The following is a 57,671-nucleotide window of genomic DNA, read 5'->3' as shown; positions in this document are numbered from 1 at the left end:
CTAATGATGTTTTAGGAGAAAGTGGTAAATTTAAAATTTCAGTTAATATTAAGAATAATGAAAGTAAAACAGTTTTTATCAATGGAGAAAAAAGAACAATATATTTACCATTATTAACAGCAACCGAATTTACTTTGTCTAATAGTAATTTTAAGAATGTAGAAATTACTTCAGGTAAAGTTATAAATGATGGAAATAATTCATTAGTAACTTTTGTTACTATACCAGGACTTAAAGAATCATTGAATTTAGGAGATTTGTTAGATGATTTATTAGGAAGTAGTAGTATTGATTTAGAAGATTCATTTGAAATTACAGGAGAAACAGAGAAGTTTGAAATACCTGCAATAATGGTACTTGCAACTACTTCTAGTGAAGATATAGATGAAATAGAAGGAGTAGATAAGGTTGATGACTTAAAAACTGCATTAAATGACTTGCAAAAGGGGGGAGAGGATTTATTAAGTGGATCTAAGGAGCTATTAAATGGTCAAACTGAATTAGCAAGTAATTATTCTATATTTGATTCAGGGGTAGGTACTCTAAATAGTGGTGCAATTGAATTAAAAAATGGTATAAATACATTAAATGAGAATGTTCCAACATTGGTAAATGGTGCTAACTCGTTGAATAGCGGAGCTAGTGAATTAAATGCCAAGTATTCACTATTTGATACAGGTGTATCAAGTTTGGCATCCGGTGCAGGAACTTTAAATGATGGAATTAATAAGTTAAATGGAAGTGTCCCAACATTAATAAACGGTGTGAATTCATTAAACAATGGAGCTAGTGAATTAAATGCCAAGTATTCACTATTTGATACAGGGATATCAAATTTATCGTTAGGAGCAGAAACTTTAAGTGAGGGAGTTGCTACATTAAATTCAAAGGCTCCAGAGTTAAATTCTGGTGCAAATGAGATAGATACTGGTGTAACCAAATTAAATGAAAAGTATGTAGAATTTGATGATGGAGTAAAAAAAGTATATTCGGGAGCACAAGATTTAAATAATGGAGTAAAAGAATTAAGTAGTAAGGCACCTATATTAATTAAAGGAATAAATGATATAAATGAAGGTCTTGCTAATATAGAATCACAAAGAGAAATATTTTTTGGGGGAGTAAGCAGTTTTGTAGATGGAGCAAATGAAATTGAGAAAAAATATGAAGAGATAGATGGAGGAATAAAAAATGCGTTATCTGGAGCAGAAGAATTAAGTAACGGACTTTCAGGTGGAGTTTCAGGGATTGATACAGTTATAAATTCAACAGCACAGTTAGATGCACTTACAGCACAGTTAGATAATATTGCGGCAAGCTTAGCAGAAAGTAATCCAGACCTTGCAGAACAGTTAGTTGCTATAAGTTCAAATATAAGTAATGTATCATCAGAACAAAATTCAGGATTAGTACAAATTAAAAGAGGAATTGAGCCTGCGGCACAGGGAGCAGAAAACTTAAAAGATGGATTACAAAATCTTTCAGACGGCTCAAATCAATTAGTTAGTACTTTTCAAGGGATGGTGGATACTGGATCAAAATTGCCAGCTGGAGCAGAGTCTATATCACAAGGTTTAAAATCACTTTATGATGGAAGTAGCCAATTAGCTGGAAGTACAGGAGAGTTGGAAAAGGGAATTTCAGCATTATTAGATGGTAGTAATAGGCTTGCAACTGGAACTAATAATTTAAATAATGGATCAACACAAATAAGTGATGCAATGGGGCAACTTTCTGTAGGTAGTAGTGAATTAGCAAAAGGAACAGGATCTTTATTAGAAGGTACAAATGCTTTAGAAGAAGGAAGTAATGTATTAGTAAGTGGAGCAAAGGAATTAAATACTAACTCTAAATTAATAAGTTCAGGAATAGGAATATTATATGATGGAACAAATCAATTATCAGATGGTGCAAAGACATTAGCTGATGGAGCTAATGCTTTAGCAAGTGGTAGTAATTCATTATTAACTGGTGCAAATGAGTTAAATAGTAACTCTAAATTAATAAAATCAGGAATAGGAACATTATATAATGGAACAAGCCAATTATCAGAAGGAGGAAAGACATTAGCTAATGGGGTTAGTTCTTTAGCGAAAGGTGGAAAAACATTAGCAGATGGTACGTTAACATTAAAAGATAATTCTAAAAAGATATTAGATGGAACTGAAAAGCTTAAGAGTGGGACACAATCACTATATGATGGTGTTGATAAACTAAAATATGAAGGGTTAGACAAGATTAATGAAGAAGGAAGTAATGCCTTAGATAGCATTGATGGATTTAGTGCGGTTAAGGATGAATTAGTTCAAATGTCAAAGGATTATGGTGTATATTCAGGTTTATCAAATGATATGACAGGCTCTGTTAAATTTATAATGAGAAGTGATGCAGTGGAAAGTATTAATAGTAAAAATGATACTAATAAAATAGATTTAGAAGAAAATAAAAAAACTACGGATTCAGATAGTAGTAATAAATCATTATTTGAAAAAATTAAGGATATATTCAAATAAAAATAATAGGAGTAGTGCAATTAAGCATGCTCCTATTATTTTATAATGATATAATAATTTATATTAATAATTATTATAAGAAAGGTCTATGTTATTATGAGTTTTAGTTATTATGATAGTAAGCTAGGAAAAATTAAAATTGAAGTAGAAGATAAATATATAATTGGAGTTAATTTTGTTAGTGATGTTAATTTACTAATGGATGAAATAAATAATGAAAATGAAAAAAAAATAATAATTAAATGTAAGAAGCAATTAGAAGAATATTTTAATGGAGAAAGAAAGAATTTTGAATTGGAGATTAAATTTATAAAGGGAACAAACTTTCAAAAAAGTGTTTGGAATGAATTGTGCAAAATTAAATTTGGAGAAACTGTTTCTTATAAGGAGATTGCTGAAAGAATAGGAAAAACAAATGCATATAGAGCAGTAGGTGGAGCAAATAATAAGAATCCAATTGCAATTATTGTACCATGTCATAGAGTTATTGGAAAAAATGGATCAATGGTAGGTTATGCAGATGGAATAGATAAAAAAGAATTTTTATTAAAATTAGAAAGAAAATAATTTAAGCTATAATTGAAAAAGCTAACTAATTTAAATTTTTAAATTAGTTAGCTTCTATATTTTAATTTGATAATTCTTCAAGTTTATTAAGCAAGCATTTATTATTATAACTTACTAAAAAAGTAAAAATACTACTAGCAAATAGAATAGTTGTTCCAGGACTTACTTCAAATAAAATCATACAGAATAAAAGTATCAATATATTTGATATAGTTATAAGAGGTCGAGTAACTGCAAGTATTAATGAGTTTTTTATCAAATCATAGCTCTTTAGTGAAAATCTACTTATTAATAAATAAATGTATGGTGTTGTTAATAATAATATAATAAATAATGTTATAAACATACAATTAAATAATAAGCTAAATTGATATTGTGTAAAGAATCTAATGTTTATTGATAAAATAAATATTATAAATAGCTCACCGCACCATAATAAAATAGATTGTTTTATATTTAGTTTTAGTCCCATATATATGTCATAAAATAGATTTAAATCTTTATATTTAATTATTTTATTCATACAGTAGAATAAAACAGTTATTGAAGGCATTAATGGAATTGTACAAACTAAAAATAAAGGTAAGTAAGTTACAACTTTATCTAAGCCAATAAATAGAAAAAATAATACTAATGGTATATTAAAAATTAGAAAAAATATATTTAAGCAAAAAAACCAAAATATATAATTAAAAAAGTCTAGTATTTTTTGAAGATTAAACGTATTCATAAAGCTCACATCCTTTGGTGTTTTTATAAGACAATTATATTTTAATAAAGGAGTTATATAAAGTAAATTGTTGATAAAAGTGAAATATTTAAATAAAATATATAATTTTTCCATTAGAAAAACTTTCAAAAATTATACATATATGGTTTAATATTTATAGAATAACTTAAAGAAAAAATATAGGCATGGGTAAACTTATGAGATTAAAAAATGGAACAATGTATAAAAAAATAATTATAATTTATACAAGTATATTGGTTATAGTAATATTAATTTTAGATGCATTCTTTGCGGGAAAGGTATTAAATAATATACGGGAAAGTCAATTATATATAAATGATAAGGTTATTTATGATATTAATGAAGAACTTATAAATATTAATAATGCAGTAACTATAGCAACCACAAATATGTATAGGGATAATGATATAATTACAGATATTATAGATTTTTTAAACTTTGATAATTTAAGTTATCTAAAAAATAAATTAGATAACTATGCTATGAGCAGTGATAGTATTTATAAGGGAGTAGAGTATTTTGTAGAAGGATGTATAAATTTAAATCCCAATTTAGAAAAAATAGAGTTTGTTAGTTATAGTAGAAATGAGGTTACATCTTTTAATAGAGACAAGAAGACAAGATATGAAAAGATCACAGAGGATTCAATTGAAGAGAGATATAAATATAAAAATACTTCGAAAGATACAAATTATATTTATAATATTAGAGAAATTAATAATCCATTAACATATAAAAATGAAGGTGAAATAGTATTTGTATTTAATTTAGATTTTATAAGTAAAATTTTAGAAAAATATGATAATAAGTATGAGGCTTTAATTTTAAATAAAAATGGATTTTGTATTTATGATTCAACTGAAAAATATACAAATTCTAAATATCCATATATAGATGGGTTGATAATAGGAAAAAATCAATTTTATTTAGATGAGAATTATAGCATTAATTCAATATATAATAATCTAGATTTAATAACTATTGGAAGAGTTAAGAAAACGAATACAATAAAACTGCCTATATCATTTCATATATCCGTATTTTTTATAGATGTAATTGTATTTGTTATTGCAGAAATTTTCTTTTACTTTAAGATTAAAAATATTAGTGATAGAATGAATAAACTTTTATTGGCTATGGATAAGGTTAAACAAGGTGATGTAAATGTTGTAATTCCAGTAGGAAAAGAAGTTGATGAAATAAATATTATTTCAAAGCATTTTAATGAGATGTGTACTCAATTAAATGATTATATAGAAAAAAGTTATGTATATGAATTAAATGAAAAAAAAGCAGAAGTAAATCAGAAAAAAGCTGAACTTATGGCGTTACAAAGTCAAATAAATCCTCATTTTTTGTATAATACGCTAGAATCAATAAGAATGAAAGCTATATGCAATGGGGATAGAGAAATTGGGAAGATGCTTTATATTTTAGCATTCTTATTTAGAAGTCAATTAAAGGATAAGGATATAATATCTATTAAAAATGAAATAGAATATTGTGAAAAATATTTAGAAATTTTTAAATTTAGATATGAAGATAAGTTTGAATTTAATATAAATTGCCCTAAAGAAATTTTAGATAATCAAATAATAAAATTTACAATTCAACCATTGATAGAAAATTATTTTGTCCATGGAATTAGATTAGAGGATAATGACAACAAACTTACCATTTCGATTGAAGAAGTGAATGATAAAGTTGTAATATATATTGAAGATAATGGAAGAGGGATAGAGGATGAGAAATTATTACAAATGAATAAAATGTTAACTGATAAATATGGGACAGGCCAGTCTATAGGAATTACAAATGCAAATGAAAGAATAAGAATTCTATATGGTAAAGAATATGGTATTAAAATTGAAAAAGCAGTAAAAAAAGGGTTGAAAATTATAGTAACAATACCAAGCAGAAAGGTTGATTAGAATGTATAAGGTTATGTTGGTTGATGATGAAAAGTTAATTTTACAAGGAGTATTAAATATAGTAGATTGGGATAAACTTGGATTAAAGATTACGCACATGGCTCAAAATGGAAAAGAAGCATTAGAAAAATATGATGAGGAGCCTGTAGATATAATAATTACAGATATTAATATGCCTGTTATAAATGGATTGGAGCTTATTAAAAGAATTAAAGAAAAAAATAAAAAGGTAAAGTTTGTTGTATTAAGTGGATATGATGACTTTTCTTATGCACAAACAGCAATGAAGTATGGAATAGAAAATTATATATTAAAACCTATAAATGAGGAAGAATTAGAAGAAGCATTAATAGATATTAATAAAAAAATAGCAGCTAATAAGGAAAAAGAAAATAAATTATTAGAAAAAAATAATACATTCATGAAAATATTAAATGGAAATGCTGCCAAAGAAGTTTTAGAGGAAATAAGTGATATTATAAATATAGAATTAAAAGATAGATGTTATACAGTAACTAATATATTATTTAATAAAAAGAACCATAGAAGAAAATCTGACATTAATGAATTAATTAATGAAAATACATATGATAGGTATGAAATATTATATAGATTTAATGGAGATATTATATTAATTAATTCATGGGAAAATAATATCAACATAGAAGATATAAGAAAATATTATGGAAAGATATTAGACTCGTTAATAACTAATATTGGGGAAACATTTATTGCTGTAGGAGATATTGTATATAATATAAATGATTTGCAAAAGAGCTATAATATATCAAATAATATAAAGAAAAATATACTAACAGACGGATATAATAAATGTTTATATAGCAATGATATAGATAATATATCAGGGGCAAGTTTTAATTTGAATAAAGAGTTAGAAGTACTAAATAAAATTATAATAGAAAAGAGCACTGATGACGTAAGATCTTATATTGATGAATTATTTAGAAGTAATACTTTTTCTCCACAGGAAATTTATGATTTAGCAATAAAAACTATATTATTAGCAGATAAAATTGCAGATGATTTTAAAATTGATAAGGAGATTAAAGAGGAAAGTATAAGTAATACAATAATTAATATTTATAATGCTAGTAGTATTTCTGATATTATTACATATATAGATAAGCAAATTATTGATTTATCGAATATGATGAAGAATAATTCTGTTAAATATACTCCGATAATTCAGCAAGTAGTAAATTATATTAATAAAAATTACTATGAAGAATTAAGTTTGAAAACTTTATCTCAAAAATATAAGATAAATAGTTCTTATTTAGGACAATTATTTGCAAAAGAAGTTGGATATTCATTTTCAGAGTATTTAAATAAAGTAAAAAATATGAAGGCTAAGGATTTAATTTTAAATACAAATATGAAGATAAATGATATAGCAAAAGAGGTGGGGTACTTAGATACAAGCTATTTCTATAGAAAGTTTAAAAATTTTTATGGGGTATCTCCAGCAACGTTACGAGAGTTTAAAAATTATTAAATAAATAATTAAATGCAGATAGTATACGATATTAATAAATTGTATGCTATCTGCATTTTTTTCAATTTGTACACTAAATCTAAATTTATTCAACTATAAGTACAACAAGCAAATATGGTATATTTTACTTAGATAAACGATTACAAAAAAGGGGAGGAATTTATATGAAAAAAGCAAAAGGCTCAGAGCTTGTTATAAAAAAGAGCAAATGGAAAACATTAAAGGAGAATAGAGAACTTTTAGGATTAACCATTCCAGGAACAATTTGGTTTCTAATCTTTGCATATCTACCTATGGTAGGGGTTGTAATAGCATTTAAGGATTGGAGAATTCAAGGTGGATTTATAGAAAGTTTAGTTAATAGTAAATGGGTTGGATTAGCTAATTTTAAATTTTTATTTCAAAGTAGTGACGCTTGGTTAATTACTAAAAATACTGTTTTATATAATATTACTTTTATAATACTAGGAATAGTAATTCCAGTTTCATTAGCAATATTACTTAGAGAGCTTTTTAATAAGAAGTTATCTAAATTTTATCAAACAGCAATGTTTTTACCATATTTCTTATCTTGGGTTGTTGTAAGTTATTGCTTATATGCATTCTTAAGTCCAACGCAAGGCTATGTAAACAATTTACTAGCTTCTTTTGGTCAAGAAGGTGTCTCTTGGTATACAGAAACAAAAGTTTGGCCATTTATACTTATATTTATGAGTCAATGGAAATCAATAGGATATGGAACAGTAATATATTTAGCATCTATATGCGGAATAGATAAATCATATTATGAAGCAGCAATGATTGATGGGGCTACGAAGTGGCAACAAATTAAAAATATAACAATACCACTATTAAAACCAGTTTTAATAATAATGTTTATTACAGCTGTAGGTGGTGCATTCAAATCAGACTTTGGATTATTCTATCAATTACCTAAGGATTCAGGAGCGTTATATTCTGTAACAAATGTTATTGATACTTATGTTTATAGAGCACTTATGAATCTTGGAAATATTGGAATGAGTACAGCAGCAGGTTTATATCAATCTGTGGTGGGATTAATTTTAATATTAGTTACTAATGGAATTGTAAGAAAAGTAGATAATGAAAACGCATTTTTCTAAAAAATATAGGTGGTGAGATTAATGGAATCAATTAAGATAGAACAACAAAAAGAAAGTAAGACAAAATCATTTAAAAAGAAAATGTCAGATAGAAGAAAATCAAAAAAGCAAGAACAAGAGGATACAGTTAGTAGATTTAATAGAGTTTCAAAACCAACAAACTTTATATTAAATATAATATTTGCGCTTATATCTGCAGCATGTATTGTACCATTTATATTTGTTTTAATAATATCATTTACAAGTGAAAACTATATAAAAACTAATGGTTATTCATTTTTCCCAAAAGAGTGGAGTTTTGAAGCTTATGAATATATATTTTCATCAAGTGCTTCTATAATAAATTCATATGGTGTTACAATTCTTGTTACAGTAACGGGAACAGTACTTGGGGTTTTAGTAATGGCAATGTTTGCTTATGCAATATCTAGAAGAAGTTTTGCATATAGAGGTTTTTTTACAAAGTTAATATTTATTCCTATGTTATTCTCAGGTGGTATGGTTTCGAGTTACTTAGTTATAACAAAATTTTTAGGTTTAAAAAATAGTTTATTAGCTCTTATATTACCGATATGTGTTAGTTCATTTAATATAATTATTTTAAGAACATTCTTTAAAACTTCAGTTCCTGAAGCTGTATTAGAATCAGCTAAAATAGATGGAGCATCTGAGTGGAGGACATTCTTGAAAATCGTACTACCAATTTCAATACCTGGTATTGCAACAATTTCCCTATTCTTAGCATTAGGATATTGGAATGACTGGTTTAATGCAATGTTATATATAGATGAAAGTTCATTAATGCCATTACAGTATATTCTTATAAGAATTGAAAAATCAGTAGAATTCTTAGCTACTAACGCATCTGCATTAGGATCAAATACAACATCTATTGCTGCAACATTACCAAAAGAAACTTCTAAAATGGCTATAGTTGTTATTTCAACATTACCAATTATAATAACTTATCCATTCTTCCAAAGATATTTTGTAAGTGGATTAACAATTGGAGCAGTTAAGGAATAATAAATATTGATTTATAGAAAGTTTATAATAAAAAAATAGTACAATAAAAAAGTTGTTTAAGGGGTGTAATATGCATTACTTATTGGAGAGGCTAGAAAAAATATGTAGGGAAATAGATAAAAATATATATAGACAAGTTATAAAAATAGATGATTTTAGATTTGTAGAAGGTAAATATGACACCTTAGAAATTGCAAATGAGATACCAACAGAAAATTGGAATGAATTTCAAGAGGGACAACTATGGGGTGGAATGGATAAGCATGGATGGTTTAAGTGCTCTATAGAAGTTCCAGAAAGTTTTAAAGGGAAAACCGTTGCATTAAACTTTTATACTTATGCAGAAAATTGGGATAATGTTATTAATCCACAATTTATATTATTTGTAAATGGAGAAAAACTTCAAGGATTAGATGTAAATCATCAAGAATTTATATTAACTCATGATGCAGTTCCAGGTACGAAATATGAAATAGATTTACATGCATATGCAGGTAGAGTTTTTGATAGAAAAGTGACATTAGGTGGAAAATTAGTAGTAGTAGATGAAGAAGCTAGAAAACTATATTTCAACTTAAAAGTTCCAATAGATGTATGTAAGCAGCTTGACAAAGATGATAAAAAAAGAATAGATATGATTAGAGTATTAAATGATTCTATAAATTTAATAGATTTTAGAATACCTAAATCTAAAGAATATGACGAAAGTTTAATACGAGCAAATAAATATTTAGAAGAAAAGTTTTATGGAGAATTATGCGGTCATAGTGAGTCAATAGCTACTTGTGTGGGACATACACACATAGATGTTGCTTGGCTATGGACTGTAGCTCAAACAAGAGAAAAGGTTGCAAGAAGTTTTTCAACTGTTTTAAAACTTATGGAAGAGTATCCAGAGTATATTTTTATGTCTTCACAACCACAATTATATAAGTTTTTAAAAGAAGATCATCCAGACTTATATGAGAAGGTTAAAGGGAAGATTAAAGAAGGTGTCTGGGAGCCAGAAGGTTCTATGTGGCTGGAAGCAGATTGTAATGTAACTTCGGGTGAATCATTAATAAGACAAATATTACATGGAAAGAGATTCTTTAAGGAAGAATTTAATGTAGAAAATGAAATATTATGGTTACCAGATGTATTTGGATATTCTGCAGCATTACCACAAATCTTAAAGAAGTCAGGAATAAAATATTTTATGACAACTAAGATTTCTTGGAATCAATTTAATAAAATCCCCAATGATACCTTTATGTGGGAAGGGATTGATGGAAGTGAAGTATTAACACACTTTATAAGTACATCATTACCAGAACAAAGTAGAGATTCATTCTTTACAACTTATAATGGACAGATTAGACCAGATGCTATTATGGGTGCATGGAGAAGATATCAAAATAAGGATATTAATAATGATGTTTTAGTTTCATTTGGATGGGGAGACGGTGGTGGTGGTGCCACATTAGAAATGCTTGAAACTGGAAGAAGGCTTGCTAAGGGTATACCGGGAGCCCCAAGAGTTCAAATGGGAACTTCTTTAGATTATTTCAAAAGATTAGAAGAAAAAATGGATAAAGCTAAAAATAAACCAAGATGGATTGGAGAGTTATATCTTGAATATCATAGAGGTACTTACACATCAATGGCTCGAAATAAGAGAGATAATAGAAGATGTGAAAATATCTATACTGCAGCAGAAAAAATTAATTCTTTAGCAACGATAGAAGGTGCAAGATATCCAGAAAATGAGATAAGAAACTCATGGGAAAAGATATTATTAAATCAATTCCATGATATAATACCAGGTTCATCTATAAAAGATGTATATGATGTTACAGATGTTGAATATAAGGAGTTATTGAAAACAGGAGAAGAGCTAGTTGATAATGGTATTAATTATATATCTTCCAATATAAGCTTAGATAAGAAAAGTGTAGTAGTCTTTAACTCTTTAGGCTTTGAAAGATCGGATATAGCTACATTTGAAATTCCTGAAAATATAAATAATGTAGGATTAATAGATGAAGATGGAAAATCAATTATTTGTCAAAAAATTGATAAAAATAAAGCTATTTTCTTTGCTGAAAATATACCAGCTAATGGGTATAAAACTTTTGAATTAGTTGAGAGTACAGTAGAGTTAAGAGATAATATTATTATTTTAAATAAAGAATTAGGAGAAAATAATTTTATAAAAATAGGATTTGATTCTAAGGGTCAAATTAAATCTATAATAGATAAAAAGACAAATAGAGAAGTATTAAAAGAAGGTGCTATTGCAAATCAAATACAGGCATTTGAAGATAAGCCTATGTGTTTTGATAACTGGGATATTGATATATACTATAAAGAGAAAATGTGGATAGTAGATGATATTCAAAGTATAAATGTTGTTGAGAGAGGTCCAGTAAGAAGTACTTTAAGAGTTGAAAGAAAATTCTTAAATTCAAAAATAATACAAAATATTTATATTTATAATGATATTCCTAGAATAGATTTTGATTCCTATATAGATTGGAAGGAACATGATATTGTATTAAAAACAGCTTTTCCAGTTGATATACACACTAATGAGGCAACTTATGAAATTCAATATGGTAATATAACAAGGCCTACACATGAAAATACATCGTGGGAATTAGCACAGTTTGAATCTGTTGGCCATAAATGGGTTGATATATCAGAAGGTGATTTTGGGATATCGATGTTAAATAATTGTAAGTATGGATATGATATAAAAAATGGAAATATGAGATTAACTATGCTTAAATCAGGAACAGATCCAAATCCAATGGCTGATCAAGAAGAACATAGATTTACTTATTCTATATATGTACATGAAGGAACTTGGAAGGAGGCTAAAACTACACAATTAGCATATGGATTAAATACTGAGTTATTTACAAAGGTTGAAGGGCCACATAGTGGAGTATTAGATAAAAAAATAAGTTTTGTAAATGTAGATAAAGAGAATGTAATGATTGAAGTTATTAAAAAAGCTGAAGATAGTAATGAAACTATAATAAGACTATACGAATTTGAAAATAAACGTACAAATTGCAAATTAGAATTTATGAGAGAATTAGAGTACGTATATGAATGTGATATGTTAGAAAATAATGAAAAGAAATTAGTAAGTAATGATAAGGAAGTTAGTTTTACTATAAAACCTTATGAAATAAAAACATTTAAAGTGCAATTAAGATAAAAAATATATATATTATTAAAAATAGCAAAGGATGATGTATATTATACAATATCCTTTGTTATTTTTTATTGACTATGTTAGACTAATTTGTTTATTCAATGAAACTATCTATAGTTTTTTCTACTTCTTTAGAACTATAGCCTATTAGTAAAAATAATGATATACCCATAAGTAAAATGATTTTAATGAAATTTTTCATTTATATGCCCCCGTTATTATATTTGATTATAGTATTTCTCTATATAGTTAAATAATTCTCTTAATTGATATTCATTAAGTGAATTTATATACTAAGAAAATTAATATTGGTGATATTTATGGAAGTTTGTAAAAGGGTGAATTAGGTACTTGGAGTATTTGAAATGGGGATTTGAATCATAAGTTCCTATTAGTATAACTAAAATTATAAGCATATTGTATAATATGGAATATTGTATATATATTGGTTATGTTCTAGAAGTATGATAAAATGGTGTTCGCGGAGATGATAGCATATTTATATTTAATTATGATTATTTTACAGTCATTGAAATATTGTAATGATATATATGTAAGTGGAATTATAATTTTTTTCAATCAGAGTGGAGTTTTTATCATTAACTTAAGTAGGTTAGATCAGAGGGGAGAAATTTATTAGGAGAATTTAATAAATACCAAATTCAATAAAAAAATTATAAGGTGAAAATATTCAAATAACGTATAGAATTTATCAACTAAATATAGAAAATATACAATATGAAAATCCTGTGAGGGAAGTTATAATAAAAATGTAAACAATATCAAAGAGATGTTGTAAATAATATAAAAAGTGTTGAGAAATATAGGGGAGGAAAAACATATGAAATTTAAAAAGATAGTATCACTAGCTACATGTGTAGCAACTGTCTCAACTATGTTAGTTGGATGTGGAAGTAACTCAGGAGATAGTAGTACAGCTACATCAGGTGGTAAGGATGATAAGCCTACAGAATTAGTTTGGTATTGTATAGGAAATGAGCCAAATGATTTAACAGATGTTCAAGCAAAAATAAATGAATATTTACTTGAAAAAATGAATACAACAGTTAATATGAAATTCTCAGGATTTGGGGATTACAGTCAAAAAATATCTATGGTTATTAATTCAGGAGAAGATTATGATATAGCATTTACTTGTTCTTGGGCAGGTGATTATATTGGAAATTCAAGAAAGGGTGCATTCTTAGATTTAAGTGAATATTTAGATACAACTTTAAAAGAAACATATGAAGCGGTTGATAAAAGATTCTGGGATGGTGCTGAAATAGATGGTAAAATTTATGCGGTTCCTACTCAAAAAGAAATTGCAGCTGCACCAATGTGGAGATTTACTAAGGAATATGTAGATAAATATAACATTCCTTACAAAGATATACACACATTAGAAGATTTAGAACCATGGTTAAAGCTTATAAAGGAAAACGAACCAGATGTAGTTCCGCTTTATATAGCTAAAGGAACACGTACACCACAATTATTTGATGAAATTGTAGAACCAGTTGGGGTTGATTTTGATGATAAATCATTAACAGTTAAAAATCTATATGAAACTGAGTTCCTTAAGAGTCAACTTGAAATTATGAGAAGGTTCTTTGAATTAGGATATATAAATGGGGATGCTGCTACAACTGATGGTGATGAATCAGTTAAAAGGTTCGTAGATAAGGCTGATGGACAACCTTATGCTGATAGATTATGGTCTGAAAACTTAAAATATGAAGTTGTTACTTCAAATGTTACTGATGCATATATTACAAATGGTTCAACTACTGGTTCAATGATGGCTGTTTCTGCAAACTCTAAGAATAAAGAAAAAGCTGTTGAGTTCTTAAACTTATTAAATACTGATGAATACTTAAAGAACTTAGTTGTTTATGGAATCGAAGGTGTTCATTACGAAAAAGTAGGAGATAAGACAATCAAATATACAGAAAAACATGCAGATTACGATATTGCTCATTTTGCTTTTGGTAACTTATTCATTAACTATGTTCTTGAAGGAGAACCAGAAACTAAATGGGATGAATTCCAAACATTTAATGATGAATCTATAGCTTCAGCAGCTTTAGGATTTAAATTTGATACATCAAATGTTACTAACGAATTAGCGGCTATTAGTAATGTTTTAAGTGAATTTAAGTTCGCATTATATAGTGGTTCTGTTGATATTGATGAATATTTAGAGAAAATGAACACAAAATTAAAGGAACAAGGATTACAAAAAGTTATTGATGAAATGCAAACTCAAATTGATGCATGGAAAGCTGAAAACTAATATAATCTTGTAAATATGAGCTCTTTCAAAAGAAACTTAATCTAAGTTATTTTGAAGGGCTCTTTTTTTATCAAGTCTATTAAATACATAAAAAGTTAAAAGGAGTTATTAATATGAAAACTATAAGTAGTTTTCATAAAGATATAAAAGAGTTAATAAGCAGTATGTCTATTAAAGAAAAGGTTGGATAATTAAATTAAAGATTATATGCATGGGAATTATATAAGAGAACAAAAAATGGATATGAATTAGCTGATATATTTAAAAATGAAGTTAAAAAATGGGGAGGAATAAGAGCAGTTTATGGAGTTTTTAGGATAGAGCCGTGGTCTAAAGTAAGATTTGAAAATGGAATATCAAAAGAAGATGGTATTATAGTTGTTAAGGTAGCTGAAATAGAACTATAGAAGCTGGTGAATTAAATATCTTAGTAGTATGTAGTTCATAAAGTATATAGAAAAAATCGTTATTAATAAAAGAACAAGTAAACAATTACAAAAGTGAAAAAAGTTCAATAAATATAAAATTTATCAACTATAAAGAAAATATTCAGTATGGTATTCTTAACTCAAAGAAAGATTTAAATATAAATCTTATAAAAATATTATTTTTAATAAAGGATGAGAATTATGCGTTATATATTAGAAAGAGTTAAAAAAATAGCAACAGACATTAAGGATAATGTATATACTAACAAATTAGAAATAAAAGATTTTCAATATAAGGAAGGGAATTTTTTAGGGATAGAAGCAATAAATAGTGATACTAGTGAATGGATAAATTTTAATTCTGATAAAGATAATTGGGGAGGAACTGATGATAGACATTTTTGGTTTAGAACTTCAGTAACAGTACCACAAGAATTTGAAGGACAAGTTTTAGCTTTAGATATATATGCTTTTGAAGAAGGATGGGATGCTGTTAATCCACAATTTATTCTATATGTTAATGGTGAGCATATACAAGGATTAGATATAAATCATAGAGAAGTTATTTTAACTAATAATGCAAAAGCTGGAGATGTATATGAAATAGATTTACATTCTTACACAGGTAGAACTTGGGATAAGAGACTTACTTTAAATGCAAGCTTAGTAACTATAGATTTAGCAGCAAGAGATTTATATTTTAATTTACAAGTACCAGTATGGAGTTGTGAAAAAATAGATGAAGATGATAAAAGAAGAATAGATATGCTTTTGGTATTAAATGATGCTATAAACTTATTGGATTTAAGAAAAGTATTTTCAAAAGAATACAATGAGAGTATAAAAAAAGCAAATGAATTCTTAGAAGTTGAATTTTATGAAAAGTTATGTGGACATGAAGATTATGTAGCTACTTGTGTAGGGCATACTCATATAGATGTAGCTTGGTGGTGGACTGTAGCACAAACAAGGGAAAAAGTTGGAAGAAGTTTTTCTACGGTTCTTAAGTTAATGGATCAATATCCAGAATATATATTTATGTCTTCACAACCTCAATTATATAAATTTATAAAAGAGGATTACCCTGATATATATGAAAAAATAAAGGAAAAAGTTAAGGAAGGTGTTTGGGAACCAGAAGGAGCAATGTGGCTTGAAGCTGATTGTAATGTAACTTCAGGTGAATCATTAATAAGACAAATTCTTCATGGAAAGAGATTCTTTAAACAAGAGTTTAATGTTGAAAATGAAGTTTTATGGTTACCAGATGTATTTGGATATTCAGCAGCACTTCCTCAAATATTAAAGAAGTCAAATGTTAATTACTTCATGACTACAAAGATTGCATGGAATCAATTTAACAAAATGCCTTATGATACTTTCATGTGGAAAGGAATAGATGGAACAGAGATTTTAACACATTTTATAACTACAACTGATCCAAATCAAGATAAAAAATGTCACTTTACAACATATAATGGAATTTTACATCCAGGGTCTATTAAGGGTGCATGGGATAGATATCAACAAAAGGAAATCAATGATGATGTATTAGTTTGCTATGGCTACGGAGACGGTGGTGGCGGAGTAAGTTATGAAATGCTAGAAACAGGTAGAAGAATGGCAAAAGGAATACCAGGAATGCCTAAGGTTAAGCTTGGAAATTCATTAGATTACTTTAAAAAATTAGAAAAGAAAGTTGAAGGAAATAAGAGATTACCTAGATGGGTTGGGGAATTATACCTTGAATATCATAGAGGAACTTATACTTCAATGGCAAGAAATAAGAGAGACAATAGAATAAGTGAGCAGCTTTATGAGTCAACTGAAAAGGTTAATTCATTAGCAATGTTATTAGGAAAAGAGTATCCAGCAGAAAATATAAATAAAAATTGGGAAAATATTTTATTAAATCAATTCCATGATATTTTACCAGGAACATCTATTAAAAAAGTATATGATGTTACAGATGAGGAGTATAAGAGAATTATAGGTTCAGGAAAAGAAATGCTTGCAGATGGAATTAATTACATTGCAGAAAATATTAGTTTAAATAATAAATCAGTAGTTGTATTTAATACTTTAGGCTTTGATAGAGATGATATTGTTGAATTTGAAGTTCCAAGTGATATTAATATGCCAGCTGTTTTAGATGGAAATGAAGAAATTGAATGTCAATTAATTGATGATGGAAAAGCAATATTCTTTGCTAAAGGAATTCCAGCAAATGGACACAAAGCTTTTGAGATAATTGAAGCTACAAAATCATCAAGTACTAATTTAACTATTGAGAAAAATTATATTGAAAACAAATTCTTTGATATTAAAATTAACGAAGAAGGAAATATAACTTCTATAATTGATAAGAAATCAAATAGAGAAGTATTAAAAGAAGGACAAACAGCAAATGTTTTACAAGCCTTTGAAGATAAACCAATGGATTATGATAACTGGGATATAGATATCTATTATGATGAAAAAATGTGGTTAGTAAATGATGTTCAGCATATTGAAGTAATTGAAAGAGGAAATGTTAGAAGTACTTTAGAGATAAAGAGAAAGTTCCAAGACTCAACAATAATTCAAAAGGTGTATATTTATAATGATATTCCAAGAATTGATTTTGATACGAATATAGACTGGAAAGAGTCACAAGTATTACTTAAAGCTGCATTCCCAGTTGATATTAACTCAAATGAAGCAACTTATGAAATTCAATATGGTAATGTAAAAAGACCAACTCATAGAAATACTAGCTGGGATGAAGCTAGATTCGAAGTTTGTGGACATAAGTGGGTTGATTTATCAGAAGGAAACTATGGAGTTTCACTTATGAATAATAGCAAGTATGGGCATGATATTTTAGATGGAGTAATGAGATTAACTTTATTAAAGAGTGGAATTTTACCTAATACTACAAGTGATCAGGAAGTTCATAACTTCATATATTCAATTTATCCTCATACTGGAGATTATAAAGATGCAGGAACTGTTAAAATGGCATACAATTTAAATGTTCCTCTATATTCTAAAGTAGAAGAAGCTCATGAGGGTAGTTTAGAAAGCAAGTCTTCACTTGTAAAGGTAGATAAAGATAATGTAATTATAGAAGTTATTAAAAAGGCTGAAGATTCTGATGAATTAGTAATAAGAATGTATGAATGTCATAATATGAGAACTAATGTTATTTTAGAAATGATTAGTGAGATTGAATCAGTTAAAGAGTGTAATTTAATGGAAACTGACCTTTCAGAGTTAAGTAAAGATGGTAACAAAGTATCATTTGAAATGAAGCCATTTGAAATATTAACATTAAAAGTAAAATTAAAATAATAATTTTAAAGGGTATGCAAAGTATAATTGCATATCCTTTTTACTATAAATTAAGTTAAGTGAGGAGATAGTTTTATGGAAAAGTATGTAGCTATTGATGTTGGTGGTACATCTATAAAATATGGATTAATAGAAGGTAATGGAGTAATCTTGGAAAGGGGTAGCATAAGTACAAGAGGAAATGATATTAATGAATTAATAGCTGATATAAAGGAAGTTGTTTGTAAATATAAAGAGAAATATGAGATAAAAGGTTTAGCTTGTAGTTTTCCAGGAGCCGTAGATCCAAAGAGCGGATTTATTGGAGGTGGAAGTGCTGTAGCATGTATACATGGACCTAATATTAAAAAATTATTAGAAGAAGCAACTGGATTAGTTACAGCAATTGAGAATGATGCTAATTGCTCAGCATTAGCAGAATGTTGGATAGGTTCAGGGAAAGATGTAGATAGTTTTGCAAGTGTAGTGTTTGGGACGGGAATTGGTGGAGCTATAGTGATAAATAAAAGAATTTTTAGAGGAAGGAATTCTCATGCTGGTGAATTTGGATATATGTTAACTACAGATAGTAATGAAAATTTAGGCCCATTTTGGAGTTGGATAGCATCAACAGGCTCTATAGTTAGGAGAATTGCAGAAGTAAAAAATATATCTGTAGATAAGTTAAATGGGAATATAGTTTTTGAAATGCAGAAAAATGATGAACAAGTTAAAAGTGAAATGAAGGAATGGTATAAGCGTATAGCAAAAGGAATATATAACATTCAGTATACATTAGATCCAGATAAAATATTAATTGGTGGAGGAATATCAGCAAGAGATGAATTCATTGAAGGGATAAATGCAGAGTTAAAATTAATGAAAGATGAAATTGCAACACTAGATATAGTTGTAGAAAAATGTAAGTTTGGTAATGATTCAAATCTTATTGGAGCATTATATAATTTAATGTTTTGTTAGTAAAATTAAAGATAATTAGTTAAATATTAATATGAAAAAAGTACAACAAATATATAAAAAATTCACTATATATGGAAATAATAAGCATTTATAATTAATATGTAAACATATACAGGGAGGCGAGAAATAGGAGGAGTTTTATAAGTTAACTTAAAAGTGTATTTTAAGAATATTATAGAAATAATGATGGTATAAAATTATGAAGTTTGAAGAGGAAGTTAAAAGAAAAGATAATTTAAAAGTTAAATCACCAACTATTATCAATATCTATAATTTTATAAGAAAAACAGTTTATCCAAGTGGTGAATTTGTTCAAGATGATTTTGAAACAGTACTTTATCAAGTAGAACTGTTAAAACAATATAAATTACCGGCTACATATGCTCTAAAGTATGATGCTCTAATAGATGAACGTTTTAATAGGTTGATTAAAGAAAATGTTGATGAATATGATGAGGTTGCAGTTTGGTGGGAGATAGATAAACAATTGGCTGAGAAAGCTAATGTTTTATGGAAAGGAAAAACTCCAGTAGATGATCATGTAAATATAGGATATTCATTAGGGTATTCACCAGAGGATAGAATAAAAATGGTAGATGTCTATATGGAGGATTTTAAAAGTATATTTGGCTATTATCCTAAGACTGTTGGTTCATGGGTAGTAGATATAGTTACGTTGAAATACATGAAAGAAAAGTACGGAATAATTGGTGCTGTTTTATGTAGAGATCAAATAGGAACTGATGGGTTTACATTATGGGGAGGGTATTATAATCAAGGATATTATCCAAGTAAGGTTAATGAATATATTCCAGCACAATGTGAAGATATGCAAGTTAAATTACCTATTTTTCGAATGTTAGGACCTGATCCAATTTATGCTTTTGAAGATGGATTAAGGAAAGATGTTAGCGAGGTATATACATTAGAGCCTGCATCTGTTATAGGAAAAAATGAAAAATGGATAAAATGGTATTTTGATAGGTTAATTAATGAAGATAATCTAGGATTTTCATATGCACAAACTGGACAAGAAAATACATTTTTATGGAATACAATGTACAAGGGATATGAAAAACAAGTTGAAATTATTTCGAAATTAGAGAAAGAAAAAGTGATAAGAGTTGAAACTTTAGAGGAGTCTAGTACTTGGTTTGAAAATAGATACAAGCTAACTCCACCAACTACATTTATTGCTTCGAAGGATTGGAATGAGGAAAATAATCTTAAAACCCTGTGGTACAATAGTAGATTTTATAGAATAAGTTTTTTATTGGAACAAGATATATTATCCATTAGAGATATGCATTTATTTGATGAAAGATATAAATCAAGATATTATGAAAATACTTTAGAAGGAAGTGAAAGTATTTTTGATGCATTACCTATTTTAAGTTCACACTATTGGAGCAATGAATTTAAAAGAGCATCAATAGATTTTAGAAAAATAAATAAAGATGATAGTAGTGAGATTTTAAAATGTGAAAATTTATCATTTAAGGCTATTGATGATGCAACATATAAATTGAGTTGTAATGTTGAAGGTGAAGGTTTTGATATTATATGCGAAGAGGATAATATTAAGATTAAGTATAATAACGTATCTAGTGTTAAGTGGGAGATTAACATAAATATGATACCAGTATTAATGAAATTAGATGATAAAAAATTAATATGTTCTCATAATGATTTTTCATATAACTTAAAGTTAAATCATGGAATATTTAAAAAGAATAAGGATGGAAGTATTTCAATTCTTCCTGAAAAAGATTTTATTGAAATATGTACTAATAACATAGATGAATATATAAAATATGATTTTTTCCAAAAATCATATTTAGAAAATAAAGAGTCTATAGATAATTTTATTCCTAAATACAAGCAAGTAGATTCAGAATCAAAAGTTAAACCAAGAGCATTTAAGCCCATTGTTAATAGAAAGGCTATTTTATCTCAAAGGCCTATTAATGAAAAAATAGAAGTAAAAAATCCAAATACAGATAGTAATATTTACTATACATTAGATGGAAGTGAACCAAATGAAAAATCATTTATTTATAAGAAACCTATTATTATAAATGATACTTGTATAGTTAAATTAGTTGTAATTAAAGAAGGGTATAAACCAAGTGAGACTGTAGAGGTTCAAATATTTGCATCTGAGCCAATAAAGGATATAAAGGGCTTTACTAATCCAACAAAAGTAAAAAAGTATAATAAAAATGGTGTTTATGATCTTATTGATGGTAAAAAAGGAACTAAAGATTATACTGATGGTTCTTGGTTAGGATATACAGAGGATTTAGATGTAGTAGTTGATTTAGGAGAAATAAAAGAAATAAAAGATGTTATGATTGGATTTCTTCAAGATACTAGAGCATGGATATACTTTCCACAGTACGTTACTTTTGAAATATCTAAAAATGGATTAGATTATAATTTTTTAGGGAAAGTTAAAGGGTTACAATCTATTCCAAGAAGAGAAGTTGAAGTTAAAAATATTAAAATTAATAGTGATGAGTCCTTCCGTTACTTAAGAGTTTTTGCTAAAGGCGAAGGTAATTGTCCTAAATGGAGCATAATGGCTGGAGAAGGGCCAGCATTTATGTTTGTTGATCAAATAACAATAGATTAGATTATGGTATAAATGAGGGGGAATAAAAAATGGCAAAAAGAAGTATTAGAAAAAGAAGACATCTACAAAAGGTAGCATCTTGTGCAATAGCTATTGCTATTGGAACTACAATGATATCAGGATATTCTGCTAGTGTTGGAGCTACTGCTTTAGAGAGAGCAGCCATAGTAGAAAATTACAGTCTTTCAAATTCACTACAACCTACAGGAAATGCTTATAACATTCAAAGTTTATTAGAATGGAGTCCAGAAAGTGATACAGCTGCAAGATATAATAGAGCAACAATAAAGTTACAAGATAGATTTACTGGACCTGTAGTAAATGAAAATGCAAATCCAAATGCAAAAATAATGAATTGTGCTTTAACAAATCCACAAACTGATAATGCACCATCTCAAGGTGGAGATACAGAAAATGCATATGTATTCTCATATTGGCAATATATTGATTCTTATGTTTACTGGGGAGGTTCAAGCAGAGGAATATTTGTTTTACCTACAGCAGATGTAATTGATGCAGGTCATAAAAATGGTGTTCCGGTATTAGGAACTGTTGGATTCCCATGGGGACCAAGTCCAAATGGAGATAATGCTTATGTAGAACAAATAAAAGAATTCTTAGTTAAAAATGAAGATGGAAGTTTTCCGGTCGCTGATAAAATGATTGAAATGGCAAAATTCTATGGATTTGATGGATGGTTTATAAACCAAGAAAGCTATGGTTGTGGGAAGGAAGAAGCTGATTTAATGGTTGAATTCTTCACATATATGCATGAAAAAGAACCAAGTATAAGAATTGGGTGGTATGATTCTATGACTACAGAAGGTCCTGTTAAGTACCAAGATTCACTTAATCCTTTAAATGTTGGATTCTTCCAAAAAGATGGAAAAACTGTAACTGATGAATTTTTCTTAAATTATAACTGGGATAGAGCATCATCATCATTCCCAGAGTTAAGTAAGGTTGATATGAGTATAAAAACTGCAAATGAAGCAGGAAGAAGTCAATATGATGTATTTGCAGGGGTTGAAGTTCAACAAAATGCATATAATGATAAATTCCCGGTAGAACACTTATTAGATGAGGAAGGAAAATTAAAGCTTTCATTAGCGATGTATTGTCCAAACTCAACTTTCTCAATGGCTAAAGATATAGAAGATTTTTATAAACATGATCAAAAGTTCTGGGTTGGTGGTTCAGGAGATCCTTCAAGCTCTAATACAGAAGATAAATGGGTAGGACTTGCAAACTATGTTGCAGATAGATCAGCTATAAATACATTACCATTTGTGACTAATTTTAATTTAGGACATGGACAAGCTTATTATATCGATGGTGAATTATCAAGAGATAAGGAATGGAATAATAGAGCAATACAAGATTATTTACCAACTTGGAGATGGATAGTAGAATCTAATGGTTCTAAATTAACTCCAGATTTTGATAGAACTGATGCGTATAATGGTGGAAGTTCACTATTAGTTAAAGGCAATTTAGAAGCTGCTAACCCAAATCATATTAAGCTATATAGCACTAGCTTAAATGTTACAGATGCTTCAACAGAATTATCTATAACTTATAAAACTCCTTCAGATAAGAATAATATGCAAGTTGGATTATGTATTGGAGATAGCTATGATGAATCAAACTTTGTATTCTTAGATGTAGCTGATGGTACAGCAAATGAATGGAACACAGTTACTATACCATTAAATGAATATGTTGGAAAAACAATATCTGCAATATCATTAAAATTTGATAGTGAAGAAGATGTTGCTGATTTTAAAATAAATATAGGAAATATTTCTATAGAAGAATCAAGTAAAAATACTAAATTACCAGCAACAAGAAAGATTACTTTAGATGATCAATTATTCCATAATGCACAAAAAGCAGAAGCAAGAATTTATTGGGAAGATGTAGCTGGAGCAGATTATTATGAAGTATACAGAGTAAAACCAGATGGAAATAGAGAATTTATAGGTTCTACTTATAATGATTCTTATTATATATCACCATTTAAGAGATATGGTAATGAATCTTCTTTCAACTTTGAAGTTGTAGCAGTTGATAAAAACTTTAATAGGGGGGAAGCTCAAACATTAAAATTCAAATGGAATATGAATGCTAATGATACCGAAGTTCCAGATGAAACATCCCCAGTAAATCTTGCATTGAATAAACCAGTTAAAGCAAGCTCTGAAAACTCAGGAGAACCAGCAATAAAGGCGGTAGATGGAACTGTTGAAAATAATAGTAAATGGTGTACAACTACAGGAATGTATGGTGGATGGTTAGAAGTAGACTTAGGGGAAGAAAAGACTATCCAAAGATGGGTTACTATGCATGGGGAAGCTGGTGGAGAAGCTAAAGATACAAATACTAAAGATTTTAAATTACAAGTATTAAAAGGTGAAGAATTTGTTGACGTTGATGTAGTAACAGAGAATGAAGAGGGAATAGTTGATAGAAATCTTTCAGAACCTGTAACTGGACAAATATTTAGATTATATATAGATCATCCAGGAGTTACTCCTTGGAAGGCCATTAGAATATATGAATTCCAACTATTTGAGGAGACATATGAACCTACTACAGATAATATACCAATGAATACAGTAAAGGCAACAAATAATGAAGGTGCAACTGATGAAGTACTATTCCAAGAGGTTCCAGCGGGATATGAAGTGTTATTATATAAGAATATAGATGATACAGAAGCTTTTGCAAGTGCTATAGCAGGAGAAACTGGAGAAGTTAGATTTATGAATTTAGACTTCGGTACTGAAGAGGGAAGAGTTTACTTTGCTGTAAAGCAAGAAGGAAAGCAACCAAGTATTAAATTAAGTGTTTCTTATGATAATGAAACATGGGATGTAGCTAAAATACCAGGTGAATTTACTATTTCTGAATATAATATTAAGCCAAGAACAGCCTTAGCTATTAAATATTATGCAACTTTAGAAATTGCTGATTTACAACCAGGTGATATTGTAAATTACTATAATAGCATAGATGATGAATTCCCAAGTAAGGTAAGTGTACCTGTAAGTGATGAAGAAAATTCAACAGTATTAAAACCATTATTATTAGACTCAAATGGTGGAGAAATAATACTTGAAGTTAAGAGAGAAGGAATGAAAGCAACTCCTAAATTCAAGGTGGTATACAATGAAGATAAAGAAGCAGAATCAAAAGGTAAGTTACAAATAAATGTTAAAGATGATAATGACAAAGCCGTAAATGGAGCAAAGTTTGAAATTTTAAATGGTGATGTTGTTATTGAAACAGTTGAGACAACTGAGGCAGGAGAAGTTTTAGCTAAACTTGATCCAGGTGCGTATACTGTAAGATATATAGGAAACTTAGAGTCATATGAAGCTCATGAAGAGGTATATGAAATAACTATTGAGAAAGCATTTGATGAAGAAGAAATAGAGTTAACATTAGAAAAAATAGAAAAAGATGATTCAGATGATGATTCAAATGGAGACTCAAATGATGATTCAAATGGAGGCTCAAATGATGATTCAGTTCAAGTAAAACCAAATAAACCAAATAAACCAAATAAGCCAAATAAACCAAATAAGCCAAATGGATCTCTTCCACAAACTGGGGACTTAGGAGCAATAGGGTTAATGGGAATTTCAGGGGTTTTAGCAGCTGTTGGTGGAGTATTTCTTAAAAAGAAAAAATAAAGAATTATTATAATTAATTTAGGAGGGACATTTAATGTCTCTCCTTATTAGTAAAATATAAATTAAGGGAGAAAGTAATATGAATATTATACCTAGACCACAAACATTATTTGAAAATGAAGGTAGTTTTAAATTAAAAAGAAATACAGAAATAAATTTAGATTATATATGTAGTTTTAATGACTTAGAGGCAGTAATAGAATTACAAGAAGAAGTTAGCTCTAAGTTTGGATTTAAATTAAACATAAATAAAAACTTAAAATCAGATGTAGTTAAGAATGCTATAAATATAAGAAAAATTAGTGGTTTAAATGATGAGGAATATAAAATATTTATAGAAGATGAATATATATTAATAAATGCTAGCGAGTCTAAAGGGATTTTTTATGGGATTCAGACTTTAATTCAAATTTTAAAACAAGGCACATCAAATATACCTAAATTATTTATTGAAGATAAACCATATTTTAAAAATAGAGGATTCTATCATGATGTTACTAGAGGAAAAGTACCTACTTTAGAAACATTAAAAGAAGTAGTAAAAAAGGCATCTTTTTATAAAATTAATCAAATTCAATTATATATAGAGCATACATTTGCCTTTAAGGGAATGAGTGAAGTATGGATAGATAAAGATCCTTTAACAGCAGAGGAAATAATATTATTAGATATGTACTGTAAAAAAAGAAATGTAGAGCTTATACCATCACTTTCAACATTTGGGCACTTATATGAAGTTCTTAGAACAAAATCCTTTAAAGAATTATGTGAAATGCCAGGAATGGAAAATGATATTTACTCTTTTATTGATAGACAAGCTCATCATACATTAGATGTAACTAATAATGAAAGTTTAAATTTTTTAGAAGACATGATAGAACAATTTCTACCTTTATTCACATCCGATAAATTTAATATTTGTTGTGATGAAACTTTTGACTTAGGAAAAGGTAAAAGTAAAGAAGTTGCTGAAGAAATTGGAACAGGAAAACTATATTTAGACTTCTTAAATAAAATTGTACATATAGTTAAGAAGTATGATAAGAAAGTAATGTTTTGGGGAGATGTTATATTAGGTCATCCAGAATTATTAAATGATATTCCAAATGATTTAATTTGTTTAAATTGGAATTATTCATGTGAAGTAACTGAAGAGCAAGTAAAGAAAGTAGCTGAAACAGGTAGAGAACAATTTGTTTGTCCAGGAGTCGGTGGATGGAGTCAGTTAATGAACTTTATGGATAATGGATTCGAAAATATTAGAAGAATGGTTAGATATGGAGTAGAATATGGTGCTACAGGAGTATTAAATACAGATTGGGGAGATTATGGACATATTAATCTTTTAGCAAATTCAATTCCTGGAATGGCATTTGGAGGAGCATTATCTTGGAATCCAAGCTATGAATATAGTAATGAAGAGTTTTACAGTGATTTATCATTAATTGAATATGGAGATAAATCAAGAAAATTAGTTTCTATATTAAATAAGTTATCTAAAAATCAAAAAGCAGGATGGTCTGAATTAGTTATATGGAAAGAAAAATATAATACAGATGAAGAACTTAGAGATAGAATAAATAGTATAAATACAAATGATTTAATTAATGGATACAATATGGCCAGTATAGTAGAGGAAGAGTTAATAGAGTTAGCAGGAGATGTTAATAATAAAGATGATATTAAAGAATTTATTATTTCAGCACAAGGAATAAAACTAATAAATCTTTTCTTTGTAGAACTATTAAAAGATAAGTTTGAAGAAGCAGATATTATCAATTTATATGATAAAGTATCTTTAGCAGAAGAATTAGAAGTATGGTTTTATGAGTATTCAAAAGTATGGAGAAAAAGAAATAAGGAAAGTGAACTTAATAGAATAAGAGAAGTTATAAAATATACATCAGCTTATTTAAGAAGTATATAATAAGAGCGGTCTTGCCATAAAATTGTTTTTGGCAAGACCTTTAATTTTCTTTTATAAAATTTTAAATTAAGATATTTTTTCTTTTTTAAACCATTTTAAAGCATTTCTTAGTTTAATAGGATTTCCATACATTAAAGTACCTAATCTATAAATTTTGGCAGCACCAAGAGCAGTTAATATAGTTGAAATTAATAATATGATAAATGAAATTATTATTTCAATGTTAGATACAGTACCCATTGCAACTCTTATAAGCATTGTCATTGATGAACTAAATGGAATAAATGAAGCAATTTTAATAAGTAAGCTGTCACTATTTGTTAATCCAAACATACTTATAAAGAACACAATAACAAAAACCATAGTTATAGGACCTATACTAGAGCTAATATCTTCAGTTTTAGAAACTAAGGCTCCTAAAGCTCCAAAAATAAATGAATAGAATAAGTATCCAATAGCTCCGAATAAAATAAATGTTAATAATATATTAATTGGAACTTTAAATACCCCATCTAAAATACCATTCCAAGCATTACTATTTAAAGAGTAAGTTATCATTCCAGAAGCTAAAATTATTCCAACTTGAAGGAAACTAGCTAAGGCAGCTGCTATAACCTTTCCGAAAATAAGACTATTACTACTAGCACTTGTAACTAAAACCTCTATAGCTCTATTGCTCTTTTCAGATGTGACAGAAACTGCAATAAGCTGTCCGTATAATAAAATCATCATATACATTGCAAAGATAAATATATATACATAAAAGAAGTTATTAGCACTATCCTTTCCTAAGATAGTGACATCAGATTCAAATGAAGGATGAATTACAGATTGTAAATCATTTATATCTAAATTATGTTCTATAGCATAATCCTGTTGATTTAAACTAGATAACAAGTTTTCAAATATCATTTGATTTGTATCAGTAAAGCCAGAATTATCAACTAAATATGAATATTTAGTTAAGCTTTCAAGTATAAAGCCAGCTTCTGCATTTCCATCTTTAATTATATTTTCAGCTTCAGCACTAGTGCTTACTTTACTCCAGCTAGAGTTTGCAAAGGCTGATTCAAGAGCATTTAAATCAGGTAAAATATTATTGTTGTCTACAATAATATAATTAGTTTTATTTTCATCTATAGATTCATCAGGAGTTACGGATGAATCTGACTCTTCAGAAGTAATAGGAGCTAGTTGTGGTATAAGTTTTGACATATCAAAAAATGATGGTAGTGATAAACCTATTATTAATATTATTGAAAAAAGAATAGTTGTAATCATGTACCCTTTATTTTTAAAATAATTACTTAATTCGAAACTTAAAACGTTAAAAAATTGCTTCATTATTCATCACCTGCCTTTAATACAAAAATATCTGTTAATGAGGGTTCATATATTGAAAATTTTTCAATATCAATATCAGAGTTAATAATAGCTTTTAAAAATTCATTTTTAGTAGAATTTTTAGAGAGTTCTAATACTAAAAATTCTTTCTTTGTTTCATATACAGTAACAAAATTAGAAAATTTACTTTCACAAATTTCTTTTAATTCCTCTAGAGTATAATTATTTGCACTTAGTATAATTCTATTTCTACCAAAATCTTTTTTTATTTCTTTTAAATTTCCATTTAAGGCAATATTACCTTTATTAATTATTGCAATATCTTCACAAAACTCTTCAACATAACTCATTTGATGACTAGAAAAAATAACAATTTTATTATCAGTAATTAAATCGTTGACTACATCTTTTAAAATTTGAGCATTAACAGGATCCAGACCGCTAAATGGCTCATCTAGTATTACTATTTCAGGATTACAAACTAAAGTTTGAGCTAATTGCACTTTTTGCTGATTTCCCTTAGATAAAGTATCTAATTTTCTGTTTTCATATTCTTCGATACCTAATCTTTTAAGCCATTTTAAAGTATTTTCTTTGGCTTCTTTTTTACTAATACCTCTTAAAGATGCAAGATATACAATTTGATCTGTAACTTTTTTCTTAGGATATAGTCCCCTTTCTTCAGGTAAATATCCTATTTGATAATTAGTAGGCTTAAAAGGTTTACCATCAATTAAAATTTCTCCAGAATCACCTTTAAAAACATCCATTAAGATTCTGATAGTAGTTGTTTTACCAGCACCATTTCGACCTAACAAACCAAGTGCTTTTCCGCTTTCTACTGAAAATGAGATTCCGTGTAGAACTTCATTTCCAGAAAAACTTTTACGTAGATTTTTTATTTCTAGTTTCATGGAAATAATCCCCCTTATTGTATTAGATAAAATGAAATACCTCTAAAAAGGTTAATATTAATATTATTAAGAGTTATTTCATAACTTATTATAGAGTAAAAAATATAGAAAAGCAATACTTTGTTAAGAAAATTTTAACAAAATATATAGGAAACTAACAGGAATATTTCCAAAATTAAGAAAAAATTAAGGTTAGTTATGTAAAAGTAATAAAACTGTATCAAAAAATTATTTTGATACAGTTTCATAAATGTTAAAGAATATAATAATTTTAAACTAAAAAGATAATAGCAAAAATAGTTGTTACAGCTAAGCCTATAGATACGGGTAATAAATTTTTTCTAGCTAACTCAAATGGAGAAACATCACATATAGCTGCAACAGGAATTAAAGCCCAAGGTACAAGAGTACCTCCACCTATCCAAATAGTACAAATTTGTCCTATAGATGCAAGGGCTGAAATATTTATAGATATGGAATTTGAGAAAAGCATGGCAGATGATCCAACTAATGATAAGCCAGAGAATCCAGAACCATCAAGACCAGTTAAAAGACCAACACCAGATACTGTTGCAGTAGCTATGGTCTTGTTTAGAGGAACCGAATTAGCAAGAGCAATACCTAAGTCGTTTATTATTCCTTGAGAACCAGATGGTAAAATATTGCCTAAGATTGATTCAAAACCATTTCCACCAAGATAAAAGAAGGTTGCAACAGGAATTACTGCTCCGAAAACTTTAAATGCAAATTGAAATCCATTAACAATATAAGGTGTTATTTGTTCCATGGTGTTAAACTTAAAGCTACCAATAAAAATTATTATTAGTAGAAATAAGGTTGTTCCGCCAACTAGTGCAGTAGCATCTCCACCGGTTAATGAAAAGGTAAGCATTAAAATTATATCTATAAGATATCCTATGAATATTAATAAAGCATAAAATTTCTTTTTTTTGCAGGAGAGCTTGATAATAGGAGTTTCTATATCCGTACATTTATTAGTTGAACTTTCTATGTCTGTATCTGGTAAAGGATTTTTTTTGAAATCTCGTACAATTATAATAAAAGCTATAATGGTAGTAGTAAGTCCCATAACTATTTCAAGTGGAATAAGAGTGCTGTTTAGCTCTGAAATAGTTATTCCTGCAGAATTAGAAGTAAGTCTTGAAGCACCTTGAATTATAATGTCACTTGATAGTGCAATACCATGTCCAAATAGATTCATTGCCATTGCAGCAGAAAGCTTTGGAAGACCAACTTTTTGAGCTACAGGAATTAGTACAGCACCAATTAAAGCTACTGCAGGTGAAGGCCAGAAAAACCAAGATATAATCATCATAGATATTCCTATTACCCAATAAGCAATGTATTTATTTTTTATTAGTTTTGCTAGGGGGGAAACCATAACTTCGTTTATTCCTGTAGCAGATAATAACTTACTAAAGGCTGTAATTATTGAAATTATAAGAATTATAGGTAAAAGTTCTGTTATTGCATATAAAAATCCATTAAAAACTGACATAACGGAAGATGGAAATGATTTTGTGCTGTATAAGGCAATTGTAAATATTCCAAGAATACAAATTATAGTAATATCTTTTTTTCTGAAAATAGAGATTAAAATTAAGAATGTAAAAATAATGTAAATATAATGTACAGGTAATAAAGTCATAAAATCTACCTTTATTGATTAATATATTACAAAGTATGAGAGAATTTTACAATATGTGATTCTAGTTGATGATTTATAAAAAATAGATTGAAATATCATTCTTATATATTATAAAATAATACATATTTATTATATAGTAAAAAAGATAGATTCATGAGTAAAAGTTTACAAAAGATATACAATTATAAAGATAAAAAAATGTTAAAATATAAATAAGCATTTTGATGAAATTAGGAGGAATAATATGAATATTTGTATCATAGGAGCAGGAAATATAGGTACATATTTAGCTGCATATATTTCAATGAAAGAAGAGAATAAAGTGTGGTTACATACTTCAAAGCCTGAAAGCTTTAAAGAGACTATGGCATTAGTCGAGGAAGAAAAAAATATAACACATGATGTGAAAATTCATTGTATTACATCGAGCTATGAAGAGGCTGTAGGAAATGCAGATTATGTATTAATAACATACCCTTCATTTATGATGGAAAGAACATTTAATACAATACTTCCATTTTTAAAGAAGGGAACAGTGATAGGGGCTATTCCTGGATTTGGAGGAAAGGAATATTTAATAGATGCTTTGCTAGAAAAAGAATGTATTTTCTTTGGAACTCAAAGGGTACCTTCGATAATAAGATTAGAAAAGTATGGTGAATCAGTAATATTAAAACAAAAGAATCCATTTATGAAAATTAGAGCGATTCCAGGTGAGTATTCAAAAAAGGTAGCAGATTGTATGACTAATTTTATAGATATTCCATGCATACCATTAAGTAGTTATCTAGCTATTACTTTATCACCATCAAATCCAACAATGCATCCTTCAAGATTATATGAATTATTTCATGATTATGTTGAAGGTGAAACAGTATATGATAGAAATCCTTTATTCTATGAAGAATGGGGAACTATGGCATCTTCTGAATTATTAAAACTAGACGAAGAGCTAGAGTTAATTTTTAATGGATTTAATGAGAATATGGATTTTAATCCAAGTGATATTGAAAAAATAAAGAGAAGATACAATATACAAACCCCAGAAGAATTAAGTGAAAAGATAAATACAGCACCAGGATTTATAGGTATTGACTCTCCTATGGTAGAAGTTGAAGGAGGATATATTCCAGATAAAAATTCAAGATATTTTATTGAAGATATTCAATTTGGATTATGTATTTTAAAGGCTTTCGCAGAATTATTAAATATTAATACACCAGAAATAGATAAAGTTGCTACATGGGGACAAAATTTCTTAGGAAAAGAATATATAGTAAATGGTAAGCTTTCGGGAAAGGATGTTTCTGAATTAACTATTCCTCAAAATAGGGGAATTAATAGTAAAGAAGAATTAATAAAATATTATAAAAATTTATAATGTTTTATTAAAGGGTAATATATTTAAAAAATGAAAGTCATATACCGAATTAATATAAAATTTGTTATAATATAGCAATAAGGGAATTTAGGAGGAGCATAAAGGTGGAAGAGGTTTTTGAGCAATTTATTGAGTGTGACAAAAGAAAAACTACAAGTAATATTTTAAAAGGTTTGTCTATGGTATTTTTTGTGCTTTCAGCATTCTTTTTAACAATATCACTGTTGGTTTCAATTGTTATGGGAGTAATAGCATTAGCATTATTTATTTTAAGTTTTTTAAGTTATGTAGAGTATGAGTATGAGCTATTTAATGACACTATAAATATAAGTAAAATATATAATGAAAGCAGAAGAAAAACAGTTAAATCAATTTCTATTGGAGACATTAGAAAAGTATATGAAAATAATACTAATAATAAAAAAAATAATAAAGTATTTTATAATAGTAATATTAAAGGATTATCAGTTTATACCTTTGAGTTAAATGATAATACAAAAATTGAGCTTGCGTTAAATGATAAATTAAAGAGAAGAATTGGAATTGTTTATGCACAAAAAATAGTTCGTCAATTTTAGAGAATTTTTAAATAAGCTTTTACATGATGAATTGATTATGTAGAAGCTTATTTTTTTTGCATTTTAGTAATAGTTTATTGGTAAAAATTTCATTTATTAAATAAACTATTATTTAAATTCTTTATTTATAAATAAAAATCAAGACTATTGAAGATAATAGTTTATGGAAATATAAAAAAAGAAGGGATGAAAATCATGATAAGCAAACAGGTAAAAAAAATAATTGCATCTGCACTTGTCGTTTTTTCATTAATTTCTACTATGGGATCAATAAAGGTTTTTGCTGAAGATAGCAATCCTAAGATTACTGATTTTGTTAATGTATTAGACGTAACTGGTGATCCTAAAGTTGAATTAAATGATGACTATGATACAAATGTAGATAATCCATTTTCAGATATGGGTGCTTGGCATGCATATTATTTAGCAAGAGAAGGTGTAACAAAGCTTTATGGGGGATTTCCTGGGCCATTAATTGTAGGGCAAGAATATCCAATAAATATGTCAGATATATTTAGTAAATTAACTATAATTAACTCAGAAAATAATACACCATATGACTTATCAACTGCAAAAGTTACTTTTAACTCATATCCAGGTAAGTTAGTAGAAAGTTATGAACTAGAAGACTTTACTCTTAACTTACAGCTTATATTTGCTAATGATAGAACTGCATTAATTAAAACTGAAATTTCAAATAAATTAAATAACGATTTATCATTAAACTTACAATGGTCAGGTGAGATATTTAATAAGTCACCATATGCAATAAGTAAAGATGAAGCAGGAAATAAAAATTATAATTTAAATCAAACATTAGAAGCAACAGATAAGGGAGTTCAAGTAAATTTTGATGATATAAATTCACAATGGAGTTTCTTCTCAAGTAAAGAAACTAAATTTGTATGTAGTCATGAAGGAAAGGTAGAAACAGCTATTAATGGAAATGCTTATACAACTAAATTAGTTGATGCAGTTAAGATAGCACCAAATGAAACATATAAGACTTTTTCAACAGAATCATATACATTTACTAATGATGAATTAGATAAGGAAAAAGGTAAAGTTGATGAAATTATAAAAAATGGAGATAAATATTTTACAGATAATGAATCAAGATGGCAAGGTTATATAGATAAAACCTTTGCAAATTTAGATAAGGTTCCGGATGTAAGTTATCAAAATGCTGCAGTAAAATCTATTATAACATTAATCACAAATTGGAGAAGTCCAGCTGGAGCAATAAAACACAATGGTGTTATCCCATCTTTATCTTACAAATGGTTTGTAGGAATGTGGGCTTGGGATTCATGGAAGCAAGCAGTAGGAACATCACAGTTTAATGGAGATTTAGCAAAGGATAATATTAGAGCATTATTTGATTATCAAATTAAGAGTGATGATAAAATTAGACCACAAGATTCTGGCGCTATTATAGATGCAATTTTCTATAATCAAGATGAAGCAAGAGGTGGAGTAGGTGGAAATTGGAATGAAAGAAACTCTAAACCACCTTTAGCAGCATGGGCTGTATGGAATGTTTATAAGGAAACAGGAGATAAAGAGTTTTTAAAGGAAATGTATCCAAAATTAGTCGATTATCATAATTGGTGGTACACAAACAGAGATCATGATAAAAATGGTATATGTGAATATGGAGGGATGGTTCACGACCTAAATAATAGCGATGAAGAAATTATATTAGCAGCAGCTTGGGAAAGTGGAATGGATAATGCAACTAGATTTGATGTAGAGGGTCAAGGCGCTGATGATATTGGAGTTAAGGTGTTTGAAAATAAAGATAAAGATGGAAAGGTTATAGGATATTCAATAAATCAAGAATCCGTTGATTTAAATGCATATCTTTATGCAGAAAAAGGATTTTTAAAATCAATGGCTGATGAATTAGGAAATAAATCAGACTCTCAAAAATATGTAACAGAAGCACAAGTATTAAAAGAGTACGTAAATAATAATATGTATGATAAAGAAACAGGATTCTATTACGACTTACAAATTAATGAAGATGGAACAGAAAGAAAACTTCTTGTAAATAGAGGAAAAGGAACAGAAGGTTGGATACCATTATGGGCTAATATGTCAGAAAAAGAACAAGCAGAAGGTGTTAAAAATAATATGATGGATCCAAATGTATTTAATACATTTGTTCCATTACCAACGGCAGCAAAGGATAATCCTAAGTTTGATCCAAATAAATATTGGAGAGGGCCTGTTTGGTTAGATCAAGCATTATTTGGAGTGGAAGCATTACAAAATTATAATTATTATGATGATGCAGTACAACTTTGTGAAAAGTTATTTAACAATGCTGAAGGTGTAGTATCAAATGGACCTATTAGAGAAAATTATAATCCTGAAACAGGTGCAGGATTACATACAAAAGATTTTAGTTGGTCATCATCAAGTTACTATTTAATGTTTAGAGATACTTTAAGTAGAAATGTAACTACATCACAGGTTGGATTAAAGGAAAGTGCAAATGGTACTGAAGTAGTTGTTAAAGAAAATAATAATAATACAACAATTATTTTAGTAACTGTTGGAATAATAGCTGTTATAGCTATTGGAGGTTATATATACTATAGAAATAAAAATAAAAATAAAAAATAGAAAAATACTATAAAATAAAGCCTTTATACAGTTTATATTTATCTGTATAAAGGCTTTATGTAACTTTATTTTAAAATTAATAATTATAAATATAATAATATATTGAAACAATAAGAGTATATAAAGTGAGGTGATATTATAATGAAAGAAAAAAGTGATGAAAAAAATTATAATAATGGCTTAATTGATGGTGTAATATTCTGTGAAGAAGAAGAGAGAAAGTTAAGACAGATAAATGATCCTAAATCAGCTAGTAAGTTTTCTAATATATTTAATCTTTTTAATTTAAATTAACAGTAAAATACCCACTAATACATTTGTTTAGTGGGTATTTTTAAATATTATTTTATATTAAAGTGTAGCATCAAGCTGACTTTCATTAGAATAGAAAGTACTTTCATTAAGTTCGCCTTCTTGTTTTGCAACAATGGTAGTGCATATAGCATCACCAGTAACGTTAACTGCAGTTCTAGTCATATCTAGAATTCTATCAATACCCATAATTATTCCAATACCTTCAACTGGTAATCCTACAGAATTAAGAACCATAGATAATGTTATAAGACCAACACCCGGTACACCAGCAGTTCCAATTGATGCAAGTGTTGCAGTTAAAATAACTGTAAGATATGCATTTAAACCAAGTTCTATTCCAAAGGCTTGTGAAATAAAAACAACTGCTACTCCTTGCATAATTGCAGTACCATCCATATTTATTGTAGCACCTAATGGAACTGTAAAAGATGATATTTTTTCGGAAACCCCAATTTCATTATCTAGAGTTTCTATACTTAATGGAATTGTAGCATTTGAAGATGAAGTAGAAAATGCAAAACTCATAACTGGGAAAAATTTCTTTAAGAATGTTAAAGGATTTAGCTTTGTAAACAACTTTAACATTGCCATATAGGTTATTAAGCATTGTATAAATAGTGCTAGCATTACAGCAAATATATATTTTAACATTGGTGCAAAAGCACTCCAGCCTATATTAGAGAAGGTAGTAGCAATTAAACAAAATACTCCAATTGGAGCAACCTTCATAACTATCATTGTCATTTTCATCATAATTTCATTAAACTCACTGAAAAAGTTAGCTACTGTCTTAGCTTTTTTATTAAGCATAGCAAGGATAATACCTATTAATATTGAGAAAAATATAATTTGAAGCATATTCCCATTTGAAAGTGCAGCTATGGGATTGATAGGAATTATATCTAATATAACATCAGATACGGAGTTTGCTTCAGTTACTGTAGTTTCAGCAACTTGAATATTGCTCATATCTAATCCAATACCAGGATTAATTAGTTTTCCTACACCAATAGCTAGTGTAATTGCAATTGCAGTAGTAACAAGATAAAATAATATAGTTTTTACACCAACACGACCTAGTTTTTTAGTATCACCTATAGCCATGCTTCCGCAAACTAATGAGCAGAATACTAATGGTACAACGAGCATTTGCATAGCTCTTAAGAAACCTTTTCCAAGAACTTTAAAGATACCATTAATTAATATATCATCTCTTATTACTCCAGCTGGTACTAAACCATAAAGAATAATACCACAAATTGCCCCAAGTATTAAACCAATAAAAATTTTTGTTGTTAACCCTAACTTTTTTTTCATATTAGCCCCCCTTTATTGTAAGAAAAATGCATTAAAAAAAATAAAACTTGCATTTTTATAAATTTTACCATATAAATAAAAAAAATACAATACGACAATAAAGCCTTATATATATATAAATGTATATGAAAAGATTACTGTGTGGAAAAGTATATGAATAAAATAAAAAAAAACTTTCATTTTACATAAATAATTATAAAAATATGAATAAATTTAAATAAATTGTTAAATATAAATATGGTGATGTTTATGTTTAATTTAATATATTTAATATTAGGAATTTACTTAATTAAGTTAATTACTATTAGAATTAGTATGGAATATAAAAGTATAAGAAATAAGGAAAAAGATGAAGGTGATAATTGGAGGCAAGTTGCTAAAGGTAAAATAAAAGACTTAATTAATGAAATCAATAATATTTTAAAAAATAATAAAAACAATAATGTAGAAAATAAAATACAAATTGAAGAAGAATGGAATTTGAAGCGTAAGGAAGCATTGCAAAAAGCAAAATATAAATGTGAGGAATGTGGAAATATAGCTAATTTAGATGTATATGAAAATAGCATTAATAATAATGAAGTAATTGTATTATGTAAAAAATGTTACGAGGAGTCATTTGAAAAATTAAAGTTACATTATGAATAATAAATTTAATAATATTAACAAAAATAATATTTCGTATAGGAGTTTTTAGTATGAGTAAAGATATATTAGATAAATTAGAGTTAAAAAATAAAGAAAATCTTTCAAGTAATAGATTTAATGATGATCCTGTTAGATCAATGAGTAGAAATTTAGAAAATTTAAAAATTAGTGACTTTACATCAAATGATGAATTTGTTCAAGATGATTTTGGGGTTATTGAAGAAAACTCTTATATAGAGTTAGAAAATATAGTTGAAGATGCTTATAAAGTAGTAAGTGAGAATAAAGATAGTAACATAAGTGGAATACCTTTTAGAATCGATAAAATTAAATAATTAAAATTTGAAATATTTGTATTAAAAAAACTATAACCTTTTAAATGGGTTATAGTTTTTTTATTTTAATTACTAAAAAGCTCATAATTAATTTTCGAATTATCTACTCCAAGCTCAATTAAAAGACCTTCAACAGCCTTCATAAAAGGAGGTGGACCACAAAGATAAAAATCAGAATTTAAGTTTACGTTATTTTTAAGAAAATCTTTATTTACATAACCTGTAAAATCGTAATTAGTGCCTTCTTTATCAGTATCTAAAGGGTGAGAGTAGAAAACAGTATTCTTTATTCCTCTAAATTGAGCTATTTGTTCTATATCATTTTTAAATGGATGTAAAGTTGAATTTTGCACTGCTTGTATAAAATGAATATTATTTCTACGAGAAGATTCTTCGTATAACATAGATAATAATGGTGTAACTCCAATTCCTCCAGATAATAAAACTATATCATTATTTTTATTATTTATAGTGAATAATCCAGTTGGAACCATTGCCTCAATAGAATCACCTATATTAAGATTTTCATGTAAGTAAGTGCTAATTAAACCACCATTTATTTTTTTTACACTTATTCTGTAAGTATCATCATTAGGAAACATAGATAAACTATAAGTTCTTATTACATCTTTATATTTAGGATCATCAGTTTTTATTTTGAAAGGTAAAAATTGTCCAGCTATATGTTTTACAAGTTTGCCTCCATCTTTTGATTTAAAATAAAATGAAACAATATCAGGGCATACCTGAACCTTGTCTACTAATACTAATTCTCTGAATCCGTTCCAAGAACCATTTAAAATATTACTCATATAAACATCCTCCCTACTATTAACTAATAATAATTATCTACTAATAATAGATTAAAGTCAAGTTCTTTATGGTATTTTTAACAAAAAAAGTTTAAAGTTTATAGTTTAATATTAGTTTTTTTGAGCTTTTCATTAAGATTAATTTCTTCTGTAGAAAGTGAAGTTTTATTAATTAGTCTAACATTAAATAGGTAAAATAATATTTGCCTTAAAGTTATAGGAAGAGTAATCATGATAATGAGACAAATAACTAATACAAAGTTATTTTCGATGTAATTATCTATAGTATTAAAGAGATTTAAATAAACTTCTAAAGCAAATATTGAAATAAAACCTATCCAGCATATTGTTTCAAGAAAAATTTCAAAGTGGGATTGACGTTCGTATTTTGTTTCTTTATTAATATTAGGTATTGATTTGTCAATTTTATTAGAAAATAGTAATTTGAAATAATTTATTAATTTCCTAAAAAATTTAAATGGTGATAATGATTGGATAAGGAAATATCCTAATATAATAGCAATAAATATGAGTAATGTATTTAAATTTAAATAGCTAGATAAATTATACCATTCACTAAAGCTAGTAAATAAAATAGTATTAAAGGATAAACTTATAAAAAACATAATGGTCCAATATACGATTTTTCTTGATATCTCAGTTTTATTAGTTCTTATTTTGTTTTGTAAAATAAAAACAATTATTCCAACTGTAATTATTAACAATTCTAATTTAAACATTATAATAATTCTCCATTCATAATATAGTTTTCATCAAGCTTATTTAGGGAATCTATATATTGATTATTTAATGTTAAAGAAACAATTTTATCATTTGCCCAAATCATAAATTTACTTTTTATTAAAACGAAATTTTCAACTTGAATATCAGGTGTTTGATCATTAAAGAATAATTCTTTAGAACTAATTATAGTTGCTAAATTAAATTGACATAAGGTTGCTAAAAATCCTTGGTATTCCTCTAAGTTGCTTAAAGGACAATACATAGAATATCCATTTTCTAATGCTTCTGTTAAAAGATTAAAATTTGAAACAAAGCTTTTTAATTTTAATAATATTTTTTCAACTCGTTCTTCATCACGGCTCTCTATGTCAGCAGATAAAAGTGAAAGCATTAGTAAGTTTTCAATTGAATCTTTAGACCTACCTACAACTTCTTTTGTAGACTTTGCAAATAGTGGAGTTTTTTCCTTGCCTTCCATTATGGCAAATATTATAGTTAGACCATCAATCAATATCGCAAAAATTAAGCAAAACCAAGACATGCTTATTTCTTCATTTAAAGTAAATAAATTAAGAACAGGCAAAACATAAAGATTATGAATTATATAATCTTCGTTATTAGAAACAATTTGTTCTACATTGCTATAAATATGATTTAAAGTATATATGGCACTTTTAATTTCAGAATTCATTAAAGAGTAAAGTTCCATGGAATTTTCTTCTGTAAGGGTTATATTATCAGAAGCGTTACTTCCAGTTGAGTTTTTATAAATTATAGATTTTAACTCAGAAAAAGATTTCATAATCTCTGAATCCTTTTTATTTAAAATTAGAAAATCATTTATTTGAGTTTGTAAATTATCAATAGAGGCTTTGTTTTTAATTATTAATATTTGAGAGTTTAAATTTAGTAAAATAGTAGTAAAAATATCTTTATCACCGTCAATTCCCTGGATATAGTTTTGACAGTAATCTTGTATTTTTGATAGCTTTTCATCTATAGTAAGAGAGGTTTCTTCAGAAGTGATTAAAGCATAAGAGGTATTTATTCCCTTTTCTAACTGCTCTTTTTTACTTTTAGTATCTATGCTTTCAGCAGTAAATTCATCAAGAGATTTACCCCCTAAAATAGAGTTTACTTGAGCATTGTATAATTCAGTCTTTAAAGAAGAATCTTGTTTAGTACTATCTGTAATCATGTTACCTATTGCAGTGTTATATTTGGCCATATCTGAATAATACTGCTCTAAATTATCACCATAGTTGTTTAGGTTAGGTTTACTAACACTATTAGTTTGAGAGTTTATTATATTATTATCTATAGAAATATTAGATATATCTTCTGATAACTTATTGTTATTATCAACTTCCATGCTTAAAGATGTATAGCTTGTACTTAAATCATTTATTAGATTAAGCATAGTTTTTGTTATAGAGCTTTTATTTGTTTCTCTTAAAGTTTCGTATTTATCAGAAATAGTACTATTTATTTGAGTATATCTTTCTTCTAAATAATTTATAGGAGAATTAATATAATTATATATTCCTATATATGAAAAGTAGGTAGAACATAATGTGGCCAGAATTAAGACTACTAAAAAGCCTTTTCTAAAATTAGATCTTAAAGTATGACTTACACAAAAAACAATAAGTTGAATTGATAAAGCAAATAATAGTGGAGCGCTTAGGTTAAAAGGTAAGTTAATTCCACCAAAATAGACAATGCTGCCTTTATAAGTAGTAGCTAATGAAATTAATTGTAATAATAAGGTTACTATTACAATTAACCATGCTAAAGAAGTTTTGTTGAAAATAATACTAGTTGAGTTTTCATTTGAAGAAGTAATCATATTTTCATAAAAGTGTTGTTGTTTTTTTATTTTACGTTTGTTATGACCATTATTGAATTTTTCTTTAAATTTATTTTGTAAATCCATAATATCCTCCTTAATTACATATAAGTTAAATTATATATGTTTTACCTATAATTTTCCATAAAATGCATAGGATTAATGTTTTTTTAAGAAAGTTTTAATAAATTGTAAATATGTTATAAATTAATTATTAGAACCACAATGAGTTAAAAATACATAGATTGTGGTGCTTTTTTCATTTATAAATAATTCATACAATAAATTAAGAAAAAGAAAATTAGGAGTGATAATATGAAAATTGGTGTAATTATGGGGGGGATATCTTCTGAAAGAGAAGTTAGCTTGAAGTCAGGAGAGCAAGTGATTAAAAATTTAAATAAAAATAAATATGAAAAAATAATACCAATAATAATAAATTCAAAAAAAGAGGTAATAGAAAAGGTTAAAGAAATAGACTTTGCTTTTATAGCATTACATGGAAGGTTTGGTGAGGATGGAACTATACAAGCTGTATTAGAAACTATGGGAATTCCATATAGTGGATGTGGAGTTTTATGTAGTGCAATTTCTATGAATAAAGGATTAACAAAACAATTAGTAATGAGCAAAGGAATAGAAACAGCTCCTTGGATTACAGTAAAATCAATAAAAGATATTAATTATGAAAAAATAAGAGAGATTGGGTATCCTATATTTATAAAGCCTAATAGTGGGGGGTCTAGCATAGCTACATTCTTAATAAATAATGAGTATGAAGTAGAGTATGCCATAAAAAAAGTATTAGAATATGATGATGAAGTAATGATAGAAAAATATATAGGTGGAACAGAGATGACATCCTTTATTTTAAATGGAGATGTATTTCCAACGATAGTTATCAAGGCAAATATAGGAGAGTTTTTTAATTATGAAGCTAAATACAAAGAAAATGGTGCTGATGAGGAGGTTGTTTTCTTAGAAAAAAATTTGCAAAAAAAGGTTAATGAAATATCAAAATGTGTTTGGAATAATCTAGGTTGCAAGAGTTATGCTCGAATTGATATCATAGTAAGTAATAATATTCCTTACTTTTTAGAAATTAATACACTACCAGGAATGACTGAATCAAGTCTTATTCCTAAGAGTGCAAGAGCAAGAGGATATAATTTTAGTGAGCTTTTAGATATGATAATAGAATACTCACTGACTTAGGAGTTGAAAAAAAGTGATATTTTCTAATATAGACTTTAATGATAATGAACCAATTTATTTACAAATAGAAAATTATATAAAAAAAATGATTGAAAATAATATGGTTGTTAATAATGGAAAGCTTCCTGCAACAAGGGAGCTTTCTAAAATATTAGGTGTAAGCAGAAATTCTATAATTACGGCATATGAAAATTTAGAGGATCAAGGTGTTGTTTATACTGTAAAAGGGAAGGGAACATTCATTTCGCCAAATAAGTCAAAAGATAAAAATGGTTGGAAAATTAACTGGGAGGAGAAGGTTAATAATTATGGAAAAACATCATATGATTTAGATATAATTAAGCATGAAATACCATGGGAAAAGAATTTAATATCTTTTAAAAGTATATCCCCAGATGGTGAATTATTTGATATGGAAGAATTTAAAAAAGCCTTTTTAAATAGGATTTCAATTGAAGGACATAAAATTTTAAATTATGGGTATGCAAAGGGGTATAAGCCTCTTATGGAATATCTTTTAAATTATATGAAAACTAAAGGTGTAGATATAGAGGGAAAGGATATTATAATTGTTAATGGATTTACAGAAGGATTAGAAATGATTCTTACGGCATATACAAATCCTAGTGATAAAATTATTTGTGAAAATCCAACTCATAATACAGCAATAAAAATTATGAGAGTTCATGAACTTGATGTAGTAGGTGTATCTATGAATGAAGAGGGAATAGATACTGAAGAGTTAGAAGAAAAGTTAAGTAATGGTGATATAAAATTAGGATATTTAATACCTTCATATCATAATCCAACAGGAATAGTAATGAAAGGTGAAAAAAGATATACTGTTTATAATCTATTTAAAAAATATAATGTTCCAATCATAGAAGATGGTTTTAATGAGGAACTTTTATATAATAGTACTCATGTATCTCCAATGGCAGCGCTTGATAATGGCGGTAGTGGTGTTATTTATATAGGGAGTTTTTCAAAAATATTATTTCCGGGAATAAGAGTAGGGTGGATACTTGCTGATAAAAAAGTTATAGATATTTTAGAAAGTGTTAAGCGTTGTAAAAATATTCATACATCATTTTTAGATCAAGGGATACTTTATGAATATTTAAGATCAGGTGCATTTGAGAAGCAAATAAAAAAAGTTAGAAAAGTATATAAAGAAAAGTATGAGTTTGCTTTAGAATGTATTAATAAATATATTAAGCCAACTTTTGTATGGGGGGAAGGTGGTCTCCATATTTATATAGGGATAGAAGGCATAAATTCTAGACAACTATTAAATCGATGTTATGAAAAGGGCGTAATATTTACTCCAGGCGATATTTTTTCAGTAGATAACATTTCTAATAATACTTTAAGGTTAGGATTATCAAGACTAACTCTTAATGAAATTGAAGAAGGAATTAAAATAATAGGTAGTATAAAGAATGAGTTAAAAAAATAATAAATTTTAATAAGATGAGAATAAACTGAAGTAGGTAATTAATTATTTAGTGAAGAGTTTAATTTTCATCTTAAAATTTGTTTTGCAAAAGATATAAAAAAATGTTATTCTATTTAATTGTGAAATAAAATGTTAGGGGGCGATAATTAGATGAAAAATAATATGACAAATGATATGACTAAAGGTAATCCTGTTAAGTTAATATTACTATTTTCTATACCATTGTTAATAGGAAATATATTTCAACAATTTTATAGTATGGTAGATACTATAATAGTTGGTAGATTTGTAGGAGTTGATGCTCTAGCAGCTGTTGGTTCAACAGGATCTATGGTGTTTTTGGTAAATGGATTTGCAACAGGGTTAACTAGTGGATTTGCAGTTTTAGTATCACAAAGATTTGGAGCAAAGGATGAAAAAGGGCTTCGTAAAGCTGTTGCTAGTGCAATAAATTTAACAGTTATTTCAGTAATTATAGTAACATTAATAAGTTTATTAGGAGCAAAGCCTTTATTAAAATTAATGAATACGCCTGAAAACATCTTAAGTGATGCTTATACATATATAAAAATAATTTATGGTGGAGTTGTAGCAACTGTTGCATATAACTTAATAGCAAGTATACTAAGAGCATTAGGTGATAGTAAAACACCATTATACTTTTTAATTATATCTTCAGTTTTAAATATTATTTTAGATTTAGTATTTATAATTAATTTCAAAATGGGTGTTGCAGGTGCAGCATATGCAACAATTATTTCACAAGGTATTTCAGCTATACTTTGTTTAGTTTATACTTATAAGAAATTCAATATATTAAGGCTTAAAAAAGAAGATTTTAATGTTAAGAGAAGATATTATCATAAACATTTAAAGATAGGAATTCCAATGGCACTTCAATTTTCAATAACAGCTATAGGAATAATGACAGTTCAAGGAGCTTTAAATGTATTTGGATCTACAGTAATTGCTTCTTATACAGCAGCATCTAAGGCGTTACAGCTTGTTATGCAACCAGCAATTACTTTTGGTGTTACCATGGCTACTTATTGTGGACAAAACCTTGGTGCTAAAGAATATGGACGTATAAAACAAGGTGTTAAGGAATGTACTAAAATATCTATTATTACAAGTATTATTGCAGGGGCAGTTTTAATATTCCTTGGAAAATACTTTGTTATGATGTTTATAAGCAATCCGGATGCAGAAATATTAATGTATGCACAACAGGTACTTAATATATCAGCTATATTCTTTATACCTTTAGGATTAATATTTATATATAGAAATGCACTTCAAGGAATAGGTGATTCCTTTGTCCCAATGATGGCAGGAGCATATGAACTTATAGCAAGAGCTATAGTTGCCTTTACACTGCCAAGGTATATAGAGTTTATAGGAATATGTTTAGCGGATCCAGTAGCTTGGCTTGCGGCATCAATTCCATTAGGAATTACTTACTTCAAAAGAATAAAGAGTTTATTAAAACATGGACATATAAAAACATAAAATAAGTTAATTAAAGATGATATGAAATAATACTAAATTATTTTATATCATCTTTTTTTGAGTATATTGAACATATTACTTAAGGTATATATTTAAGTGTATGAATATGGAGTTGTAAGTAGAATTAAAGTTGAATATGGTAAAATATTACGATTTTAGTAGTATAATAAGTATTTATAATGATAATATTCTTAAGATTGACTTAAATAAATAAATTAGTATAAATTTGTAACAATGTTTGTGATTTTGACGTATTATGAAGTGTTAGATAAGTTATGAGGGGAAAGAAAGTTGAGTACATCGGGAACAACGGCAACCTTAAATGACATTATTAATAACTTAGATGCAGATGATTTAAAAGAACTTTGTTCAAGTTATTGTGATGATACTAGCGCTGTTAATGAGCAAAATGAATTTTATACTTGTCAATTATTTAATTTATTACAATGTTATGGATGTCAATTTATGAAATTGATATTGCTATTAATATTTTTATATGCATGGAATAATCAAGCGACTAATAACTATTTAATGACATCAAATTGTCAATTAACAAATGCTATTAGTGATATGTTACAAGAATGTATGGAGAATAATTGCAATAGTAAGAAGAAGTAAAGAATAACAGAGATGTTATTCTTTTTTACTTATTCATTATACATAATATAATTATTTTTCTTTTTTACCATTTTTCTTAAGAAATATCATACCAGTAGAGCTTATAATAGCACCGAATAATGAAACTGAAGCCGCTGGAATACCTCCTGTTTTAGGTAAACTATTGTTATTTCCACTATTATTAGTACCATTCGGAGTAGTACTATTTGAATTGTTAATTTCATTATTTGCAACTAATGCATCTATAGCTGATTTTAATCCTTTTTCTGAATTAGCAATTTCTTTTTCAGTTGCTTCTTCATTATTGATAATATTTCTAGCAATATTTAATTGAGTTTCTAGATTATTCCAAGAATCCTTGGTATATTTACTTGAATCTAAGATTTCTACCTTATTAATTAAGTCTTGTAATAAATCTTTATTTGGTTTTAAGCGTAACTCCAAATATGATCTCATTAAATTATCGTAAGCGGTATTAACTTCTTTTTGTGTAGCAGTTTCATTTGATAATACAGTATTTGCATTTTCTAATACGTCTTGAAGTTTTGACCAAGTTGCAACTATATATTTACTTTCATCTAATCCATTAACTTTACTTATTAAATTTTCTAATTTAGATTTATCTACTGATGGCTTAGTTTCTAGATTTAAGAATGCCTTATTTAAGGTATTGTATGCTTTAATTATGTCAGCTTCTAAAGCATTTTGATCATTTAACACATCTTGAACTAAATCGCTATTTAATATAGCTTTAAGATTATTCCAGGATTGTATAGTAAAGTTACTTTCATCTAATGAATTAATGCTTTCTACTAAAGTTAATAATTCAGTTTTATTTCCTTTATGCTCTAATAATTGAAGGGCTTTACTTAATCTATTAAATGATTTGTTTACTTCATCTTGAGCTATTTCTTCTCCTATTTTTATAGCATTTAAAAGTGATTTTGCTTCTAGAAGAGATGATTCCAATTCTGCTTTAACAACTGGTACAACGTCTAGAAGTTCTTCATCTGTTATAGACTCAGCTGTTTCTATAGCAATTTCAAGATGCCTAATAAATAAGTTAATATTATTATCTATAACTTTAATTGTTATAGTTTTATCTTCAACTTTTATAGTATCTTCTCCATCTGATATCTCACCTAAAATATTTATAGGTGTTGCCTCTGCTACATCTTTAGATTTTAATTTAATATTTATTAACTTTTCTTCTGATACAATAGGATTTCCTTTAGTTGATAAGATAATTCTTATTTTTCCATCTTCTAAAATTTTATAGTCTGCAATTATATTTTCATTTATAGATTCTATACCTTCTAATTCAAATATAGTATGATCATAAGCAAAAGTTAAATCTGCTGCATATGGAGTTATACTTTTATCTATATTATCTATAGATATCTTAGCATCTAAAAAATCTCCTATTTTTATCTCACTTGGAATTTCTATTCCAAAACGTGACTCCTTAACAATAACAGTTAAATTACTTATTGCAGTTTCTAAATTAGTCTTTGCTTCATTTACTTCTGTTTCAGTTGCATCTGAATTTTCATTTACTGAATTAGCTAAATTTAAAGCTTTTTCAAATACTCTCCAACTTTCTTCTGTATAATTATCTTTAGATAAATTATTTGCTTTATTAATGACTGATTGTAATCCGCTCTTATCTACAATAGGAGTTTCTACCTCTTCATTATTAATTTTTATTGCTGTAACTGAATGTGGTGTTAATTGATACTCTAAATAGTTAGTTTCAATATTTTCAATAGTATATTCTTCTACTAATACATTTTCTTTATTAGATACAGTATTTTCTGCATCATAGCTTGGACCATCTACAACCATAGCTATTCCACTTTTATTTTTAAAATCAAAGCCTTCTACATCTACTATTACAGTTGTGTTTTCTAATGCTGCATTAACTAACATTAAATACATATTTCCATAATTATCTGTAGTTAACATTGTATCTATAGCTTCTAAGTTATTTCCTAAATCTTTATTATTAATAACACTTTCATTTAGTACATTAGTTCCAGTAAGGTTATTAAACAAAGTAAATACTTTGGCTGAAGGGGTAGATACAAAGTCTATTTCGCCAGTTGAGTTATCTACTATACTTTGAATTATAGCTTGACCTCCAGGACCTAATAAATCTCCTCCAGGGAAGTCAACTAAACAATGCTTAGTTGCGTAAGGAACTGATTCTATATCTGCAAATCCAATTATAGATTTTGCAGTATATAATGCATTTACTTGCGATTTTACAAATCTACTTTTATCATTAAATATTCCATATTCAGATACAACTACACTAACATCCTTTGCCTTTTCTTCACCTAATATTTCTTTTATCTTATTTTCATAAGCTCTAACTGCATTTACTTTTTCTTCTGATCTATAAAGTATTTTTTCATAATATTTTGGATCATCACTATTTATAGTACCTGAATAAGGGTGTATAACTATTCCATCATAAATATTTTCTGTGCCCATTCTAGTTATAAAATTTTCAGTATCATAACATGAATATATCTTTATATTTGGATCTACTTTTTTCATTTCTTCATAATAATCTACATAGCCATCTCTATGAGCTTTATATGAAACTTTAATATTAGTACCTGAGGCAGGAATGTTTCCATTTATTCCATTACCAAAAGTTATTCTTCCGGTTTCATTATTATAGGTAAATACATTGTTTGCACCTTGATTCTCTAAAGAGTCAACTCTTTGCCAAGGTTCTCCACCAACAGTTAATACCAAGGTATCATCTACTATAGGATAATACCTAATCATCTTTTCTTGGTTTTCTGTTCCATCCCCTTTACCAGCTGTAGAATTTCTCCAATCTTCATACTCAACAACAAATTGATTATTAAATTGGAATTCACCTCCATTTATATAAGCACCAAGTGGATCACTAGAAGCTGTTGTCCAATAAGCTTGTTCACTTGTTAATTGGAATTCATTTCCTAATTCAAAATGAGTAACATTATATGGCTCAATTCTTCCATTTTCAGCTCTAACTTCAGCCCAATCTACTCCTCCATTTGGATTTTCTCCAACTTCACAATTTAAATATTCAACTAAATCTGCTGCATCATATTTATTACCATTACCCATGTTATAAACATATGCAAACTCACTATTATTTTCTTCAGTATATTTAGCTGCTTCATCTACGCCAAAGTAAGGAAATTCAGGCGTTTGTTCTGGATCACCATGAATAGTATATTTTCTATTTTCTATAGGGCCAATTGATTTTTTCCATTCAAATAAATTTGCTACCTTGCCACCTGGATATCTTAAAGCACCAAAATTTGATTCTTTATATAGTTTATCAAATTCATCTTTAATCTTTAAATTTTCTATATCATAAGTACCATATCCATTTTTGTGATATCTATGATTAGCTCCAAATAAAGCTCTATCTATACTTCTAAACACATCATTAACATCTGATTTAATTAAAACCTTATTTCCTATTGAAGTATTTACTTCTTCGTTTATAGCTGTATTAATTTCTTGTAATGATGTTAATTTATTTAAATATTCTTCTTTAGTTGTATTATTATCTCTAAGAATTTCTTCAGCTAAAGTTATTTCAGTTAGAAATTCTTCTAAAGTATTACTATCTAAAAATCCATTTGCTAAATCATAGATTCTTTTACTTTCATTTATTACATTTAATAACTCATTTTTTAATTCTTCTATAGTTAAGTTAATATAATATATATTCTGTATCTCTTCATCTGTAAGATTTTTATCAAATATCATTACTTCATCAACTATACCATTTAAAGCAAAACTATCAGTACCCTTATGATCTCCAATTCTTAATGGATCATTGGAATTTGTGAAAGTAATATTAGAGTGCTTACTATCAAATTTTCCATTTACATAGAATTTCACTTCATTAGCCTCGTAATCGCTTACAAGAGTAATGTTATACCATTTTTGGGGGGTTAAATCTTCATTTCCATAAATATTTTTTCCGCCAACAAAAGACCCTAATTTATCATTTTGATTTGATGATGCATAATAAAGTAGTGACTTACCAGATCCCTCTTGTTGCAATAATATAGTATTTTCTGTTCTATTAGTGCCACTTTCTTGAGATATATTTACCCAAAAAGATACAGAAACTTTTTCATTAGATAAATTGAAAATAGATGGAATACTTAAAAATGTTCCTTTTTCTCCTGTCAATTCAAGTCCCTTATTATTTTTACCATCGTTTGTAATTCTTCCATTACCTCGTATTAAGGCATTTTTACTATTATTACTATCATCAATAATAGTATTACCTTCATAGTTTTCAAACGACCAATATCCCTTTAAATTATTCAGTGGAATCTTAGATTTTTCCATTGCGGTTGTTGTCATACCTGGAAGGTATGACATAGTAATTGTTAAAATAGTAGTTATTGCCATTAGTTTTTTAAAATTCATAAATCTTCCCCCTATAAATAATGTAAATATTTATAGGGAAGAGTTTAACATTTACATATTTTTCTTTCAATCACCTAAGCTATATTTGACAATATAATATATTCTTTTAGTTTCATGGTAAAAAAATATAGCATTATATTGTATATATTAACAATATAGTATATTTTAAAATTTTGTGGAAAATTTGGAGTGAACAGTTGTTGTTTTTGTAATTTATAGCTATTAAATTGATTATATTTAGTGTATAAAGAAAAATTTAGAGATTATTAAATATATAATATAAATAGTAAGGAGTGGTAGTATGGCAAAACATGATTTTGGAATAATTGATAGTTTTGAAGATGATAAATGGTATAGTGATTATGAACCAGAAAAATATAATTGTATATCAGTTAGTGATGATTTAATAGAACAGCTTTTAATAAGATACTTGAAGGAGATTGGAAATTTAAAAACTTATTTTCATGTAAAAAGACATCCAGCATTAGGATTAGATTATTGTGGTACTACAATTATACCACCCAGTTCAGTAAAGGATTTTAAAAGAATAATTATTAATGCTAATTTATATTATAATTCGAAAGAGTTGGAGAAGTTAATTAAGAAACTTAATATTGCTATAAAAGAAAATAAGTATGTAATTCATTACGGTATATAGAAGCTAAGTGAAATCTAGAATTAGATTTTATTTAATTAAGACAAATAGATAATTTTAAGATATATTGACAATTCATATATTTAGGAGTATTATAAATCAAAAGTTAAATTTTTTGAAGAAAAGAGTAAATATTTACTGAGTATCTTAAGCGAGTAGGGAGGGTGAAAGCCTACGTGAAAAGAAATATTGAAAGACGTTCTTGAGGAGCTTATCTGAAATTTTTTAGTAGGATAAGACGGATATCCCACGTTATAGGGACTTGAGATAACAAAGTATTAATATAATATATTGTTAAATTAGGATGGTACCGTGAAGATAATAGCTTTCACTCCTAAATGGAGTGGGAGTTTTTTTGTTATTAATATATATTTAATAAATGAACTTTTAGTATCTGGTATTGTGTTTATATCTTAATTATTATATTAACTTTGTTAAGTAAGGGTGGTACCGCAAAGTTATTTTGCCCCTTGAGTTTTAAGGCTCAAGGGGCTTTTTTAGTTAAGTATTTTTATTATGCGCGCAATAAAATTATTTAATTGAACAGTAAATGTAAAAAGTTTTAATAGAATTTTGGAGGTAAAAATAAATGAAAAGAAAACTAGTTAGTGAATTAAATAATTGCATTAATAATAAAGTTAATATACAAGGATGGATATGTAAAATTAGAAAGTTAAAAAATATATCTTTTCTCATAGTAAGAGATAGAAGTGGGTTAGTCCAATGTATAGTTGATAATAGTATTAATATATCTAATTTTAAATTAGAATCTGTAGTATCAATTAAAGGAGAAGTAAAAGAAAGTAATAATAAATTAAATAAATTTGAGATTGTAGTTGAAATTTTAGATATTATAAATAATGCAATAGATGAGTTACCAATAGAAGTTAACAAGGAGAGTTTAGAATGCAATTTAGATACTATGTTAAATAATAGAGTATTAAGTTTAAGACATCCTAGAGTAAATGCTATATTTAAAGTTCAAAATGTAATAGTTAATGGATTTAGAGAGTTTTTAAATAGAGAAGGATTTGTAGAAATTCATACACCTAAAATTGTAAAGGAAGGTGCTGAAGGTGGTGCTGATCTGTTTGAAGTTAAGTATTTTGAAAATAAAGCTTATTTAGCAACAAGTCCTCAATTTTATAAACAAATGATGGTAGCATCTGGATTTGAAAGAGTATATGAGATTGGCCACGCCTATAGAGCAGAAGAGCATAATACTAATAGACATCTTAATGAATATATAAGTATGGATTTAGAGATAGGATTTATCAATGACGAGAAAAATATTATGAATTTAGAAGAGAATTTGTTAAAGTATATATTAGAAAAATTAAAAGGCGAATGCAATGAATACTTGGAATTATTAGGGGTAGATATTCCTAAAATAACTGATAGTATTCCAAGAATTGATTTTAATGAAGCATTAATTATATTAAAAGAAAAGTATAATAAAAGTGATTTAGAAGGAGATTTGGATCCAGAAGCGGAAAAATTAATTTATAGATATGTGAGAGAAAAATATGATAGTGATTTTGTATTTTTAACAAATTATCCAAGAAAAAAAAGGCCAATGTATACCATGCCGTTAGGAAAAGAAGGAACTCATAGTTTTGACTTATTATGTAAAGGAGTAGAAATAACTACAGGTGGACAAAGAATTCATGAATATGAGAAATTAATTGAGAATATAAGATATAAGGGTTTAAATCCAGAAGAATACCAGAGTTATTTAGAGGTATTTAAATATGGAATGCCTAAACACGGAGGACTTGCTATTGGATTAGAAAGAATAACAGCAAGATTGTTAGAGTTAGAGAATATTAGAGAAGCAACTTTATTTACTAGAGATAGGAAAAGACTAATTCCATAAAAATAACACTTGAAATAAACTGCGAACTAAAGCTTATTATATGATACTTTCTTCCGGTGATATCATTAATTTTTCGTTCTCACTGTAGTTCGCAATTTAACTAAAGCTTTCGTATAGAGTTATTGTTAAGTAAGTCTTTAAATATCATTTGAGCTCCAGATAGATAATCATAATCAGAATTAGAATCTTTAGCTTTTAGTAATGACCAAGTTGCATTATAAAATTTTACTACAAAAAGATAATCTAATAGTTTTGTATAATATTCATTTGTATATTCTCCAAAATAAAGTTTTAATAAAGTTTTTCTAGATTCTTCAGGTAGAAACCAAGAAATGGTTGCTAAGTCGAAAAATATATCTCCCATTGAAGAGTATTCGTAATCTACAAAATATAAACTATCATTGTTTAAAATAATATTTGAAGCATTTAAATCATTATGACAAAGACCTATTAATGGATTTTTACTAAGTTTAATTTCTAAGTTATTTAAATAATATAAAAGTGAATCTATAGATTCAGGTATAGGTAGCTTTAAATCTTTACATATATATATTCTTTCTCTTATATGATTAAAAGGATTAAAATGTTTTTCGCATCTCAAATTATGAAAATTCCCTAAAGAATCAACAAGTTTAGATAAAAATTTAACTGAAGAAAAATCATTTAAGGATGGTATTGTTCCATTAATCCAAGAAGTAATCATGTTGCCAGTTGTAGTGGAAAAATAGTATAAATGAGGAGCTATATTTATTTCTTCAGCTTTATTTATTATTAAGAATTCATTTTTTCTATCAGTATGTAAATAGGTGTGTGTGCAAATTTTAACAAAATAATTACTGTTTTTATAATAAACTTTATAGTTTTCACTACTAAGACCACCTATTTTTTCTATAGAAGATAAATCAATGATATTCCATTTTAGTTCGTTTTTTAAAAATTTTATTAAAGTAGTGTTCATATTGTTCTCCTAAATGAAAAAGATTGTTCAATATATCATTGTTGACATTTAAACAAATAATAAAGTATTATAACAAAAAAAGACCGTGTTTAAAATAATAATTGGGGTGAAGGTTATGAAAAGTAATAAAATAGATTTTGAAGTAGTTTTAAATGGTATAACAGCTATAAATAAAAATACTATTGAAGAAGCAAAAAAGAGAGTAGATTCACTTGCAAAACCATTAGGAAGCTTAGGAAAATTAGAAGATATTGCAGTAAAACTAGCTGGAATTACAGGACAAGTTAAAAATAGAATAAATAAAAAATGTATAATTATTATGTCTTCAGACAATGGGGTAGTAGAGGAAGGGATTGCATCGGCACCTCAAAGTGTTACATTAGCACAAACTATAAATTTTTCAAGAGGTCTTACTGGAGTAGCTACATTAGCAAAAGAAAATAATACGGATTTAATGGTAGTTGACATAGGAGTTAATACTGATAAAAAAATTCCTGGAGTTATTGATAGGAAAATAAGAAAAGGGACATCTAATATAATTAAGAGTCAAGCTATGAGCCAGGATGAATGTATTAAAGCTATAAATATAGGAATAGAAATGGTTAGTAAAGCTTATGAAAAAGGTTATGATATATTAGGTGTTGGAGAGATGGGAATAGGAAATACTACCACAAGTAGCTCAGTACTTGTAAGCTTAACAGGATGTAATATTGAAGATGCAGTTGGAAAAGGTGGTGGTATAACTAAAGAAGCTTTTGAAAAGAAAAAATGGGTTGTAAGAGAGGCTATAAGAAGAAATAATCCGGATATAAACAATCCTATTGATATAATTGCAAAAGTTGGTGGATTTGATATAGCAGGAATGGTGGGAGTTTTTTTAGGGTCGGCTTATTATAGGATTCCAGTTGTTATAGATGGATTTATATCAGTAGTTGCAGCACTTGCAGCAGTAAGGATAAATCCATTAGTTAAGGATTATTTAATACCATCTCATTTTTCTAAGGAAATAGGATATAATATTGCAATAGACGAATTAGGTCTAGAGCCAATGTTAAATTTAGGTATGAGATTAGGAGAGGGGAGTGGATGTCCAATAGCATTTTCAGTAGTTGAATTTAGTTGTGCAATGATGAATAGTATGGCAACCTTTGCTGAAGCTGAAATAAATGATGATTATTTAGAGGAAGTCAGAGGCGAGGAGAACTATATAGTTTAGGAGGAAATATGATTGCTTTAGTTGTAGGTGGAGCTAAGAGTGGAAAATCTATGTTTGCGCAAGATTTAGCAAAATCATTAGAAAGTAAAAATGGTAAACTACATTATGTTGCAACTATGAATCCATGTGATTTAGAAGATTTAAAAAGAATAGAAAATCACTTAAAAGAACGAGACGGATATGGATTTAATACAATAGAAGAAACTATAGATATGAAAAAGGTTGCTAAAGCTATAGTAGAAGAAGATACGGTTTTAATAGATAGTATGACATCACTTGTTACTAATTCAATGTTTAAGGGGAAGGAATTTATTAAACAAGTAAATATTGATATTTTAGATGGATTGGAAGAAATTGTTAATTCGGCTAGTAATGTAGTGATAGTATCAGATTATTTATTTAGTGATAGTATACAATATGATTGTTATACAGAAAGCTTTAGAAAAGAGTTAGGAATTATAAATAGAAAATTAGCAATTATGGCTAATATGGTAGTTGAATGTTCTTATGGAAATATAGTTTATCATAAATTATAATGCCTTAGATGCGAAAAAAATAGAAAGGAATAATTATGAAAAAATATTATAAAGGATTTTTAATGGCAATAAGTATGTTTACTATTATTCCATTGCCTAGGTATGAGTGGGATGATGAAGGTGGTAAAAATATAATGAAGTTTTATCCTGTAATAGGGGTGATAGTAGGAGTTATATGGTATTTAGTTTTAAGCGGGCTTTCTTTATTAGGAGCAAGTACTATGGTAATAGCAGCTATTACGCTAATAACACCATTTTTACTTACTGGAATGTTACATTTAGATGGGTATATGGATGTTTGTGATGCACTTTTATCAAGAAGAAATAAGGAAGAAAAATTAAGAATATTAAAGGATCCACATACGGGAGCTTTTGCAGCAATATCTGTAGTTATGCTTTTTGTAGTGAACTTTTCAGCAATTTATACTGTAGTTGATAAGAATAATAGTACTATTGGGTTAATCTTAATACCTATTATTTCAAGAAGCTTAATGGGATATTTATTATTATCTAAGGAATCAATGAAGGGAAGCTCTTTAGGTGCATTTTTTAAACAGGGAACTGGAAAGACAGATAAGGCAATATTAATAACATGTTTAATACTTTCAAGTATAATTTCAGTATTTGTATTTAGAATATATGGTGTAATAATGAGTTTATCAATGATTTTAGTAAGCATTTTTTTTGTTAGTAATGCAGCTAAAGAATTTGATGGAATGTCTGGTGA

Annotated in this window: 38 protein-coding genes and 1 other annotated feature (2 of these 39 cut by a window edge); of the genes, 28 read left to right on the top strand and 10 right to left on the bottom strand. The window is 27.3% G+C overall.

The features are described 5' to 3' along the window. Positions 1-2,513 carry the 3' portion of a hypothetical protein gene (locus tag I4V51_RS06460; RefSeq protein WP_195987503.1) on the top strand. Its footprint begins 370 nt before the window's first position, so only the last 2,513 of its 2,883 coding nucleotides appear in the window; its start codon lies beyond the left edge, outside the window; it ends in the stop codon at positions 2,511-2,513. A 96-nt stretch (positions 2,514-2,609) separates the two neighbouring features. Next, positions 2,610-3,080 (top strand): methylated-DNA--[protein]-cysteine S-methyltransferase, encoded by a 471-nt coding sequence (locus tag I4V51_RS06455; protein ID WP_195987502.1) that lies wholly within the window; start codon positions 2,610-2,612, stop codon positions 3,078-3,080. 61 nt (positions 3,081-3,141) lie between these two features. On the opposite strand, the gene I4V51_RS06450 is transcribed toward I4V51_RS06455, so the two are convergent. Continuing rightward, positions 3,142-3,810 (bottom strand): hypothetical protein, encoded by a 669-nt coding sequence (locus tag I4V51_RS06450; RefSeq protein WP_195987501.1) that lies wholly within the window; start codon positions 3,808-3,810, stop codon positions 3,142-3,144. Between the two features lie 197 nt (positions 3,811-4,007). Between I4V51_RS06450 and I4V51_RS06445 the strand changes: the two genes are divergently transcribed. From I4V51_RS06445 to I4V51_RS06395, 11 genes are all read left to right on the top strand, one after another. Continuing rightward, on the top strand, positions 4,008-5,762 hold the full coding sequence (locus I4V51_RS06445; protein ID WP_195987500.1) for a histidine kinase: 1,755 nt from the start codon (positions 4,008-4,010) through the stop codon (positions 5,760-5,762). Between the two features lies 1 nt (position 5,763). Continuing rightward, positions 5,764-7,278, top strand: a complete 1,515-nt coding sequence (locus I4V51_RS06440; protein ID WP_195987499.1) for a response regulator transcription factor — start codon at positions 5,764-5,766, stop codon at positions 7,276-7,278. Positions 7,279-7,442: 164 nt separating this feature from the next. Beyond that, entirely contained in the window at positions 7,443-8,402 is a 960-nt protein-coding gene (locus I4V51_RS06435) for an ABC transporter permease subunit (RefSeq protein ID WP_195987498.1), read from the top strand. 81 nt (positions 8,403-8,483) lie between these two features. Then, positions 8,484-9,428 carry a carbohydrate ABC transporter permease gene (locus tag I4V51_RS06430; protein WP_195987543.1) on the top strand — a complete coding sequence of 315 codons (945 nt, stop codon included), beginning with the start codon at positions 8,484-8,486 and terminating at the stop codon, positions 9,426-9,428. Positions 9,429-9,498: 70 nt separating this feature from the next. Continuing rightward, positions 9,499-12,636 (top strand): alpha-mannosidase, encoded by a 3,138-nt coding sequence (locus I4V51_RS06425; RefSeq protein ID WP_195987497.1) that lies wholly within the window; start codon positions 9,499-9,501, stop codon positions 12,634-12,636. 838 nt (positions 12,637-13,474) lie between these two features. Continuing rightward, positions 13,475-14,929, top strand: a complete 1,455-nt coding sequence (locus I4V51_RS06420) for an ABC transporter substrate-binding protein (protein ID WP_195987496.1) — start codon at positions 13,475-13,477, stop codon at positions 14,927-14,929. A 629-nt stretch (positions 14,930-15,558) separates the two neighbouring features. Continuing rightward, the gene (locus I4V51_RS06415) at positions 15,559-18,690 is read left to right on the top strand and encodes an alpha-mannosidase (protein ID WP_195987495.1); all 3,132 of its coding nucleotides are present in this window, start codon (positions 15,559-15,561) and stop codon (positions 18,688-18,690) included. A gap of 75 nt (positions 18,691-18,765) precedes the next feature. Further along, a complete protein-coding gene (locus tag I4V51_RS06410; RefSeq protein WP_195987494.1) occupies positions 18,766-19,650 on the top strand; it encodes an ROK family protein in 885 nt (294 codons plus the stop codon). 199 nt (positions 19,651-19,849) lie between these two features. Continuing rightward, entirely contained in the window at positions 19,850-22,285 is a 2,436-nt protein-coding gene (locus I4V51_RS06405; RefSeq protein ID WP_207745911.1) for an FN3 associated domain-containing protein, read from the top strand. 29 nt (positions 22,286-22,314) lie between these two features. Next, on the top strand, positions 22,315-25,983 hold the full coding sequence (locus I4V51_RS06400) for a discoidin domain-containing protein (protein WP_195987493.1): 3,669 nt from the start codon (positions 22,315-22,317) through the stop codon (positions 25,981-25,983). Between the two features lie 79 nt (positions 25,984-26,062). Continuing rightward, entirely contained in the window at positions 26,063-27,910 is a 1,848-nt protein-coding gene (locus I4V51_RS06395) for a glycoside hydrolase family 20 zincin-like fold domain-containing protein (protein WP_195987492.1), read from the top strand. Between the two features lie 66 nt (positions 27,911-27,976). Here the strand turns inward: I4V51_RS06395 and I4V51_RS06390 are convergent, their stop codons facing one another. From I4V51_RS06390 to I4V51_RS06380, 3 genes are all read right to left on the bottom strand, one after another. Then, on the bottom strand, positions 27,977-29,254 hold the full coding sequence (locus I4V51_RS06390; protein WP_195987491.1) for an ABC transporter permease: 1,278 nt from the start codon (positions 29,252-29,254) through the stop codon (positions 27,977-27,979). Then, complete coding sequence (locus I4V51_RS06385; protein WP_195987490.1) at positions 29,254-30,168, bottom strand: ATP-binding cassette domain-containing protein; 915 nt, start codon at positions 30,166-30,168, stop codon at positions 29,254-29,256. The genes I4V51_RS06390 and I4V51_RS06385 overlap by 1 nt, the downstream gene beginning before the upstream one ends. Positions 30,169-30,439: 271 nt before the next feature. Then, entirely contained in the window at positions 30,440-31,837 is a 1,398-nt protein-coding gene (locus I4V51_RS06380; protein ID WP_195987489.1) for a hypothetical protein, read from the bottom strand. A gap of 244 nt (positions 31,838-32,081) precedes the next feature. Here I4V51_RS06380 and I4V51_RS06375 point away from each other — a divergent pair, with 244 nt between their 5' ends. From I4V51_RS06375 to I4V51_RS06360, 4 genes are all read left to right on the top strand, one after another. After that, positions 32,082-33,218, top strand: coding sequence for an NAD/NADP octopine/nopaline dehydrogenase family protein (locus I4V51_RS06375; protein WP_195987488.1), 1,137 nt, complete (start codon positions 32,082-32,084; stop codon positions 33,216-33,218). Positions 33,219-33,322: 104 nt separating this feature from the next. Then, complete coding sequence (locus I4V51_RS06370) at positions 33,323-33,796, top strand: DUF6106 family protein (protein ID WP_195987487.1); 474 nt, start codon at positions 33,323-33,325, stop codon at positions 33,794-33,796. A gap of 195 nt (positions 33,797-33,991) precedes the next feature. Then, positions 33,992-36,427, top strand: coding sequence for a trehalase family glycosidase (locus I4V51_RS06365; protein ID WP_207745910.1), 2,436 nt, complete (start codon positions 33,992-33,994; stop codon positions 36,425-36,427). Between the two features lie 141 nt (positions 36,428-36,568). Further along, positions 36,569-36,721 carry a hypothetical protein gene (locus I4V51_RS06360; protein ID WP_195987486.1) on the top strand — a complete coding sequence of 51 codons (153 nt, stop codon included), beginning with the start codon at positions 36,569-36,571 and terminating at the stop codon, positions 36,719-36,721. A 57-nt stretch (positions 36,722-36,778) separates the two neighbouring features. Here I4V51_RS06360 and I4V51_RS06355 read toward each other — a convergent pair whose 3' ends face one another. Continuing rightward, positions 36,779-38,059: a dicarboxylate/amino acid:cation symporter gene (locus tag I4V51_RS06355; protein WP_195987485.1), complete on the bottom strand. Its 1,281-nt coding sequence runs from the start codon at positions 38,057-38,059 to the stop codon at positions 36,779-36,781. 249 nt (positions 38,060-38,308) lie between these two features. On the opposite strand from I4V51_RS06355, the gene I4V51_RS06350 reads away from it, so the two are divergent. Continuing rightward, complete coding sequence (locus I4V51_RS06350; protein WP_195987484.1) at positions 38,309-38,707, top strand: hypothetical protein; 399 nt, start codon at positions 38,309-38,311, stop codon at positions 38,705-38,707. A 50-nt stretch (positions 38,708-38,757) separates the two neighbouring features. Further along, positions 38,758-39,042 (top strand): hypothetical protein, encoded by a 285-nt coding sequence (locus I4V51_RS06345; RefSeq protein WP_195987483.1) that lies wholly within the window; start codon positions 38,758-38,760, stop codon positions 39,040-39,042. Positions 39,043-39,107: 65 nt separating this feature from the next. On the opposite strand, the gene I4V51_RS06340 is transcribed toward I4V51_RS06345, so the two are convergent. The 3 genes from I4V51_RS06340 to I4V51_RS06330 form a co-directional block, all read right to left on the bottom strand. Further along, a complete protein-coding gene (locus tag I4V51_RS06340) occupies positions 39,108-39,854 on the bottom strand; it encodes an FAD-binding oxidoreductase (protein WP_195987482.1) in 747 nt (248 codons plus the stop codon). A gap of 98 nt (positions 39,855-39,952) precedes the next feature. Further along, the gene (locus I4V51_RS06335) at positions 39,953-40,594 is read right to left on the bottom strand and encodes a hypothetical protein (RefSeq protein WP_195987481.1); all 642 of its coding nucleotides are present in this window, start codon (positions 40,592-40,594) and stop codon (positions 39,953-39,955) included. After that, the gene (locus I4V51_RS06330; RefSeq protein ID WP_195987480.1) at positions 40,594-42,534 is read right to left on the bottom strand and encodes a hypothetical protein; all 1,941 of its coding nucleotides are present in this window, start codon (positions 42,532-42,534) and stop codon (positions 40,594-40,596) included. The genes I4V51_RS06335 and I4V51_RS06330 overlap by 1 nt, the downstream gene beginning before the upstream one ends. Positions 42,535-42,762: 228 nt before the next feature. Here I4V51_RS06330 and I4V51_RS06325 point away from each other — a divergent pair, with 228 nt between their 5' ends. The 4 genes from I4V51_RS06325 to I4V51_RS06310 all read left to right on the top strand — a co-directional run bounded on the left by I4V51_RS06325 (position 42,763) and on the right by I4V51_RS06310 (position 47,248). Continuing rightward, positions 42,763-43,662 carry a D-alanine--D-alanine ligase gene (locus I4V51_RS06325; protein ID WP_195987479.1) on the top strand — a complete coding sequence of 300 codons (900 nt, stop codon included), beginning with the start codon at positions 42,763-42,765 and terminating at the stop codon, positions 43,660-43,662. 16 nt (positions 43,663-43,678) lie between these two features. Next, the gene (locus I4V51_RS06320) at positions 43,679-45,121 is read left to right on the top strand and encodes a PLP-dependent aminotransferase family protein (protein ID WP_347708647.1); all 1,443 of its coding nucleotides are present in this window, start codon (positions 43,679-43,681) and stop codon (positions 45,119-45,121) included. A gap of 162 nt (positions 45,122-45,283) precedes the next feature. Further along, a complete protein-coding gene (locus I4V51_RS06315; protein WP_195987540.1) occupies positions 45,284-46,630 on the top strand; it encodes an MATE family efflux transporter in 1,347 nt (448 codons plus the stop codon). 291 nt (positions 46,631-46,921) lie between these two features. Further along, positions 46,922-47,248: a hypothetical protein gene (locus I4V51_RS06310; protein ID WP_195987477.1), complete on the top strand. Its 327-nt coding sequence runs from the start codon at positions 46,922-46,924 to the stop codon at positions 47,246-47,248. A gap of 51 nt (positions 47,249-47,299) precedes the next feature. Here I4V51_RS06310 and I4V51_RS06305 read toward each other — a convergent pair whose 3' ends face one another. Further along, a complete protein-coding gene (locus I4V51_RS06305) occupies positions 47,300-51,703 on the bottom strand; it encodes a LamG-like jellyroll fold domain-containing protein (RefSeq protein WP_195987476.1) in 4,404 nt (1,467 codons plus the stop codon). 301 nt (positions 51,704-52,004) lie between these two features. Here I4V51_RS06305 and I4V51_RS06300 point away from each other — a divergent pair, with 301 nt between their 5' ends. Both I4V51_RS06300 and aspS read left to right on the top strand, forming a co-directional pair. After that, positions 52,005-52,361, top strand: coding sequence for a hypothetical protein (locus I4V51_RS06300; protein ID WP_195987475.1), 357 nt, complete (start codon positions 52,005-52,007; stop codon positions 52,359-52,361). A gap of 102 nt (positions 52,362-52,463) precedes the next feature. Then, positions 52,464-52,697 (top strand) — a binding site (T-box leader). 250 nt (positions 52,698-52,947) lie between these two features. After that, on the top strand, positions 52,948-54,234 hold the full coding sequence (gene aspS, locus I4V51_RS06295) for an aspartate--tRNA(Asn) ligase (RefSeq protein ID WP_195987474.1): 1,287 nt from the start codon (positions 52,948-52,950) through the stop codon (positions 54,232-54,234). Between the two features lie 100 nt (positions 54,235-54,334). Here aspS and I4V51_RS06290 read toward each other — a convergent pair whose 3' ends face one another. Then, positions 54,335-55,192, bottom strand: coding sequence for a choline kinase family protein (locus tag I4V51_RS06290; RefSeq protein WP_195987473.1), 858 nt, complete (start codon positions 55,190-55,192; stop codon positions 54,335-54,337). A gap of 115 nt (positions 55,193-55,307) precedes the next feature. On the opposite strand from I4V51_RS06290, the gene cobT reads away from it, so the two are divergent. The 3 genes in view from cobT to I4V51_RS06275 are tightly spaced (at most 35 nt apart) and all read left to right on the top strand, a layout consistent with a single transcriptional unit that may run on beyond the window. Next, on the top strand, positions 55,308-56,408 hold the full coding sequence (cobT, locus tag I4V51_RS06285; RefSeq protein WP_195987472.1) for a nicotinate-nucleotide--dimethylbenzimidazole phosphoribosyltransferase: 1,101 nt from the start codon (positions 55,308-55,310) through the stop codon (positions 56,406-56,408). A gap of 8 nt (positions 56,409-56,416) precedes the next feature. Next, positions 56,417-56,944, top strand: coding sequence for a bifunctional adenosylcobinamide kinase/adenosylcobinamide-phosphate guanylyltransferase (locus I4V51_RS06280; protein ID WP_195987471.1), 528 nt, complete (start codon positions 56,417-56,419; stop codon positions 56,942-56,944). A gap of 35 nt (positions 56,945-56,979) precedes the next feature. Then, positions 56,980-57,671 carry the 5' portion of an adenosylcobinamide-GDP ribazoletransferase gene (locus I4V51_RS06275; RefSeq protein ID WP_195987470.1) on the top strand. The gene runs 64 nt beyond the window's last position, so the window shows 692 of its 756 coding nt (coding positions 1-692); its start codon is at positions 56,980-56,982; the stop codon falls past the right edge of the window.

It is taken from the genome of Clostridium sp. D53t1_180928_C8 (genome assembly GCF_015667795.1).
Classification (GTDB): Bacteria; Bacillota; Clostridia; order Clostridiales; family Clostridiaceae; genus Clostridium.
This window is presented reverse-complemented; position numbering and strand designations above follow the sequence as displayed.

Coding starts and splice junctions, on each gene's coding strand:
- I4V51_RS06350 (WP_195987484.1), top strand. CDS start 38,309: ATGTTTAATTTAATATATTTAATATTAGGAATTTACTTAATTAAGTTA.
- I4V51_RS06415 (WP_195987495.1), top strand. CDS start 15,559: ATGCGTTATATATTAGAAAGAGTTAAAAAAATAGCAACAGACATTAAG.
- I4V51_RS06280 (WP_195987471.1), top strand. CDS start 56,417: ATGATTGCTTTAGTTGTAGGTGGAGCTAAGAGTGGAAAATCTATGTTT.
- I4V51_RS06365 (WP_207745910.1), top strand. CDS start 33,992: ATGATAAGCAAACAGGTAAAAAAAATAATTGCATCTGCACTTGTCGTT.
- I4V51_RS06400 (WP_195987493.1), top strand. CDS start 22,315: ATGGCAAAAAGAAGTATTAGAAAAAGAAGACATCTACAAAAGGTAGCA.
- I4V51_RS06435 (WP_195987498.1), top strand. CDS start 7,443: ATGAAAAAAGCAAAAGGCTCAGAGCTTGTTATAAAAAAGAGCAAATGG.
- I4V51_RS06410 (WP_195987494.1), top strand. CDS start 18,766: ATGGAAAAGTATGTAGCTATTGATGTTGGTGGTACATCTATAAAATAT.
- I4V51_RS06290 (WP_195987473.1), bottom strand. CDS start 55,192: ATGAACACTACTTTAATAAAATTTTTAAAAAACGAACTAAAATGGAAT.
- I4V51_RS06360 (WP_195987486.1), top strand. CDS start 36,569: ATGAAAGAAAAAAGTGATGAAAAAAATTATAATAATGGCTTAATTGAT.
- I4V51_RS06315 (WP_195987540.1), top strand. CDS start 45,284: ATGACAAATGATATGACTAAAGGTAATCCTGTTAAGTTAATATTACTA.
- I4V51_RS06390 (WP_195987491.1), bottom strand. CDS start 29,254: ATGAAGCAATTTTTTAACGTTTTAAGTTTCGAATTAAGTAATTATTTT.
- I4V51_RS06300 (WP_195987475.1), top strand. CDS start 52,005: ATGGCAAAACATGATTTTGGAATAATTGATAGTTTTGAAGATGATAAA.
- I4V51_RS06355 (WP_195987485.1), bottom strand. CDS start 38,059: ATGAAAAAAAAGTTAGGGTTAACAACAAAAATTTTTATTGGTTTAATA.
- aspS (WP_195987474.1), top strand. CDS start 52,948: ATGAAAAGAAAACTAGTTAGTGAATTAAATAATTGCATTAATAATAAA.
- cobT (WP_195987472.1), top strand. CDS start 55,308: ATGAAAAGTAATAAAATAGATTTTGAAGTAGTTTTAAATGGTATAACA.
- I4V51_RS06375 (WP_195987488.1), top strand. CDS start 32,082: ATGAATATTTGTATCATAGGAGCAGGAAATATAGGTACATATTTAGCT.
- I4V51_RS06305 (WP_195987476.1), bottom strand. CDS start 51,703: ATGAATTTTAAAAAACTAATGGCAATAACTACTATTTTAACAATTACT.
- I4V51_RS06445 (WP_195987500.1), top strand. CDS start 4,008: ATGAGATTAAAAAATGGAACAATGTATAAAAAAATAATTATAATTTAT.
- I4V51_RS06430 (WP_195987543.1), top strand. CDS start 8,484: ATGTCAGATAGAAGAAAATCAAAAAAGCAAGAACAAGAGGATACAGTT.
- I4V51_RS06345 (WP_195987483.1), top strand. CDS start 38,758: ATGAGTAAAGATATATTAGATAAATTAGAGTTAAAAAATAAAGAAAAT.
- I4V51_RS06405 (WP_207745911.1), top strand. CDS start 19,850: ATGAAGTTTGAAGAGGAAGTTAAAAGAAAAGATAATTTAAAAGTTAAA.
- I4V51_RS06335 (WP_195987481.1), bottom strand. CDS start 40,594: ATGTTTAAATTAGAATTGTTAATAATTACAGTTGGAATAATTGTTTTT.
- I4V51_RS06455 (WP_195987502.1), top strand. CDS start 2,610: ATGAGTTTTAGTTATTATGATAGTAAGCTAGGAAAAATTAAAATTGAA.
- I4V51_RS06450 (WP_195987501.1), bottom strand. CDS start 3,810: ATGAATACGTTTAATCTTCAAAAAATACTAGACTTTTTTAATTATATA.
- I4V51_RS06330 (WP_195987480.1), bottom strand. CDS start 42,534: ATGGATTTACAAAATAAATTTAAAGAAAAATTCAATAATGGTCATAAC.
- I4V51_RS06380 (WP_195987489.1), bottom strand. CDS start 31,837: ATGACTTTATTACCTGTACATTATATTTACATTATTTTTACATTCTTA.
- I4V51_RS06440 (WP_195987499.1), top strand. CDS start 5,764: ATGTATAAGGTTATGTTGGTTGATGATGAAAAGTTAATTTTACAAGGA.
- I4V51_RS06325 (WP_195987479.1), top strand. CDS start 42,763: ATGAAAATTGGTGTAATTATGGGGGGGATATCTTCTGAAAGAGAAGTT.
- I4V51_RS06340 (WP_195987482.1), bottom strand. CDS start 39,854: ATGAGTAATATTTTAAATGGTTCTTGGAACGGATTCAGAGAATTAGTA.
- I4V51_RS06395 (WP_195987492.1), top strand. CDS start 26,063: ATGAATATTATACCTAGACCACAAACATTATTTGAAAATGAAGGTAGT.
- I4V51_RS06420 (WP_195987496.1), top strand. CDS start 13,475: ATGAAATTTAAAAAGATAGTATCACTAGCTACATGTGTAGCAACTGTC.
- I4V51_RS06385 (WP_195987490.1), bottom strand. CDS start 30,168: ATGAAACTAGAAATAAAAAATCTACGTAAAAGTTTTTCTGGAAATGAA.
- I4V51_RS06425 (WP_195987497.1), top strand. CDS start 9,499: ATGCATTACTTATTGGAGAGGCTAGAAAAAATATGTAGGGAAATAGAT.